The 46453-nt window shown below is 70.6% G+C and carries 44 protein-coding genes and 1 pseudogene; 15 read left to right on the forward strand and 30 right to left on the reverse strand.

What is annotated here, in order from left to right; translation table 11 throughout:
- Positions 1 to 73: 73 nt before the first annotated feature.
- Positions 74 to 574, forward strand: a complete 501-nt coding sequence (locus M1L60_RS18300) for a phospholipase (protein WP_253238636.1) — start codon at positions 74 to 76, stop codon at positions 572 to 574.
- Here M1L60_RS18300 and M1L60_RS18305 read toward each other — a convergent pair.
- Positions 571 to 3225 carry an adenylate/guanylate cyclase domain-containing protein gene (locus tag M1L60_RS18305; RefSeq protein ID WP_253238637.1) on the reverse strand — a complete coding sequence of 885 codons (2655 nt, stop codon included), beginning with the start codon at positions 3223 to 3225 and terminating at the stop codon, positions 571 to 573. The genes M1L60_RS18300 and M1L60_RS18305 overlap by 4 nt on opposite strands.
- 594 nt (positions 3226 to 3819) lie before the next feature.
- Positions 3820 to 4029 carry an FmdB family zinc ribbon protein gene (locus M1L60_RS18310; RefSeq protein ID WP_253238638.1) on the reverse strand — a complete coding sequence of 70 codons (210 nt, stop codon included), beginning with the start codon at positions 4027 to 4029 and terminating at the stop codon, positions 3820 to 3822.
- 809 nt (positions 4030 to 4838) lie between these two features.
- On the opposite strand from M1L60_RS18310, the gene M1L60_RS47860 reads away from it, so the two are divergent.
- The 3 genes and pseudogenes from M1L60_RS47860 to M1L60_RS18325 form a co-directional block, all read left to right on the forward strand.
- A complete protein-coding gene (locus M1L60_RS47860) occupies positions 4839 to 5747 on the forward strand; it encodes a lytic transglycosylase domain-containing protein (protein ID WP_253238639.1) in 909 nt (302 codons plus the stop codon).
- 88 nt (positions 5748 to 5835) lie between these two features.
- Positions 5836 to 6855 (forward strand): GNAT family N-acetyltransferase, encoded by a 1020-nt coding sequence (locus tag M1L60_RS18320; protein WP_253238640.1) that lies wholly within the window; start codon positions 5836 to 5838, stop codon positions 6853 to 6855.
- Positions 6856 to 6987: 132 nt separating this feature from the next.
- Positions 6988 to 9276 (forward strand): annotated as a pseudogene (locus M1L60_RS18325) (DUF8508 domain-containing protein); the annotation flags it as partial.
- Here the strand turns inward: M1L60_RS18325 and hemB are convergent.
- The 8 genes from hemB to M1L60_RS18365 form a co-directional block, all read right to left on the reverse strand.
- Complete coding sequence (hemB, locus tag M1L60_RS18330; protein WP_253238641.1) at positions 9273 to 10262, reverse strand: porphobilinogen synthase; 990 nt, start codon at positions 10260 to 10262, stop codon at positions 9273 to 9275. The pseudogene M1L60_RS18325 and the gene hemB overlap by 4 nt on opposite strands.
- A 50-nt stretch (positions 10263 to 10312) precedes the next feature.
- Entirely contained in the window at positions 10313 to 11899 is a 1587-nt protein-coding gene (locus tag M1L60_RS18335; protein ID WP_253238642.1) for a bifunctional uroporphyrinogen-III C-methyltransferase/uroporphyrinogen-III synthase, read from the reverse strand.
- The gene (gene hemC / locus M1L60_RS18340; protein WP_253238643.1) at positions 11896 to 12825 is read right to left on the reverse strand and encodes a hydroxymethylbilane synthase; all 930 of its coding nucleotides are present in this window, start codon (positions 12823 to 12825) and stop codon (positions 11896 to 11898) included. Before hemC ends, M1L60_RS18335 begins: the two co-directional genes overlap by 4 nt.
- A complete protein-coding gene (locus tag M1L60_RS18345; RefSeq protein ID WP_253238644.1) occupies positions 12822 to 14111 on the reverse strand; it encodes a glutamyl-tRNA reductase in 1290 nt (429 codons plus the stop codon). Before M1L60_RS18345 ends, hemC begins: the two co-directional genes overlap by 4 nt.
- The gene (locus M1L60_RS18350) at positions 14108 to 14863 is read right to left on the reverse strand and encodes a redox-sensing transcriptional repressor Rex (protein ID WP_253238645.1); all 756 of its coding nucleotides are present in this window, start codon (positions 14861 to 14863) and stop codon (positions 14108 to 14110) included. The genes M1L60_RS18345 and M1L60_RS18350 overlap by 4 nt, the downstream gene beginning before the upstream one ends.
- A 189-nt stretch (positions 14864 to 15052) precedes the next feature.
- Positions 15053 to 15694: an HAD family hydrolase gene (locus M1L60_RS18355; protein WP_253238646.1), complete on the reverse strand. Its 642-nt coding sequence runs from the start codon at positions 15692 to 15694 to the stop codon at positions 15053 to 15055.
- A gap of 10 nt (positions 15695 to 15704) precedes the next feature.
- Entirely contained in the window at positions 15705 to 15953 is a 249-nt protein-coding gene (locus M1L60_RS18360) for a glutaredoxin family protein (RefSeq protein WP_253238647.1), read from the reverse strand.
- Positions 15950 to 17464, reverse strand: a complete 1515-nt coding sequence (locus tag M1L60_RS18365; RefSeq protein WP_253238648.1) for an AMP-binding protein — start codon at positions 17462 to 17464, stop codon at positions 15950 to 15952. Before M1L60_RS18365 ends, M1L60_RS18360 begins: the two co-directional genes overlap by 4 nt.
- A gap of 354 nt (positions 17465 to 17818) precedes the next feature.
- Between M1L60_RS18365 and M1L60_RS18370 the strand changes: the two genes are divergently transcribed.
- On the forward strand, positions 17819 to 18766 hold the full coding sequence (locus M1L60_RS18370) for an ECF subfamily RNA polymerase sigma factor, BldN family (protein ID WP_438862126.1): 948 nt from the start codon (positions 17819 to 17821) through the stop codon (positions 18764 to 18766).
- 169 nt (positions 18767 to 18935) lie between these two features.
- Positions 18936 to 20132 carry a DUF5667 domain-containing protein gene (locus tag M1L60_RS18375; protein WP_253238649.1) on the forward strand — a complete coding sequence of 399 codons (1197 nt, stop codon included), beginning with the start codon at positions 18936 to 18938 and terminating at the stop codon, positions 20130 to 20132.
- A 124-nt stretch (positions 20133 to 20256) separates the two neighbouring features.
- Here the strand turns inward: M1L60_RS18375 and M1L60_RS18380 are convergent, their stop codons facing one another.
- The 5 genes from M1L60_RS18380 to M1L60_RS18400 form a co-directional block, all read right to left on the reverse strand.
- Positions 20257 to 21261 (reverse strand): lysophospholipid acyltransferase family protein, encoded by a 1005-nt coding sequence (locus M1L60_RS18380; protein WP_253238650.1) that lies wholly within the window; start codon positions 21259 to 21261, stop codon positions 20257 to 20259.
- The gene (locus tag M1L60_RS18385) at positions 21258 to 22322 is read right to left on the reverse strand and encodes an NAD-dependent epimerase/dehydratase family protein (RefSeq protein WP_253238651.1); all 1065 of its coding nucleotides are present in this window, start codon (positions 22320 to 22322) and stop codon (positions 21258 to 21260) included. Before M1L60_RS18385 ends, M1L60_RS18380 begins: the two co-directional genes overlap by 4 nt.
- A 78-nt stretch (positions 22323 to 22400) precedes the next feature.
- Positions 22401 to 22502, reverse strand: coding sequence for a 30S ribosomal protein bS22 (locus M1L60_RS18390; RefSeq protein ID WP_020520584.1), 102 nt, complete (start codon positions 22500 to 22502; stop codon positions 22401 to 22403).
- A gap of 163 nt (positions 22503 to 22665) precedes the next feature.
- Complete coding sequence (locus M1L60_RS18395; protein WP_203784881.1) at positions 22666 to 22878, reverse strand: helix-turn-helix domain-containing protein; 213 nt, start codon at positions 22876 to 22878, stop codon at positions 22666 to 22668.
- A 201-nt stretch (positions 22879 to 23079) separates the two neighbouring features.
- Positions 23080 to 23997 (reverse strand): proline dehydrogenase family protein, encoded by a 918-nt coding sequence (locus M1L60_RS18400; protein ID WP_253238652.1) that lies wholly within the window; start codon positions 23995 to 23997, stop codon positions 23080 to 23082.
- Positions 23998 to 24102: 105 nt separating this feature from the next.
- On the opposite strand from M1L60_RS18400, the gene M1L60_RS18405 reads away from it, so the two are divergent.
- Complete coding sequence (locus M1L60_RS18405; protein ID WP_253238653.1) at positions 24103 to 24639, forward strand: CGNR zinc finger domain-containing protein; 537 nt, start codon at positions 24103 to 24105, stop codon at positions 24637 to 24639.
- Here the strand turns inward: M1L60_RS18405 and M1L60_RS18410 are convergent.
- Positions 24626 to 25447, reverse strand: a complete 822-nt coding sequence (locus M1L60_RS18410) for a sugar phosphate isomerase/epimerase family protein (RefSeq protein WP_253238654.1) — start codon at positions 25445 to 25447, stop codon at positions 24626 to 24628. The genes M1L60_RS18405 and M1L60_RS18410 overlap by 14 nt on opposite strands.
- 112 nt (positions 25448 to 25559) lie before the next feature.
- On the opposite strand from M1L60_RS18410, the gene M1L60_RS18415 reads away from it, so the two are divergent.
- Complete coding sequence (locus M1L60_RS18415; protein WP_253238655.1) at positions 25560 to 26432, forward strand: DUF3109 family protein; 873 nt, start codon at positions 25560 to 25562, stop codon at positions 26430 to 26432.
- On the opposite strand, the gene M1L60_RS18420 is transcribed toward M1L60_RS18415, so the two are convergent.
- Both M1L60_RS18420 and M1L60_RS18425 read right to left on the reverse strand, forming a co-directional pair.
- Positions 26429 to 27112, reverse strand: a complete 684-nt coding sequence (locus M1L60_RS18420) for a response regulator (RefSeq protein WP_097317745.1) — start codon at positions 27110 to 27112, stop codon at positions 26429 to 26431. The two genes, M1L60_RS18415 and M1L60_RS18420, sit on opposite strands and share 4 nt — an antisense overlap.
- A gap of 31 nt (positions 27113 to 27143) precedes the next feature.
- Positions 27144 to 28358 carry a sensor histidine kinase gene (locus M1L60_RS18425; protein ID WP_253238688.1) on the reverse strand — a complete coding sequence of 405 codons (1215 nt, stop codon included), beginning with the start codon at positions 28356 to 28358 and terminating at the stop codon, positions 27144 to 27146.
- Between the two features lie 272 nt (positions 28359 to 28630).
- Here M1L60_RS18425 and phoU point away from each other — a divergent pair, with 272 nt between their 5' ends.
- Positions 28631 to 29284, forward strand: a complete 654-nt coding sequence (phoU, locus tag M1L60_RS18430; protein WP_253238656.1) for a phosphate signaling complex protein PhoU — start codon at positions 28631 to 28633, stop codon at positions 29282 to 29284.
- 66 nt (positions 29285 to 29350) lie between these two features.
- Here the strand turns inward: phoU and M1L60_RS18435 are convergent, their stop codons facing one another.
- Complete coding sequence (locus M1L60_RS18435; protein WP_308208507.1) at positions 29351 to 30106, reverse strand: phosphoglyceromutase; 756 nt, start codon at positions 30104 to 30106, stop codon at positions 29351 to 29353.
- A 107-nt stretch (positions 30107 to 30213) separates the two neighbouring features.
- Between M1L60_RS18435 and M1L60_RS18440 the strand changes: the two genes are divergently transcribed.
- Together M1L60_RS18440 and M1L60_RS18445 are read left to right on the forward strand one after the other, a co-directional pair.
- Positions 30214 to 31506, forward strand: a complete 1293-nt coding sequence (locus tag M1L60_RS18440) for an MDR family MFS transporter (protein ID WP_253238658.1) — start codon at positions 30214 to 30216, stop codon at positions 31504 to 31506.
- A gap of 42 nt (positions 31507 to 31548) precedes the next feature.
- Positions 31549 to 32976, forward strand: coding sequence for an MFS transporter (locus M1L60_RS18445; protein ID WP_438862127.1), 1428 nt, complete (start codon positions 31549 to 31551; stop codon positions 32974 to 32976).
- 782 nt (positions 32977 to 33758) lie between these two features.
- Here the strand turns inward: M1L60_RS18445 and M1L60_RS18450 are convergent.
- Together M1L60_RS18450 and mshA are read right to left on the reverse strand one after the other, a co-directional pair.
- Positions 33759 to 34250, reverse strand: coding sequence for a type III secretion system chaperone family protein (locus M1L60_RS18450; protein WP_253238660.1), 492 nt, complete (start codon positions 34248 to 34250; stop codon positions 33759 to 33761).
- Positions 34244 to 35512 (reverse strand): D-inositol-3-phosphate glycosyltransferase, encoded by a 1269-nt coding sequence (mshA, locus tag M1L60_RS18455; protein WP_253238661.1) that lies wholly within the window; start codon positions 35510 to 35512, stop codon positions 34244 to 34246. Before mshA ends, M1L60_RS18450 begins: the two co-directional genes overlap by 7 nt.
- A 124-nt stretch (positions 35513 to 35636) precedes the next feature.
- Here mshA and M1L60_RS18460 point away from each other — a divergent pair, with 124 nt between their 5' ends.
- Together M1L60_RS18460 and M1L60_RS18465 are read left to right on the forward strand one after the other, a co-directional pair.
- Complete coding sequence (locus tag M1L60_RS18460; RefSeq protein WP_253238662.1) at positions 35637 to 36392, forward strand: SDR family oxidoreductase; 756 nt, start codon at positions 35637 to 35639, stop codon at positions 36390 to 36392.
- 2 nt (positions 36393 to 36394) lie between these two features.
- Positions 36395 to 37147, forward strand: coding sequence for a class I SAM-dependent methyltransferase (locus tag M1L60_RS18465; protein ID WP_253238663.1), 753 nt, complete (start codon positions 36395 to 36397; stop codon positions 37145 to 37147).
- Between the two features lie 136 nt (positions 37148 to 37283).
- Here M1L60_RS18465 and M1L60_RS18470 read toward each other — a convergent pair whose 3' ends face one another.
- Positions 37284 to 37676 carry a response regulator gene (locus M1L60_RS18470; RefSeq protein WP_253238664.1) on the reverse strand — a complete coding sequence of 131 codons (393 nt, stop codon included), beginning with the start codon at positions 37674 to 37676 and terminating at the stop codon, positions 37284 to 37286.
- A gap of 311 nt (positions 37677 to 37987) precedes the next feature.
- Here M1L60_RS18470 and M1L60_RS18475 point away from each other — a divergent pair, with 311 nt between their 5' ends.
- A complete protein-coding gene (locus M1L60_RS18475) occupies positions 37988 to 38200 on the forward strand; it encodes a DUF7455 domain-containing protein (protein WP_253238665.1) in 213 nt (70 codons plus the stop codon).
- Positions 38201 to 38257: 57 nt separating this feature from the next.
- Complete coding sequence (locus M1L60_RS18480; protein WP_253238666.1) at positions 38258 to 39151, forward strand: sensor histidine kinase; 894 nt, start codon at positions 38258 to 38260, stop codon at positions 39149 to 39151.
- Between the two features lie 3 nt (positions 39152 to 39154).
- Here M1L60_RS18480 and M1L60_RS18485 read toward each other — a convergent pair whose 3' ends face one another.
- From M1L60_RS18485 to M1L60_RS18520, 8 genes are all read right to left on the reverse strand, one after another.
- Positions 39155 to 39949, reverse strand: coding sequence for an SRPBCC family protein (locus M1L60_RS18485; RefSeq protein ID WP_253238667.1), 795 nt, complete (start codon positions 39947 to 39949; stop codon positions 39155 to 39157).
- An 81-nt stretch (positions 39950 to 40030) separates the two neighbouring features.
- Positions 40031 to 40774 (reverse strand): hydrolase, encoded by a 744-nt coding sequence (locus tag M1L60_RS18490; protein WP_253238668.1) that lies wholly within the window; start codon positions 40772 to 40774, stop codon positions 40031 to 40033.
- A gap of 108 nt (positions 40775 to 40882) precedes the next feature.
- A complete protein-coding gene (locus tag M1L60_RS18495) occupies positions 40883 to 42442 on the reverse strand; it encodes a methyl-accepting chemotaxis protein (RefSeq protein WP_253238669.1) in 1560 nt (519 codons plus the stop codon).
- Positions 42443 to 42585: 143 nt separating this feature from the next.
- Complete coding sequence (gene csrA, locus M1L60_RS18500; RefSeq protein WP_256516644.1) at positions 42586 to 42828, reverse strand: carbon storage regulator CsrA; 243 nt, start codon at positions 42826 to 42828, stop codon at positions 42586 to 42588.
- Between the two features lie 82 nt (positions 42829 to 42910).
- Positions 42911 to 43348, reverse strand: a complete 438-nt coding sequence (fliW, locus tag M1L60_RS18505) for a flagellar assembly protein FliW (RefSeq protein ID WP_253238670.1) — start codon at positions 43346 to 43348, stop codon at positions 42911 to 42913.
- 2 nt (positions 43349 to 43350) lie between these two features.
- Positions 43351 to 44247, reverse strand: coding sequence for a flagellin N-terminal helical domain-containing protein (locus tag M1L60_RS18510; protein WP_253238671.1), 897 nt, complete (start codon positions 44245 to 44247; stop codon positions 43351 to 43353).
- A gap of 10 nt (positions 44248 to 44257) precedes the next feature.
- Positions 44258 to 45667: a flagellar hook-associated protein FlgK gene (flgK, locus tag M1L60_RS18515; protein WP_253238672.1), complete on the reverse strand. Its 1410-nt coding sequence runs from the start codon at positions 45665 to 45667 to the stop codon at positions 44258 to 44260.
- A 1-nt stretch (position 45668) separates the two neighbouring features.
- A complete protein-coding gene (locus tag M1L60_RS18520; protein WP_253238673.1) occupies positions 45669 to 46154 on the reverse strand; it encodes a flagellar protein FlgN in 486 nt (161 codons plus the stop codon).
- Positions 46155 to 46453 lie beyond the last annotated feature (299 nt).

Here is a 46453-nt window from a genome sequence, read left to right on the forward strand (position 1 = left end):
TCGTTCGGCACGCTTCGGAAAAGCGGCATCGATACCGTTGCATGGGTCGTACCCCGGTTCGAAAACTGCGGAGATGACCCGACGCATCGCTCTTGTCCTCGCTCTGGTTCTGGTCCTCGTCGCCCCGGCCGGGTCGGCGCAGGCCGCGGCCGCCGCCAAATCGGAGGTGCTGGCCGGCTGGACCCAGCCCACGGCGGCCAGCTACGCCGCCTGGAACGCGGCCCGGCTCGACCGGGAGCCTTGGAAGGAGTACGGCTTCGACTGGTCCACCGACGACTGCTCGGCCAGCCCCGAGCGGCCCCTCGGCTTCAACTTCACCCTGGCCTGCCGGCACCACGACTTCGGCTACCGCAACTACAAGGACCTGGGTGACTTCCGGGCCAACAAGGCGCGGGTCGACGACACCTTCTACGCCGACATGAAGCGAGTCTGCGTGCGCCACCACGTCGCTGTCCGAGCCGCCTGCTACACCGTGGCCTGGACGTACTACCAGGCCGTACGCGTCTTCGGCTCGGTGACCGCGGTGCGCCCGGCCGACCTCGACCGGGCGGCCACGCTGATGCGCGACCGTTAGCCGCGCAGGGTCTGGGCGAAGCGGGCGGCGCCGTCTTCGAGATCCGGGTGCTCGACGGCCAGGGCCAGCGCGACGATCCGGTCGAAGCCCAGGCCCACCCCGTCGGCGTAGGCGACGTCGAAGGCGGCATCACCCAGGGCCGTACGCAGGGAAAGTTGCTGGGTCGACCAGAAGCGCCCGAACATCTCGGTTCGCCGAGCCCCGCGCGCCGCCTCGGCCCCGCCGAACAGGACCGCGGCCGTGGTCGGGTCACCACCCAGCGAACAGCGCACCGCGATGGCCGCCACCGCGTCGGCCGCCGCGCCGCTGAACCCGTGCCGCAGCCGCGAGCGCAACGCCACCACCAGGTGATCGTGGGCCGCCACCAGGTCGCCCCGGCGCAACGCGACCATGCCCAGCAGCCAGTCCACGGTCCGCTTGCCGCGGTGCTCGGGGCAGCTCGCCTCGGCCTGCCGGGCCCCGCCCAGCAACTCGGCGGCCGGAGTCAGCTCGTCCCGCCGCCACAGCAGTTCGGCCAGGGCGATCACGGCCGGCAGGGCCGCCTCGGCCACCCCGCACCGCTCGGCCTCGGCGATCACGTCGCGGCACAACTGCTCGGCCTGCTCGTAGTGCCCGGCCTCGATCAGCGTGCTCCGGTGCCCGGCCAGCGCCCGCACCAGCAGCGCGTGATCCTCCTCGGCCCGGGCGATCCGCTCGGCCCGGTCGAGGAACCGGGTGCGCTCGGTGCGGTCGTCGGCCAGACCGGCGTGCACCAGGTGGGCGTACCCGAGCACGGCCGGTTCGACGTCCACCCCGTCCAGCCGCTGGTAGAGGCGGAGCAACAGGTCGCGTCCCTCGGCGGCGTCGCCGTGCTCGCGCCACCACGGGTCGAGGGCCAGCGCCAGCCGCAAGCCGGACCGGACGCTGCCCTTGCCGGCGGACCAGCGCAGCGCCGTCTCCCACTCGGGCACGAAAGGCGCGAGCTCGGTCAGCGACGTGGTGCGGAGCTGACCGTCGGTGTCCACGGCCACGGTATCCAGCGTGTGCATGGCCCAGGCGACGTGCCGATCCCGGGCTGCCCGTTCGTCGCCGGCCGCGGTGAGGCGCCGGGACGCGTACGCCCGGACCTGGCCCGACAACCGGTAACGGGGGCCCGGCACCAGCTCGATCAGGGACTTGTCGGCCAACTCGGACAGCGCGCCCAGCGCCTCGACGCCGCACCACTCGACCGTGCCGAGATCAACCGTGCCGGCGAAGACGGCCAGGCGGCGCAGCAGACCGGCGGCCGGGGTGCTGAGCGTCCGGTACGACCAATCCAGGTTGGCCGTGAGGCTGCCGTGCCGGTCGTCGTCCCCGGCGTTGATCGGGTCGAGCGCGGCCAGCGGATCGTCGAGCCGGGCGGCCAACTGCTCGGCCGACAGCGAGCGCAGCCGGGTCGCGGCCAGCTCGGCCGCCAGCGGTGAACCCTCCAGCCGGGCCGCGACCTGGGCCAGATCGCCGTGGTCCTCGACCGGCGCCGGGCGGCCGCCCCGAGCCTCGGCCGTGCGCTCGGAGAGCAGCGCGAACAGGTCGGCCGGGGACAGCGGCGGCAGGTTCCAGACGATCTCGCCCGGCACGTTGAGCGGCACCCGGCTGGTGACCAGCACGTCGAGTCGAGGGCACCGAGCCAGCAACCGGCGTACGAGCGTGGCGCAGGCGGCGGGGGCGGCATCCGCGGTCTCGAGCACCAGCAGCATCTGCCGGTCGGCGCAGTGGTCCAGCAGCGACTCGAGGATCGCGCGGCCCGGCTCGGACCGCACCCCGAGGGCCGCCGCCACCGCGGGCACCAGAGAATCGGCGGCGACCCCGGCGTCGACCGTCCAGATCCCTTGCGCGTACGCCTCCAGCAGCTGCCCGGCCGCGGCCAGCGCCACCCGCGTCTTGCCCGAACCGCCGGGGCCGGCCACGGTGACCATCCGGTGCCGGTCGACGAGAGCGGTGAGCTCGGCCAGTTCGGACCGGCGACCCAGGAAAGCAGTCAGAGGGGCCGGCAGGTTGTGGGTGGCGGCGCCGGGCGTACGCGGGGCCGGGAAGTCACGGTCGAGGCCGGGCGCGAGGATCTGGAACAGGCGCTCGTCATCGTCGAAGCCACGCAGGCGGTGCGGGCCCAGGTCGAGCAGGTCGACCTCGGGCTGCATCGGAACGGCGGAGTGCGGACCGGGCACAGTCAGGGCAAAGGGGACGGGAGCGCCGGACGTCAACAGGGCCAGCATGGTCGCGCCCGAGCAGAGGATCTGTCCGCCGTGCGCGGCCGCGGCGACCCGGGCCGCCCGATGCACCTCGACGCTCGCGTACTCGCCACCGACCGGCCGGGCCGGACCGGTGTGCATGCCCATGCGGACCTTGGGCGCGACGTCGGCACATGGCCAGGCATGTGCGGACAGTTGCCGTTGAGCCTCCACACAGGCCGCGATGGCGTCGCCCGCATCGTGGAACGCGATGAAAAAACTGTCACCCTCAGTGAATAGTTCGACACCGTCGAAGTGACACAGCGCAGCTCTCATCACGCTGCGGTGATCGCCGAGGACCGAGCCGTAGTTGTCGCCGAGCATCCGGGCCAACCGCGTCGAGCCCTCGATGTCGGTGAACACAAAGGTCACCAGCCCACTCGGCAGCTCGGTCCGTCCCGACACGGTGGAACCTCCGCCCCCTTTGGGAAGTCGCGTCTCATGCTGACGTATCACAGCGTCACCGGCCATCGTAGAAACGGACAGTGACCGTCTTCCCGCCACGGCCGACCCCGGACGGAGGACATCGCCGACTTCGTACAGCACTACGCGTGACGTAACGAAATAGATCGAGCCGGGTCACGCCGCAGTTGGACAGTTCCGGCCGACCGTTCGGCGGTACCCGCAGGAGGCACCCGCCGAGCCGGCCCGCCGGGGCGACGACTAGCCGTTTCGCGCGGCTAGATCATCATATTTCTGGCCAAGCCGCGGGCAGTCGCACTGCCGGTCCGCCAAAGGAGAAAGATCAGCCCGGGTGGGGCGTCCGAACTCGAAAGAGGTCGCCCGTTCCCACGATCCGGGAGTGGGCCCGCTGATCCGCGTTCGACGGGGCCGGTCGCCGCCGGTGCACCGACCTCAGCACGCCGCCGCCGACCTCGAATCGGTGCCCTGTTGATCATCGATGTCTGGGGTGACGGGGCAACGGCAGGGCGCCGGGCCGCTGGCCCGGCGGCTTTCGCCAGGTTGATGCGCGTGCGCTGCTACGACGGGCGGGGCCGCTCAGCAGGCGCAGGCACCGCCGCAACAGCCGCCGCCGGTGGGAGCGGAGGGGGCGCCGCTGCCACGACCGGTCATGGCGACGGCCGACAGCAGCTTCACCGTGTCGGCGTGGCCCTGGGGGCACGTCGAGGGGGCGGAAGCCTCGCTCATCGGCCGGACGACCTCGAACGTGTCGCCGCACGCGCGGCAGCGGAACTCGTAACGCGGCATGCAAGAAGAGTAGGGCCTCCGGAGCGGAGAGAAACAGCCAGTCGGCGCGTGGGCGGGAGTTATCCACAGGCATCAACGCGACCCCTCGTGGCGGGCCTCGGTTGGGTAGTGTCGTCCGCGTGGTGGAGCGGCAGGAGAAACCGGTGGCAGGGCCCGAGCTGAGAGCTGCGGCTCCGCATCAGGGCGGGCCGCTGGCGAGTTCCGGCGCGGCCCCGATCCCCAGCCAGACCCCACCCTCCGCCGCGGGTCTGACGCCAGCCGCGAGCGCAGCGCCGGGTAAGCCGTCGCCGGTCGCGGCTCCGGACGAGGGCAAGAGCGAACAGCGACCGACCGTTCCGGCACAAAGGACCCCGTCCGACGGCCCACTACGGACGACGGCTGCGGACCCTGGGGCTGAAGAAGTAAAAGCCGACAGCGACCCGAAAAACATGGGCAGCACGGCGGCCAGCGCGACAACTACGGGTTCAGCGAGCGGCACGTCGACGCCCGACGTGCCAGCGGCGGGCGGCGCGGCGGCCGGTGGCACGTCCGCTCCGACCAGCGGCAGCGCGGCGGCTGCTGGCGCACCCGTCGGCGCGGCCGAGCGCAGCAAAGCTGCGGGTGGCGCGGCTGCAACCAGCACGGCCGCCGGCGGTGCGGCGGCAAGCGGTACGGCAGCTGGAGGCGCGGCTGCTGGGGGTGCGGCTGCAGGTGGTGCGGCGGTTGTGCGGTCGCCGGGGCGGTTGCGTCGGGCGGCGCCGGTTCGGGTTGTCGGGCGGGTCGGGCGTAGCACCGCGGCCTGGGCCAAGCGGCCCAGCGGGCGGCTCATCGTGCCCGCGGTCATCGCCACGTTGCTGCTCGGCGCGGCCGGGACGGCCGGGGCCTATCTCGTACCTGAGGCTCTTCAGTCGGCGCCCTCGCCCAGCGCCACGCCCGGCTTCCTGGCCGGTGGGGTGCCTTCGGAGGGGCAGTCGGGAGTCAGCGGGCTGCCCGGCACCGACCTGAACGGGCTGCCCGGCACGATGCCCGACGCCACGAGCGGGCTGCCGGGCGCCGACCCCAACGGGCTGCCGGCCGGTCAGCAGGGTGGGCTTCCTGGCGCGCCGCTGCCGACCGGGCAGGTCGGGGCGACGCTCGGGCCGACGAACGGCGTACAGACGGGGGCGCGGCCGGCCGACGCCCTTGCCGGGTGGGCGGGGCCGATGGGCACGCGGCTCGGCATCCCGGTCGTCGCCCTCCAGGCCTACGGCTACGCCGAACTGGTGCTGCAGCGCACCACCCCGGCCTGCCGGCTGAGCTGGACCACGCTGGCCGCGCTGGGCAAGATCGAGTCTTCGCACGGGGCGGCCAACGGGGCCGTGCTCTCCACCGACGGCACGTCGATGCCGCCGATCTTCGGGCTGCCGCTCGACGGCAAGGGCGGGCGGCAGCTGATCCCGGACACCGACCGGGGCGCCCTCGACCAGGACACCACCTATGACCGCGCGGTCGGGCCGATGCAGTTCATCCCGGCCACCTGGAACACCTACAAGGTGGACGCCGACAACAACGGCGTGGCCGACCCGAACGACATCGACGATGCGTCACTGACCGCCGCCACCTACCTCTGCCAGGGCGGACGCGACCTGTCCAAGCCCGAGTCGTGGTGGGACGCGATCCTCTCGTACAACGCCGTCCGGCCCTACGCCCAGAAGGTCTCCGAGGCTGCCAACGACTACGGGCGGCGGTCCCGCGGCTGATGCCGAATCGTGCACGCAGAGTGACAGTACCTACACATTTACGGTCGGAGCACTTCCCAGACGGTGCGGTTACCGGCAAGCTGTACGGGTGAGGGTGCGTGAGTGGGATCCCCGGACCGCTTCGGCGGCGGAGATCCGGTCGCTCGTGGCGACGGTCAACTCGGTGCTTGCGGCCGACCTCCCCGACGACCCACCGTGGATCGACGGTCAGGTCCGTGACTACCTCGCCGAGACCATGCCGGGCGAGCGGCGGATCAGCTGGGTCGCCGAGGACGATCGGCTGCCCGAAGGCGAGAGCGAGATATTCGCCCACATCAGCATGCTGCTGCTCGGCGACATCGGGGTGCTCGAGGTGATCGTGCAGCCCCACCTGCGCCGGCGCGGGCTGGGCCGGCAGCTGGTGGCGGTCGCGGTGCGCCGGGCGTACCTGGAAGGCTTTTCGAGCATCGGGGTCGAGGCCATCGGCGGCACCCCGGCCATCGCGTTCTACGAGGCGCTGGGTTTCGAGAAGGAGTATGTCGAGACCCGCAGCGTCCTCACGTTGTCCGGCGTGGACTGGCCCGCCCTCACCGTCATGTCCAACAGCATCGGCGCCGGCTACCGGGTCGAGTTCCACCCCGGCGGCCCGCCCGACCACCTGCTCGAGGCGTATGCGCAGGCCAAGCTCGAGGCGCCCGACGACGATGACGACCTCGACCTGGCGCCCCGCTCGTCCGACCCGCAGCGGCTGCGCGACTCGCTCGACACGCTGCACAAGCGCGGCCTGAAGCCGTACATCGTGCTCGCCCTGCACGACGAGAGCCAGGTCGTGGCCGGTCTGACCGAGGTCGTCGTCCCGGCCCACCATCCGGAGCGGGCCGACCAGTACGACACGATCGTCGTCCGCGACCACCGCGGTTACGGCATCGACCGGGCGATCAAGGCGCGCATGCTGTTCGAGCTGCGGTCGGCCGAGCCCGAGCTGCGCGAGGTGCAGACCTGGAACGCGCAGCACAACGAGTCGATGCTCAAGGTCAACGCCGAGCTGGGCTATCAGGCCGACCGCGACTGGTACGAGTACGGCGCCGACGTCGCGCAACTGGTTCAAAGCTTGGAGTCCATCGACTAAGCTCAACTTCCTGCGACCGGACGCCGAGCCACCGGTCCGCGTGGAGGCGCCGTGCTGGGTCACCGGTTGTTGCCGCTGGTCGCGTTGGTCGGTCTACTCATCCCGGGCACGGCCCAGGCCGCGGAAAGGGTCGCCGACGAGCCGCTGACCGTCGGTGCCGTCCAGGGCACCGCGGCCCGGTCCCCGTACGCCCCGGCCGCGGGCAACGGGTCGAGCGCGGCCAAATACTCCGTCCAGGGCGTCGTCACCCAGCTCACCCTCGCTCACACCAGCGCCGGTGTCGCCCAGCACGGCTTCTTCCTGCAGAGCCGCAAGACCGCGACCGACGGCGACCCGGCCAGCTCCGACGGCATCTTCGTCTTCCTCGGCACCTTTACGACGCTGATCGGCGACTACACGCCCCGGGTGGGCGACGAGATCATCGTCAACGCGCGGGTGGCCGAGTTCTTCAACCTGACCCAGCTGAGCAGTGCCGAGTGGGTCACCACGGTCGCCACCGGTCTCGACGTCGCGGCCGAGGTGCAGGTCGACGACGCCGTTCCACCCGCCGACAAGGCCACCGCCGACGTGTTCTGGGAGCGGCACGAGGGCATGCAGCTGCGGGTGCGGGCCGGTTCCGGCGTCGTCTCGAACACCAAGACGTTCGCCTCCACTCAGGACGCCGAGGTGTGGCTGGTCGATCGCGACGACCCCCGGCTCCAGCGGGCCGACCCGTACGCGCGAAGGGTTTTCCGCGACGCCCATCCGCTGGACGGCCAGGCCGACGGCAACGGCAGCCGGATCATGATCGGGCCAATGGGTGTGAAGGCCGCGGGCGGAACACTGCCGCCGGCGCGCACCTTCGACACGACCACCGGCGACGCCGTCGGCGGCCTCTATTACGCCTTCAACAAGTACGGCATCCAGGTCGCGACGGCCGCCTTCCGGGCCGGCGCCGACCCGGCCGCCAACCATCCGCCGCGCCCGGCCGACCGGCAGCGCGAGCTGGCCATCTCGACCTTCAACGTCGAGAACCTGTACGACTTCCGCGACGACCCGAACGACGGCTGCGACTTCACCGGCAACACCGGCTGCCCGGGCGTCAACCCGCCGTTCGACTACGTGCCGGCCGACCAGGCCACCTACGACAACCGGCTGGCCCGGCTGGCCCGTCAGGTGACGGCCGACCTGCACAGCCCCGACCTGATCCTGGTCCAGGAGGCGGAAGACCAGGACATCTGCCAGGTCACCGGCCGGGCGCTGGTCTGCGGCCCGGCCGACAACGCCGACGGCAAGCCGGACACCCTGCAGGAGCTGGCGCTGACGATCGCCCGTAACGGCGGACCGGCGTACGACGCGGCCTCCGACCGTAGCGGCGCCGACGCCCGCGGCATCGTGGCCGGGTTCCTGTACCGCACCGACCGTCTGTCCCTGGGTGCGGCCACGCCGACCGACCCGGTGCTCGGCGCGGCCCCACAGGTGATCTATCGCGGCACTCCCCTGCCGGCCAACACCGAGGTGTCCAACCCGAAGACGCTGAACGCGGTGCTGCCGGCCGACGTCGACCGCACGACCGGGGTCGACGGCAGCAACGTCTATACCCGGGCCCCGCAGGTCGGGCTGTTCGAGGTGCGCTCGGCGCCGGGCTCGTCCGATCGGTACCAGCTCTGGGCGATCAGCAACCACTACTCGTCGGGCCCGGAGACCCGGGTCGGCCAGCGGCGGGAGCAGGCGGCGTACGGGGCGGCGATCACCGACGCGATCGAGGTGGCCCACCCGAACGCGCGGGTGGTGCTGGGCGGCGACCTGAACGTCTTCCCGCGGCCCGACGACCCGACCCCGGCCGCGCCCGGCGACCAGCTGGGCCCGTTGTACGCCACCGGCCTGCACAACCTGTGGGACAACCTGGTCGCCAAGGCCCCGTCGTCGGCCTACTCGTACGTGTTCGACGGGCAGGCCCAGACGCTCGACCAGCTCTTCGTGAACGACGGGCTGTACGGCGACCTGATCGACATGCGCGCGGCCCACGTCAACGCCGACCATTCCGAGAGCGCCACCCGCGGGCTGAGCGATCACGATCCTCAGGTGGCGCGGTTCGAGGCGCGGGCCGGGCTGTCGGTCGGGGACGCGGCCGTGGTCGAGGGCCACTCCGGTCGTACGCCAATGATCTTCCCGGTCACCCTGAGCCGGCCTCTGACCAGGGATCTGACGGTGTGCGCGGCCACGGTTCCGGGTACGACGACCCTGCCCTACGCCGACTACGACCCTTACCTGGGCTGCCGGGTGATCCCGGCCGGCGCGACCGGCGTCGACTTCCCGATCCAGGTGCGCGGCGACCGGCTGCGTGAGCGCGACGAGCAGCTCACGCTCGAGGTGGCGGCGCTCTATCCAGTACGCATCCTGGACGGCACCGCAACCGGCACCATCCGGAACGACGACTAGTAGCGGTTGCGCAGCAGCTGGGCGACCTCGGTGGCCCAGTACGTGAGGGTGATCTGCGCGCCGGCCCGCTTGATCGAGGTCAGCGACTCGAGCATGACCCGCTCGCGGTCGATCCAGCCGTTGCGGGCGGCCGCCTCGACCATCGCGTACTCGCCGCTGACCTGGTAGGCCGCGACCGGCACGGTGACCCGCTCGCGGATCGCGGCGATCACGTCGAGGTAGGGCAGGGCCGGCTTGACCATGACGATGTCGGCGCCCTCGGCCACGTCCAGGTCGACCTCGCGCAGCGCTTCGCGCAGGTTGGGTGGGTCTTGCTGGTATTGGCGGCGGTCGCCCTGCAGCGTCGACTCGACGGCCTCACGGAACGGGCCGTAGAAGGCGCCCGCGTACTTGGCTGAGTAGGCCAGCACCGCGACGTCCTGGTAGCCGGCCTTGTCGAGCGCTTTCCGGACGACGCCGATCTGACCGTCCATCATGCCCGACGGGCCCACCATGTGGACGCCGGCGTCGGCCTGAGCCACGGCCATCTCGGCGTAGATCTCGAGGGTGGCGTCGTTGTCGACCGAACCATCGTCGGCCAGCACACCACAGTGCCCGTGCGAGGTGAACTCGTCCAGGCACAGGTCGCCCATCACCACGGTGGAGTCGCCCACCTCGGCGATCAGGTCGCGGAGGCCGACGTTGAGAATTCCTTCCGGGTCGAGCCCGGCCGAACCCGTCGCGTCCTTGTGCTCGCTCGTCGGCACGCCGAACAGCATCAGCCCGCCGACCCCGGCGCTGACCGCCTCGTGGGCGGCCTTGCGCAGGGAGTCGCGCGAGTGCTGCATGACGCCGGGGAGCGAGCTGATCTCGCGCGGCTCGGTCAGCCCCTCCTTGAGAAAGAGGGGCAGGATCATCTCGGCCGGGGCGAGGCGGGTCTCCTCGACGAGCCGGCGCATCGCGGGCGAGCGCCGCAGCCGGCGCGGGCGGACGTCGGGAAAGGACATCGCTACTCCCTGGTCCGGTGCACCGGCGGCGGCCGGCGCACCGGGTTCGATCAGCGGAAACGCAGTGCTGTAGGGCCCTGGACCTTGGAGCCGCGACGCTGCTTGGCCGGCATCGCGGCCAGCTTCTCGCGCAGCTCCACCGCGTACGACGCCAGCGCCTCGACCAGATCCGGCACGGAAGCGTGCTGGGGCTGGACGTCGACGCGGAGGCCGAACTCGGTGGCCGTCTCGGCGGTCTTGGGGCCGATCACCGCGACGACCGTGCGGGCGTGCGGCTTGCCGGCGATGCCGACCAGGTTGCGGACGGTGCTGGACGAGGTGAACAGCACCGCGTCGAAGCCACCCGACTTGATCGCGTCGCGGATCTCGGCCGGCGGCGGCGCCGCGCGGACGGTCCGGTACGCGGTCACGTCGTCGACCTCCCAGCCGCGCTCGATGAGCCCGGCCGCGAGCGTCTCGGTGGCGATGTCGGCCCGGGGCAGCAGCACGCGGCCGACCGGGTCGAGGATCTCGTCGTGCGGCGAGAACTCGGCCAGCAGGCCCTCGCTCGACTGCTCGCCGGCCGGGATCAGCTCGGGCTGGATGCCGAAGTCGCGGACCGCGGCCGCGGTGGCCTCGCCGATGCAGGCGATCTTCACGCCGCCGAAGTGGCGGGCGTCGAGACCGTGCTCGTCGAACTTCTCCCAGACCGCGCGGACGGCGTTGACCGAGGTGAAGACGACCCAGGCGTACCGGCCGTCGACCAGGCCCTTGACCGCGCGTTCCATCTGGGCCGGGGTGCGCGGGGGCTCGACCGCGATGGTCGGCACCTCGCACGGGATGGCGCCGTAGGCCCGCAGCCGCGCGCTCATCGCGCCCGCCTGCTCCTTGGTGCGGGGCACCAGCACCTTCCAGCCGTACAGCGGCCGGTTCTCCCACCAGCTCATCGCGTCGCGCTCGGAGACCTCGGAGCCGACCGTGAGGACGACCCGGCCGGTGAAGCCGAGGGCGGCGGCGACGAAACTGTCGACCGTGGACGTCGTCGTGTACTGGGTCTCGCCGGTGCCGTCGCCGGTCACCGCGACCGCGATGCCGGGTTCGACACCCGCGGCGAGCAGGCCGTCGCGGACGGCGGCGAGGTCGCCGGCGTCGACGGCGACCGCGAACGAGCCCTTGAGGGCGGCGGCGGCCAGCGCGTCGAAGTCGAGCGCGGTCACGTCGCCGACGTCGGCGGTGACCCGGACGCCGGGCAGGGGCACACCGGCGTACGTGGCGACACCCTCGGCCTGGCCGAGGCCGGGCACGACCTCGAAGTGGACGGCGGTGCGGGCGATCGCCTGCACCTCTTTGACCACGGACTCGTGGCCGAACGGGTCACCGGCCACGAGGTGCACGGCCGACAGACCGGACTTGGCTGCGGAGAGCAGCACCTTGGCCACGTCTCCGGGCGCGCCCTCGGCCGGGCTGAACTGCGCGTCCGCCTTGGCCTCGGCCCGGATCGCGGTGAGCAGGGACTCGGGCACACCCCGGTCGTAGACCACCTGGTCGGCATCGGTCAGCGCGGCGTGCGCGCGGCGGGTCAGCAGCTCGGGGTCGCCGGGTCCGGCGCCGACGAACGCAATGCGTCCTGCTGGCTTGCGGGCGGTGCGGGTGGTCATTCTGTGCTCCCGATCAGGGTGTCGGCGCCGTTCTCGAGAAGATCGGCGGCCAGGGCCTTGCCGATCTCCGCCGCGTCGGCGGGCGTTCCGGTGCGCGACAGCCGGATGGCTCGAACCCCATCCGGGCTGATCACCGCACCGCGCAGGTAAATCTCGTCACCGTCCTCGCCCTCGGCGAGCTCGGCGTGTGCCGCAACCGGGGCGGAGCACCCGGCCTCGAGCGTGGCTAGCATCGCCCGTTCCGCCTGAACGGTGGAGCGGGACGGTGCGTGGTCGATCGCGGCCAGCAGTTCGACCAGGTCAGCGTCGTCGGCCCGGCACTCAACGGCCAGCGCACCCTGAGCCGGGGCGGGCAGCATGAGCATCGGGTCGAGCGTTTCGGCGATCTCGGCGGCCCTGCCGATTCGCACCACGCCGGCCCGGGCGAGAACGACGGCGTCCAGATCGGCCTCGGGTCCGTGAACCCGGGCGATCCGGCTGTCGATGTTCCCGCGGATCGGCGTGACCTGCAACTCTAGGCCCAAAGCATGCAGTTGCGCGATTCGGCGCACCGCGCCGGTTCCGATCACGGAGCCGGGCGGGAGCTCGGCCAGCGTCTTGTTGCCCTGGGCGATCAGCACGTCGCGCGGGTCTTCCCGGGGCGGGACGGCCGCGATGTGCAGGCCCGGGTGGGCAGCCGTGGGCAGGTCTTTGTACGAGTGCACAGCGAAGTCGATCTCACCGGCGAGCAGCGCGTCGCGCAGGGCGGAGACGAACACACCCACGCCGAGCTGGGCCACCGGGGCCGAGGAACGGTCGCCGGTGGTGACGATGCGCACCAGCTCGACCGGGCGGCCGGTGGCCGCGGTCAGCGCGTCGGCAGTCTGCTGCGACTGGGCGAGCGCCAGCGCGCTGCCTCGCGTGCCAAGGCGCAGGGGCGTACTCACGCCGGTCCTCCGATCTCAGGAACCGCAGCGGCCGGTGTGGCATGCGGCACGTCCAGGTCGAACAGCTCGCGCAGCAGGGCGGCGTACTGGTCGCCGCCGGGCTCGGCGGCGAGCTGGCGCACCCGCACGGTCGGCGAGTGCAGCAGCTGCTGGACGACGCGATGCAGCGTACGGGAAACGTCGGCCCGTTGCTCCTCGCTGAATTCCGACCGGCGCGAGTAGAGCTTGCGCAGCTCGGCCGTGACGACGTCCTCGGCCCGGGTGCGCAGCGCAGCCACGGTCGGCGCGATGTCGGCGCCGCGCAGCCAGCCCAGGAAGTGATCAACCTCGCCGGTCACGATCTGTTCGACGGCGGCGGTCTCGGCCGCGGCCGGCATCGAGCGGCGGGTCGCGGCCAGGCTGTCGATGTCGATCACGGTGACGCCGGCGATGCCGGTCGCGTCGGGGGCCACGTCACGCGGAACGGCCAGGTCGAGCACGACCAGCGGGGCCGCCGCCTCGAGCCGGGCCCGGGTGAGCACCGGCTCGGTCGACGCGGTGGCCGAGACGACCAGGTCGGCCTCGGCCAGGGCGGCATCCAGCTCGTCGTACGGGACGGCGACCGCGCCGTACGCCTCGGCCAGCCGGTCGGCCCGCGCGGCGCTGCGGTTGGTGATCCGCAGCGGGCCGACACCGGCCCGGGTCAGCGTGGCCACCGACAGTGCACCCATCGCGCCCGCGCCGATGACCAGCGCCCGCTTGCCGTCCAGATCGCCCAGCGCGGCCTCGGCCACATCGAGGGCCGCAGTCACGACGCTCTGCCCGGCCCGGTCGATGCCGGTCTCGGCGTGGGCCCGCTTGCCGACCCGCAGGGCCTGTTGCATCAGCTCGTGGAGCAGGCGGCCGGCGGTGTCGGCCTCGCTGGCCGCGTGGTAGGCGTCGCGCAGCTGGCCCAGGATCTGCGACTCGCCCACGACCATCGAGTCGAGGCCGCTCGAGACCTTGAACGAGTGCAGCACCGCCGCCTCGTCGTAGTGCACGTAGAGGTGACCGGCCAGTTCGGTGGCCGGGATGCCGGAGACCTCGGAGAGCACGTTGCAGATGTCGCCGAGTCCGCCGTGGAACGTGTTGACGGCCGCGTAGATCTCGACCCGGTTGCAGGTGGAGAGGACGACGGCCTCACCCACGAACGGCTGGGCCACGAGTTTCTCGAGCAGCCCGGGCACCGCGTGGTCGGCGATCGCGAGCCGTTCGAGCGTGGCGACGTCGGCGGTGCGGTAGGACGCACCGACGCTGAGGAGATTCACGACCCGACCGCCTCCTGGTTGCCCGCCGGAGCGGACCGGCCGCCCGGCAACGCGGTCAGCGATGCCTTGCGATGTTCATGGAAAGAGAGAATCTGCAGTTCGATGGCGAGGTCGACCTTGCGCACGTCGACGTTGGCCGGGACCGAGAGCACACACGGGGCGAAGTTCAGGATGCTGGTGACGCCCGCGTCGACCAGCACGTCGGCCACCGCCTGGGCCGCGTCGGCCGGGGTGGCGATCACGCCGATCGCGATGTTCTCCTCGACCGCGACCCGGCCCAGGTCCTCGATGTGCCGCACGAGCAGGCCCTGGATCTCTTCGCCGACCTTGGACGCGTCGGCGTCGAAGAGCGCGACGATCTTGAAGCCGCGGCTGGCGAACCCGTCGTAACCGGCCAGCGCGTGACCGAGGTTGCCCAGACCGACGAGGCAGACCGCCCGGCGCTGGTCGAGGCCGAGAACGTACTCGATCTGCTCGATCAGCAGGGCGACGTCGTAACCGACGCCCCGCGTGCCGTACGACCCCAGATGCGAGAGGTCCTTGCGGAGCTTGGCCGAATTGACCCCCGCGGCCGCGGCCAGGCCCTCGCTGGAGACAGTGTCCCCACCGGCCTCGCCCAGGTTGTGCAGGGCGCGAAGGTATTCGGGCAGCCGTGCGATCGTCGCCTCCGGCAGATCCGGGAAGGCGGTGACGGCACCGGCGCGCTCGCCAGGGCCATTGCCGGGCGTGCTTCCGTGACGCTGCTGGCTCATCTGACTCCGTGCCGACGAGGTGGCAAAAACTTTGCGAGCCCTCGTGCGCCTGGCTGAACCGGCTGTGCTACCGGGGCTCTCCGGAATCAAAGAGTAGGCGCTTGTGAAGGTGTGCACAAATCGCGATCTTGGTGGTGCGGGTGGACAAAGATCATCTGGCGTGTTAAAACCCCGCCACCGACCACCCTGCTACAGCGTACGGGCGAGGGTGACGGCTTCGACCAGAGTGTCCGCGACTGGACGGCCCGAGGCCCGTAGCCGCGACGGATCGGTGAAACCACCCGCGTAAAGGACGATCTGCCCGCCCACGGCGTCGGCCGCGGCCGCGTCGTCGAGGGAGTCGCCGATCAGCACGACCTGCTCGCCCGACAGCCCCAGCCCGTCCAGGTGCTCGGCCAGGTGACCGGCCTTGAGGTGCCCGCCGAGCTCGGCCCGCAGCCCGTCGACCCGGGTGAAGATCCCGGCCAGTCCGTACGTCTCGACGGCCGGCACCAACTCGCTGTGGAACCACATGGACAGCAGGGACTGCGAACCCGGCCATTCCTTGAGCGCGGCCGAGGCGTCGGCGGCCAGCGTCATGTTGGTCAACCCGAGCCGGTACGCGTCGTGGAAGATCCGGTCGAGCCGGCCGAACTCCTCGTCGTCGACCGCCCGTTCGAGCACCTCGGCATAGAACTCGGCCACCGGCCGGCGGAACCGGCTGCGGTGCTCGTCGGCGTCGACGGCCCGCCCACCGACCGCCGCAAAAGCCTCGTTGGTCGACGAAACCACCAAACTGAGGTCGTCGAGCAGGGTTCCGTTCCAGTCCCAGACCAGGTGAGTACGCGCCACGGCGAACAACCTACAGCCGGGGCTCCCCCGGTTGTCGCGCCAAATCCCCGAGCAGCCGTGACTCCTCGACCCGCCAGTAGCCGTGCTCGGCCCCGTCGAGCAGCACCACCGGCACCCGGTCGCCGTAGTCGCGTTCCAGCTCGACCGACGTCGCGATGTCGACCCGCACCCACTGGCCAGGAATGATCCGGTCGAGGACGGCCTCGGCCTCTTCGCACAGGTGACAGCCGTCTCGGCTGATCAAGGTCACGCGGCTCATGTCAGCAATTCTCTCTTGCGGACCTTGCCGGTGGCCGAGTGGGGAAGCTCACGCACCAGCTCGACCGAGGGCAGCTTGAACCGGGCCAGGTGGGCCGCGCAGTAGACCTGCAGCTCGGCCGGGGTCGGCGGCGGGTCGATGGCGGCCACCACGAACGCGTGCGGCCGCTGCCCGGACTCGCCGTCGGGCACCCCGAGCACGGCCGATTCGGCCACCCCCGGGTGCCCGGCCAGCACCCGCTCGATCTCGGCCGGATAGACGTTGAAACCGTGCACCAGGATCAGGTCGTCGACCCGGTCGACCAGGTGCAGGTCGCCGTCGCCGTCGGCATAGGCGATGTCCCCGGTGGCCCACCAGCCGTCCGAGCCGGGCCCGCCGTGCCCGTCGGGCCAGTAGCCCCGGAAGAGGTTGGCCCCGCGCACCACGATCTCGCCCGGGTCGGTGCCGGCCACGTCCTCGACCGAGAGGTCGAGCTCGGCCAGGTCGGCCTCGGGGGAGATCGTGCCGTCCTCCCAGAGCACCTGGCCGGCCGGGGAGATCAGCCGCAGCGAGACGCCGGGCAGCGGTCGCCCGATCGAGCCGGGCTTGCCCCGGTCGCTGACCGCGGTGGTGGTGAGCACCGGCGCGGTCTCGGTCAGCCCATAGCCGACCAGCACGCTCTGGCCGGTCGCGGCGCCGAAGCGGGCCATCTCGTCGGGCACCAGCGGGGCCGCGCCGCACACGGCCGTCCGCACGGTGCGCAGAGCGATCTCGGCCCCCGGCTGGCGCGACCACGCCGAGTACATGCCGGGGACGCCCATCACCACGGTCACGCCACGTTCGGCGATGACGGCCAGCGAGGCGGCCGGGTCGAAGCGGTCGACCAGCACCCCGGTTGCCGCGTGGTGAGCCACCGAGCCGAGGCCGGTGTTGAGCCCGTAAGCGTGAAAGAGCGGCACCGCGAGCAGCACGATGTCGTCGGCCCCGACCACCGGCGGGTCGATCGCGTCGAGCTGGTCGTGGTTGGCGGCCAGGGCGGCGTGGGTGAGCATCGCGCCCTTGGGCCGCCCGCTGGTCCCCGAGGTGTAGAGCAGCACGGCCAGGTCGTCCGCCGCCACCTGGGGCAGCTCTGCGGGCGGCGCGGCCGGATCAAGGTCGAATTGCGGGCGTACGCGACCCGGCCCGTCCTCGTCGGCCACGATCAGCTCGGCGCCGGAGTCGGCGACGGCGAACTCGAGCTCACTCGCCGAGTAGGCGGGATTGAGCGGCACGGCGACGCGCCCGGACCGCAACACGCCGAAATAGGTCACCACGAACTCGACCGAGGTGCCGAGGACGATCGCGACGCGGCCGCCCGGTGGCGCCAGCGCGGCGATCCGATGGGCCGCCGCCGTTACCCGTCGATCAACGTCGGACCAGGTCAGAGTGGTTTCGCCGGTGATGAGCGCGGGACCGGCGGGCCGGCGCGCGGCGGCCTCGGCGACCGGATCGCGGGCTGCTTCGTCCACGAGGCACGAGTCTGGCACAAACATCCACGGAAGTGGACGGCGGACAGCTTGTCCGTCGTCCGGGTACCCGTGCCGGTCATCGTGGCAGACGTTCCTTGTGTCTTGTCTGCGCCACTTCGTACTATTTTCGCGCAGCGCACACGGTGTGCGACGCCGTGTGATCGGAGTCCGTGATACTTCGCGTCTGAGTAACGGACTCCAAAACCCTGGGTGAGGTCGGTCGGCAGTTTCGCGGGCCACTTCACCCCTTTTGCTATGAGTTTCCACCCCTCATCCCGAGGAGGCCGCTGTGCCACAAAAAGCACGGAAACACTGCGAATCCCAGTCTGGCGGGACGGATCAGCAGTCGGAGCAGAGCCGCCGGGTTGAGGAGGCGCAGTGAGTCATGTTTACGCCGGGGATCCGTACGGCCGTTCCCTCGCCGACGGGCTGACGGGTCTGCGCCGCTCGGTCGACGACATGATCGTCAACACCATCCGCGGTGACGGGCCCAAGCGGACCCGTAACCGCCCCCACATCAACGAGTCACCCGGCCAGCGGCTGCCACCCAACGGCAACGCCAAGCCGATGCCGGGCAGCGGGCGGGTGGCCGTGCCCGGCCGTCCCGCGATGCCCGCGCAGCCCACCGCCGGCCAGCGCAGCAACCTGCCCGAGGCGCCCGCCGTGGGCGAGCAGACCGTGGTCGTTCCGTCGCAGAGCACCACCGGTCCGCAGCGCGACGCCGAGCCCCCCAAGTACCCGGCCCGCCCCGACCCGGGTGACGCCGCGGCCGAGGTGTGGGCGCTGGTCGAGCGGGCCCAGGCCGGTGAGTCCGAGGCGTTCGGGCTGATCTACGACCGCTACGTCGACACCGTCTTCCGGTTCGTCTACTTCCGGGTCGGCAACCGGCAGCTGGCCGAGGACCTGACCTCGGACACGTTCCTGCGCGCGCTCAAGCGGATCGGCAGCTTTACCTGGCAGGGCCGCGACCTCGGGGCCTGGCTCGTCACCATCGCCCGCAACCTGGTCGCCGACCACTTCAAATCCGGCCGCTACCGCCTCGAGGTCACCACCGGCGACGTGCTCGACGCCGACCGCGAGGCCCGCGGACCCGAGGGCAGCCCGGAATCCTCGGTGGTCGACCACATCACCAACGTCGCCCTGCTCACCGCGGTCAAACAGCTCAACCCGGAACAGCAGGAGTGCATCGTGCTGCGGTTCCTGCAGGGCTTCTCCGTGGCCGAGACCGCCCAGACCATGGGCAAGAACGAAGGCGCGATCAAGGCCCTGCAGTACCGGGCCGTCCGAGCGCTGGCCCGGCTCCTCCCGGACGGATTTCAAGGGTGACGCGACTCTCGCCTATTACCCGATGTGAGCTGTTGGTCCCCGTAACCGGGGACGCGTGTCGCGCGTTTGTCCGAGTGCGACCCCGGACGGCCCTGCCGGCCACCGGCATCGTCGCGACCGCCGGCGATGCAGCCGGCGAGACATTCACGAGCGAGGGGAGGTGCCCGCGGTGAACTTCGACTTCTTCGACCGGCGGAGCGCCGAGCGCTTCGCGGAGCTTCTCGACGAGAGCACCGGCGGCCGACGGCACCACAGCCGCGGCCCGGCCGATGAGCAGCTCGCCGAGCTGGTTGCCATCGGCAGCAGCCTGTCCGCCACCCGTCCGGCCGCCCGGGTCGAGCCCGAGTTCCGCACCGGGCTGCGGGCCATGCTGGTCGCCACGGCCGAGCGGGACGGCATCGGCCACACCGCGAGGGCCGCCGACACCGCGCCCGAGCCGGTCGCAGCGGCCCGGGGTCGCCTGCGGCAAGGGCTGCTCGGCCACGGTGGCCGCATCCGGGCCCGGGGCGCCATCGTCATCGGAGTGGCCGCCGGCGCGCTGGCGGTCTCCGGAATCTCCGCGGCCAGCGAGAACGCAGAACCGGGCGACGCCCTGTACGGGGTCAAGCGCTCGACCGAACGGGCCCAGCTGGCCATGGCCGGCTCGGACGTCACGCGGGGCCAGCTCTCGCTGGACTTCGCCCGCACCAGGATGGCCGAGGCCGTGGCCATGCCGGGCAACGACGCCGGCTTCGGTGGCGTGCTCGACGACATGGACGCCGACACCCGCAAGGGCGTCAAGTTGCTGACCACGTCGGCCGTGGCCCGCAAGGACAGCAAGCCGCTGGCCACCATCGACACGTTCGCCGAGCAGCAGCGCCGCTCGCTGACGCCGGCCCTGGACAAGCTGTCCGCCACCAACCAGGAGAGGGCGCTGACGTCGATCGGGCTGCTCGACTCGGTGAGCAAGCGGGCCGAGAACCTGCGGACCGGGCTGGGCTGCGACACCGCGGTCCCGTCGGGCGCCGACCGGCTCGGGCCCAAGCTGAAGGGCTGTGCGGGCGGCGACGACTCGGACGCCGAAGCGCCGCCGGCGCGGCCGTCCGGGCCGAGCGGCAAGCAGACGCCGCGGACGACCGGTCCGGACGACGCCAAGGCGCCCCGCGCGAGCAACCCGGCCGTCGCGCCGTCGGTCTCGGCCGACGCCCAGGTGCCGACCCAGAAGCGGTCGCCGTCGCTGGTGCCGGACCTGCCGCTCGGCGGCACCCCGATGCAGTCCCCGCCGCCGGTCGACGAGGATCCGCTGCAGCAACAGCAGGAGGTCCCGGCCGAGGAGCAGGATGACCCGCTGGGCGGCTTGCTCGGCGGCATCTTCGGAGGCAACTAACCCGACTGAGACATGGCGAGGGGCCTCGGCGATATATGGCGAGGGGCGGTGCCGGGATTTCCCCGGGGCCGCCCCTCACTTTTCACTATAGGCGCACCAGACGTCACCCAACAGCACCGGCGTCTCAGAGGCCGAACGGGTCGGGCCGCTTCTCGAGCAACTCCAGCAACGCGGCCTGAATGGTCTCGCGGACCTGGTCGGCCAGGTTGTAGACGACCATCGGGTCGTCGGCCAGGTCGGTCAGGTGCTCGGTCGGGATCGGCGGGCAGAACTGGATCAGCCACTTGCTCGGCAGCGGCACCAGACCCAGCGGGCCGAGCCAGGGGAAGGTCGGCGTGACCGGGAAGTACGGAACCCCGAGCAGCCGGGCCAGCGGCTTGACGTCGGCCAGGATCGGATAGATCTCCTCGGCGCCGACGATCGCCACCGGCACGATCGGAGTTCCCGTACGCAGCGCGGCCGAGACGAATCCGCCGCGCCCGAAGCGCTGGAGCTTGTAACGGTCGGCGAACCGCTTGCCGATGCCCTTGAACCCTTCGGGGAAGACACCGACCAGCTCGCCCGTGCTCATCAGGCGCTCGGCGTCCGGGTTGCAGGCCACGGTCGCGCCCGACTTGCGGGCCAGTTCGCTCACCACCGGCATGCGGAAGACCAGGTCGGCCCCGAGCAGGCGCAGATGCCGCTCCTGCGGGTGGCGGTCGCGGATGGCCGTACCGAGCATCAACGCGTCGAGGGCGAACGTCCCCGAGTGGTTGGCCACGACCAGGGCCCCGCCGTCCTTGGGCACGTGCTCGATGCCGAAGACCTCGGTGCGGAACCAGTCGTGGTAGAGCACCCGCAGCAGCGGCTGGAACACGGCGTCGTTGAGTTCGGGGTCGAAACCGAACTCGTCGACCTCGTAGCTGCCGGCGAAACGGCGGCGCAGGAAGGCCAGCCCCCGGGCCACGCGCTGGTCCCAGAGGTCGATGGGGTCGGGCTGCTCGTCCGGGGCGGGGTGGTGACCGTTGGAGTTCATTGACGGCACCTCCGGGATCGGGCGTCGGCCGTTGACCCGGACCGGCTCGGCCCGCCGGGGCAGGGTGAAGTCGGCGTGCCCCGGCAGCATGCCCCGGAATTCGTCCTGACTCAACGCCGGTCACCCCCGCTCGTGGCGCCTGCCCGCACCCGGCGGATGCCGTCGAGGATGGCCTTCTCGGCCGCGGCGAGCCGGTCGGCGGTGATCGACGAGCCGTTGGCGTGGCCCTTGATGAAGTCGTCGAACGACTCGGCCGTGGTGCGCGGCGTGAAGCCGAACTCGGCCACCAGGCGGGTCGTGTCGACCACGCGGCCGTGCACGAACAGGTCGATCTGGTCGAAGCCGATCTGGCCGATGCCCACGTTGCGGGCCACGCCGACCAGGGTCGAGAGCGTGCCCTCGGGCAACGGCACCGAGATGCGCCCGGCCCGGCGGATGGCCTGGGAGAGCGCGAGGATGCCGGCCCCGGCCACGTTGAAGGTGCCCGGGTGCTCCTCGACGATCGAGCGGTGCAGGATCTCGAGGGCGTCGTCGACGTGGACGAACTGGAGCCGGGCGTCGCGGCCGAGCACGGTCGGCACCACCGGCTGCGCGAAGTAGCGGGTGAGGGTGGTGTCGGCGGTCGAACTGATGAACGGCGCGAACCGCAGCACGGTGGCCGCGACCTCGGGCCGGCGACGGCGGAAGCCGCGTACGTAACCCTCGATGTCGAGGATGTCGCGCGCGAACGAGCCCCGGGGCACCGCCCGCGGCTCGGTGTCCTCGGTGAAGACACCGGGGTCGCGGAAGGACGCGCCGTAGGCGGCCGTGGAGGAACGCACCACGAGCTTGCGCAGCCGGGGCGCGGCCTGGGCGGCCGCGAGCAGCTGCATCGTCCCGATGACGTTCTGCTCTTTCATAGCGGCCCGGCCGTGGTGCGGGTCGGGCGCGCTGGTCACCGCGAGGTGCACGACGGCCTCGGCGCCCAGGTCAGCCAGGGCGCCGGAAGCCGCGCGAGCGTCGGCCCGGATCAGCTCGACGTCGGCCAGCAGCTCACGCAGAGCCGTGGGCGGTTCGTGCGGATCCAGGCCGACCACGCGGTCGACCCGTGAATCGGCGGCGAGCCGAGCGGCCACCCGGGCGCCGAGATATCGGCTGACTCCGGTGACCACGACGACGCGGGGTGGAGAGGTCACGTCGGGCGCACCTTCCGAGGCGTGCGGGTGCGTGTTGGGGCAAGTACCTGCCCGGCCGGGGGAATCCCCGGCCGCAGGTTACTTACCCAACTTGCGACGCTGGACGCGGGTCTTGCGCAGCAGCTTGCGGTGCTTCTTCTTCGCCATACGCTTGCGGCGCTTCTTGACCACGGAGCCCATACGAAAAGCCTCTCGAAACCTGGTGGCTCGGAGCGGGCACGCCTGGTGCGACGGCCCGATTCCGATCTGAATCGACAGCCCCCGGCGCTACCACAGCCGGGAACCAACCGCACCAGCGTACCGGCCCGTCCGGGGCCGAACCAAAACGACCCCGGTCCTCGTCCTACGCGGTCTGCGAGAAGGCCCCGCGCAGGTACTCGTGGACGGCGTGCTCGGGCACGCGGAACGACCGCCCGACCCGTACGGCTGTGAGGTCACCCCCGTGCACCAGCCGATAGACCGTCATCTTGGAAACCCTCATCAGCGCGGCCACCTCGGCCACGGTCAGGAACCGCACCTCCGAGAGCCGTTCCTCGGTCTGGGCTGGACCCGTCATGTCGGCGCACCGATCCTTTCTCCAGGCACAAGCCGCGGCGACCCGGGAAGGTCAAGCGACGCGGCGGAGAACTTGTGTCATCAGAACGGTATCGATACTTCTGTGACCAACGCGATGCGTTCCGTGAAAGTGGCAGGAAAAAGTCAAGGCCGACACGCCGGATCTGGTGGGTTATAGACCGAATTGTTGCGGATGAGGCGGCTAGCGGCCGACCAGGCCCCGCCCGACGACGGTCACATTGCCCGGACGCTCGGCCAGCCGGCGCACGAGATAGCCGTACCACTGCTCGCCGTACGGCACGTAGACGCGCACGACGTTGCCGCCGGCGGCCAGCCGGGCCTGCTCCTCGGTGCGTACGCCGTGCAGCATCTGGAACTCGTACTCGTCGGCGTCGCGGTCGAACCAGCGGGCCCGGTCTTCCGCGATGGCGATCAGCCGCGGGTCGTGGGTGGCCACCATCGGGTAGCCCTCGCCCGACATCAGGATGTTGAGGCAGCGTACGAAGGACTTGTCGATGTCCAGAGGCGACTGGAAGGCCACCGACTCGGGTTCCGCGTACGCGCCCTTGCAGAGCCGCACCCGGGAGCCGGCCGTGGCCAGCTCGCGGCAGTCGCCCTCGGTGCGGCGCAGGTGGGCCTGCAGCACGGCGCCGGTGCCCGGGTGATCCTTGCGCAGGTCGGAGAGGATCTCGAGGGTCGAGTCGGTGAGCGTGTGGTCCTCCGCGTCCAGGGTCACCGTGGTGCCGGCCTCGGCGGCGGCGGCGCAGACGGCCTGAGCGTGCTCGTAGGCCAGTTTCTCGTCGAGCCGCTGGCCCAGGGCCGAGAGCTTGATGCTGACCTCGGCCGCGGGCGACAGCCCGGCGCCCTTGAGCCGGCCCAGCAGCGCGCGGTATTCGTCGCGTACGGCCACCGCCTGCTCCACACTGCGGGTCTCGGCCGAGAGGTGCTCGAACGTGACGGCCAGACCGTCGTCGGCCAGCTCGCGGCCGGTGCGCAGCGCAGCTTCGACGTCGTCACCGGCGACGAACCGGCGGGCAGCGTTCTTGCTGAAGGGCGCGGCCGAGGCGAGGCGGCCCAGACGGTCCGAACCGGCGGCGGCCAGGAGCAGGTGACGGAGCATGACCCGAGCGTATCGTCCGGAACACCCGGTATCGCGGGAGTGTCACCGGCGTAGTCAGCCACAACGCTTATGTCCGTGGCGCTCGGTGGCGGCTACCTTTGTCGGGTGAACTTCGATGCGTACGCTCGCACCGCGGTCGACCTCGTCAACGCGGAGTTGGGCGATCTCGCCGGGCTGCAGGCCCTGTTCGTCGACGAACAGGCCTGGATGCGTGACGAGGTCGCCGAGAAAGACGTGGCCGTGTTCCGGCGGGCCCAGCGCCGCCTGCGCGACGTCTTCGAGTACGGCACGTCCGGCCGCGACGGCGAGGCCGTGAAAGAGCTGAACGCGCTGCTCGAGGTGTTCCCGGTGCAGCCGCGCATCTCGGGCCACGACGCCGCCGACTGGCACATGCACGTGACCAGCCGCGGCTCGTCGATCAGCGCGGAATACCTGGCCGGCGCGACCTGGGGCCTGTCGGTGTGGTTGTGCGAGTACGGCAGCGCCCGCTTCGGCATCTGCGCCGACGAGCGCTGCGGCAACGTCTATCTCGACACGTCGTCCAACAACTGCCGCCGCTTCTGCTCCGAGCGCTGCGCGACCCGCTCCCACGTGGCGGCCCACCGCGCCCGCAAGCGCGCGCAGTCGCTTACGCCCGCGTAATAGCCGGGGTCGCGGATTCCGCGGGCGCCAGGTGCTTGCGCGCGAACTCGAGGGACTCGCGCAGGTCGGCCTCGCGCTCGGCGCGGCTGGACGCCTTGCGGGTCGAGACCTCGAGGGCGACCGAACCGGTGAAGCCGCGGGCCGAGAGCGAGCGCAGCAGCTCGGCGCAGGGCTGGTTGCCCCGGCCCGGCACCAGGTGTTCGTCACGGCCCTCACCGGTGCCGTCGCCCAGGTGCACGTGTTTGAGGCCGGCGCCCATCTTGTCGGCCATGCCGAGCGCGTTGATGCGCGACGCCGCGCAGTGCGACAGGTCGAGCGTGTAGGCGTCGAAGCCGGTCTCGGTCGGGTCCCACCCCGGGGTGTACGGCACGAACCAGCGGCCCGCCATCTTGACCGGGAACATGTTCTCGATCGCGAAGGCCAGGTCGGGGTGCTTCGCCTGCACCTTGGCCAGGCCGGAGGCGAAGTTCTTGGCGTAGTCGCGCTGCCAGCTGAACGGCGGGTGCACGACGACGGTGGGGGCGCCGAGCGTCTCGGCCAGCTGGGCCGCGCGGTTCAGCCTCTCCCACGGGTCGGGACTCCAGACCCGCTGGGTGACCAGCAGGCAGGGGGCGTGCACGGAGAGCACCGGCAGGTTGTAATGGTCGGACAGACCCTTCAGCGCACCGGCATCCTGGCTGACACGGTCGGTCCACACCATGACCTCGAGCCCGTCGTAGCCGGCCGAGGCGGCCAGCTCGAACGCGGCGGCCGTCGGCTCGGGGAACACCGACGAACTGGACAGAAGCACGGGGACGCGGGAGCTCACGAGGTCAAGGGTAGACCCGATTGTCGCGTACGCCTTCTCCTCGACCGGGTATATGCGGTGATACCGGGCGTCGACTCGGGGACCGCCCGCCCGCGCGCGTACGCTGTCGCAGGTGAGCCGCCGTGAACCGATCCGCATCACCCTCGACGCCACGGCTGCCGCCCGCGCGGCCGAGGTCGACCTCGACTTTCCTCGTGAGTGGATCGAGTTCCTCGACCCCGACGACGAGAAGCACCTCGTACGGGCCGATCTGACCTGGCTGCTGTCCCGGTGGACCTGTGTCTTCGGCTCGGCCTGTCACGGCATCGTGGCCGGTCGCGCGCAGGACGGCTGCTGTTCCCACGGCGCGTTCTTCACCGACGCCGACGACGAGAACAGGGTGAAGGCGGCCGCGGCCAAGCTGACCCCCGAGACGTGGCAGCACTACCGCAAGGGCTTCAAGAACTACACCGAGATGGACACCATCGACGGGGCGAAACCGGCCCGGCGTACGGCCGTCCAGTCCGAGGACGGGCCGTGTGTCTTCCTCAACGACGCGAGCTTCTCGGGCGGCGGCGGGTGCGCCCTGCACGCCCAGGCGCTGCGGGACGGCGTACACCCGCTGGTCTACAAGCCGGACGTGTGCTGGCAGTTGCCGGTGCGCCGCGAGCAGGACTGGATCAAGCGGCCGGACGGCACGAAGCTGCTGCAGTCGACGCTGACCGAGTTCGACCGGCGGGGCTGGGGCCCGGGCGGGCACGACCTCGACTGGTGGTGCACGTCGTCGCCCGACGCGCACGTGGGCAGCGACCCGATGTACGTCTCGTACGGGCCGGAGCTGACGGCGCTGATCGGCAAGGGCGCCTACGAGCGGCTGGCCGAACTGTGCGATGCCCGCCTCAAGTCGGGCCTGGTCGCCATGCACCCGGCCACCGTGGCCGCCGCCAAAGCCGCGGCGCCGAAGAAGCGCGGCGGACGTGAGCCCGCCGCACCCCCGAATTCTTAGGGCTCGAACTTGTAGCCGAGGCCACGCACCGTGACGATGTAGCGCGGCGCCGACGGCTCGGGCTCCACCTTGGACCGCAACCGCTTGACGTGCACGTCCAAAGTCTTGGTGTCGCCCACGTAGTCGGCGCCCCAGACCCGGTCGATCAGCTGGCCGCGGGTCAGCACCCGGCCGGCGTTGCGCAGCAGCAGTTCGAGCAGCTCGAACTCTTTGAGCGGCAGCTGCACGCCGGAGCCGTCGACGGTGACGACGTGACGCTCGACATCCATCCGGACCGGGCCGGCGGCCAGCGTCGGCGTCGAGACCTCGGCCGCCTCAGTACCCTGGCGGCGCAGCACGGCGCGGATGCGGGCGACCAGTTCGCGCGGCGAGTACGGCTTGGTGACGTAGTCGTCGGCGCCGATCTCGAGCCCGACGACCTTGTCGATCTCGCTGTCGCGGGCGGTCACCATGATGATCGGAACGGCGGAGCGCTGCCGCAGCTGGCGGCAGACCTCGGTGCCGGACATCTCGGGAAGCATGAGGTCGAGCAGCACGATGTCGGCACCGGTCCGGTCGAACTGCGTCAGCGCCGAGGTCCCGGTCGGGGCGACCGACACCTCGAAGCCCTCCTTGCGCAGCATGTACGACAGGGCGTCGGAGAACGACTCCTCATCCTCGACCACGAGCACGCGGGCCAATGTGGTTCCTTCCATCTTCCGGCTGCCGGGACTAGCGTCCGGCCGCACCGGACTCGATCTCAATTGCCGTCGGTAACGGCAAGGGGGCTTCGGGGGGTCGCGCCGGTAGGCGCAAGGTGAACGTCGAACCGTCGCCCAGGGTGCTGGTCACGTCGACCCGGCCCCCGTGATTCGTTGCGATGTGTTTGACGATGGCCAAGCCGAGCCCTGTTCCCCCGGTGGACCGGGAGCGGGCCTGGTCAGCACGGTAGAACCGCTCGAAGATGCGGTCGACGTCGTGCGGGGCGATGCCGATGCCCTGGTCGGCCACGTCGATCTCGACCCAGTCGTCGCCGTGGCGCAGGGTGAGCTCGACCTTGGTGTCGTCGCCCGAGTAGGCGATCGCGTTCTCGACCAGGTTGGTCACCGCGGTGGCGATCTGGCTGTCGCTGCCGAAGACGACGGCGCCCTTGGGCCCGCTGTAGACGACCTCGATGCCCTTGGCCGAGGCCGTGGTGCGGGTGCGGTCGATGACCTCGGCGATCACCCAGTCGAGCGGGACCGGCTCGGGGGTCGGCAGCGGCTCGGCGCCCTGCAGGCGGGTCAGCTCGAGCAGCTCGCTGACCAGCCGGCCCATCCGGGCCGACTCGTGGTGGATGCGCTCGGCGAACCGGCGCGCGGCCAGCAGGTCTTCCGACTGTTCGAGGTCGGGGTCGGTGGCCTGCAGCTCGGTCGCGTCGAGCAGCGCCTCGGCCAGCAGCTGGAGCGCGCCGATCGGGGTCTTGAGCTCGTGGCTCACGTTGGCCACGAAGTCGCGGCGGACCCGGGCCAGCCGGTGCGACTCGGTGACGTCGGCCGCCTCGATGGCCACATGCGTCGCGTTGAGCGCCACGGCCCGCAGGTGCAGACCCAGCGGCGCGGCGGCTGCGCCGGCCCGGCCGCGCGGCAGGTCGAGCTCGACCTCGCGGCGGACACCGGTGCGGCGGACCTGGCCGGCCAGCGTACGAAGAATGGGGTGAGCGGCGATCGTGCCGGGCGCCCCGCCGGACCGCAGCAGGCCCATCGCCCGAGCGGCCGGGTTGACCAGCACCGGGTGATCCTCGGCGTCGAGCACCACCACACCGACGCGCAGCGAATCGAGGCTCTTGCGGCCCAGCCCCTTCATGCCGTGCTTACCGGCGTGCTGGTCTTCGGCGTCGGTGTCGATGGCGCGTCCCCCCTTGTGCTGGTCACCGCTCGACAGCTCCGGCGACTTGCGACCCCGCATGATCAGCGCCCCGACAGCGGCGCCGACAACAAGCGCGAGCACTATCAGAGGGATGCCATAGGCCAGGTCCACGCTGCGATCGTAGGGTCATTGTTTACCTGGCTACTAGCATCAGCCGGACAAATCGGGCGCGCGTCGAATAATGTTCACCACTGCGTCCGGCGTCGTTCATCGCCGTTCACGCGACCGCCGCCGGGCCCGCATAGTTTGAAGGCCAACCACGGTCGTGCCCTGTCCAACGGGACGGCCCCACCGAACCCCGGGACGAGGACATGCGCGAGGAGTTCCAAGCCGATCTCAACGAGGTCAGCCGCCTGATGGTCACCATGGCGGAGGCCGTACGAGAGGCGATGCGCAAGGCGACCAAGGCCCTGCTCACCGCCGACCTCAATGCGGCCGAGGCCGTCATCGAGCGCGACCACGAGGTCGACGAGCTCAACAGCCAGGTCGAGGCCAAGGTGGCCGACACCATCGCCCGCCAGGCCCCGGTCGCCTCCGACCTGCGGATGGTCATCACGGCCCTGCACATCTCGGCCGATCTCGAGCGGATGGGCGACCTGGCCGAGCACGTGGCCAAGACGGCCAAGCGGCGGCACCCGTCACCGGCCGTGCCGGCCGAGCTGCGTCCGGTCTTCCAGGGCATGGCCGAGGTGGCCGACCAGATGGCCGAGAGCATCGCCAACCTGCTGGCCAAGCCCGACGCCGAGCTGGCGGCGAAGCTCGAGCACCAGGACGACGAGATCGACGAGCTGGAGCGCAAGCTCTTCAAGATCATGCTGGACGACGACTGGCCGTACGGCGCGGAGACCGCGATCGACGGCGCGCTGCTGGGCCGCTTCTACGAGCGGTACGCCGACCACGCCGTCAACGTGGGCGAGCAGCTGGTGTACCTGATCACCGGAGAGCCGGTGGCCGACCAGGGCTGAGCTGGCTCGCCAGGTCGGGGCTGAGAGCCGGGACGCCACGGGGGCGTCCCGGCTCTCGCTTTTGTTCTAGCGACCCTGGTTGGCGACGGCGGCGGCCGCTTCCTTGGCGGCCTCGGGGTCGAGGTACTCGCCGCCCGGCTTGAGCGGGCGCAGGTCGTCGTCGAGGTCGTAGCGCAGCGGGATGCCGGTCGGGATGTTCAGCTTCGAGATCGCCTCGTCGGAGATGCTGTCGAGGTGCTTCACGAAGGCCCGCAGCGAGTTGCCGTGGGCGGCGACCAGCACCGTCTTCCCGGCCCGCAGGTCCGGCACGATCTCGTCGTACCAGTAGGGCAGGGCCCGCACCAGCACGTCCTTGAGGCACTCGGCCTTCGGCTTGGCCTCGGACGGCAGGAAGGCGTACCGCGGGTCGTCGAACTGGGAGTACTCGGAGCCGGCCTCGATCGGGGGCGGCGGGACGTCGTAGGAACGCCGCCAGAGCATGAACTGCTCCTCGCCGTACTGCTCGAGGGTCTGCTTCTTGTCCTTGCCCTGCAGGGCGCCGTAGTGGCGCTCGTTGAGCCGCCACGACCGCTTCACCGGGATCCAGTGCCGGTCGGCGATGTGCAGGGCGATCTCGCTGGTCCGGATCGCGCGGCGCAGGACGCTGGTGTGCACCACGTCCGGCAGCACGCCGCTCTCCTTCAGCAGTTCGCCGCCGCGGCGGGCCTCGGCCTCACCCTTGGCGTCGAGGTCGACGTCGACCCAGCCGGTGAAGAGGTTCTTGGCGTTCCACTCGCTGTTGCCGTGCCGCAGCAGCACCAAAGTCCCAGTCATGCCCTCCATCCTGCCGCAACGACCTGAACAGCAAGCGGCGACCCCATTGAAACCCGCTTGCGCCACGTCCTAAGTTGTAAGGGAAGGAAGCGTGATCACTCATTACGGGGGACAGGGTGCGGAGTTGGTTCGACCAGGCCGTGGGCGGCCTGCCGCGGCAGTTCTGGCTGCTCTGGACCGGCACATTGATCAACCGCCTCGGCTCGTTCGTGGTGATCTTCCTGGCCATTTATCTGACCAGCGAGCGGCACTTCACGCAGAGCCAGGCCGGCCTGGTCATCGGCCTCTACGGCGTCGGCGGCGCGCTCGGCACCACGGTCGGCGGCGTGCTGGCCGACCGCTGGGGCCGCAAACCCACGATGCTGACGGCCCAGTTCGGGGCGGCGGCGCTGATGCTCGCGCTCGGCCTGGCCGAGAGCTACGGACAGATCCTGGCCGCCACGTTCCTGCTCGGCCTGTTCAGCGAGGCGGTGCGGCCGGCCTTCTCGGCGATGATGGTCGACGTCGTGCCCGACCGCGACCGGGTGCGGGCCTTCTCGCTCAACTACTGGGCCATCAACCTCGGCTTCGCTCTGGCCGCCGTCGGGGCCGGCCTCGCCGCCAAGGTCGACTACCTGCTGCTCTTCGTGGTCGACGCGGGCACCACCCTGGCCACCGCCCTGATCTGCCTGATCTTCGTCAAAGAGACCCACCCTTCCCGTACGGCGTCCCGGATGCCCCGGGCACAGGCCGGCGGCATGATCACCGTGCTCCGTGACCGCGTCTTCGTCACGTACCTGCTGATCTCGGTCGGCGGCATCGTCGTCATGATGCAGCACCTGTCGACGCTGCCGATCGCCATGACCTCCGAGGGCTTGTCGGCCGCGACGTACGGCTGGGTGATCGCGGTCAACGGCGTGCTCATCGTCGTCGGCCAGCTGTTCATCCCCAAACTGATCGACCAGCGCGACCCCGCGCGGGTGCTGGCCCTGGGCTCCCTGATCATCGGCGTCGGCTTCGGGCTCAACGCGCTGGCCCACACGTCCTGGTTCTTCGCGCTGAGCGTGATCATCTGGACGCTGGGCGAGATGATCCAGTCACCCAGCAACGCGACGACCGTGGCCGCGCTCTCCCCGGCCGCGCTGCGGGGTCGCTATCAGGGGCTGAACTCGCTGTCGTGGTCGGCCGGAACGGCCCTGGCCCCGATCGCCGGCGGCTTCACTCAGCAGCACCTGGGCAACACGGCTCTGTGGATCGGGTGTTTCCTGGTGTGCGCGCTGGTCGCCATGGGCCACCTGTTGGCCGGACCGAGTCGTCGGCGACGCATCTCTACTCTGAGCAGCGCTCCGGCCCTCCCCGAGCCCATCGCCGACGTTCCCGCCATCGCCGAGCCGGTGGCCGACCCGCCCGCGAAGCTCCCCACGCGCTAGTCTCGCCACTGTCAAGAAGGTTGCCAATAGGGAGTGCGGCCCGTGCGGGCATGGCTGCGTGACACGGCCGGCGGCCTCTCCGCCACGTACTGGTACCTCTGGACCGGCTTGCTGATCAACAAGGTCGGCGGCTTCGCGGTCCTGTTCCTGTCGCTGTACCTGACCTCCCAGCGTGGCGCCGGCACGGCCCAGGCCGGCCTGATCGTCGGTACGTACGGCATCGGCGGGCTGATCGGCACGTTGGCCGGCGGCGTCCTCACCGACCGCTGGGGACGGCGGCGCACGCTGTTGGTTTCGCATTTCGCCACGGTTGCTGCTCTGGTGGCGTTGGCTTTCAGTGCGCAGTTGGCGTTGATCGCTGTGCTGTGTGCGCTGCTCGGGGTGGCCCAGTCGATGGCTGCGCCGGCCTTCGTCGCCGCGATCATCGACGTCACTCCGGCTGAGAAGCGGTCGCGGGCCTTCAACTTGCAGTTCTGGGCGCTGAATCTGGGTCTGGCCGGAGCGTCGCTGCTGGCCGGCCTGCTCGCCCAATGGAGCTACCAGGGCCTGTTCCTGATCGACGCCGCCTGCACACTGGCCACGGGCTTGCTGATAGCCCGCAAAGTCCCCGAAACGCTGCGGCGGACCACGGCCCTCGCATCGGACTCCTCCGCCTCCGCTCCCAGCTCGGCCGCTGCACCTGCTTCTCCCGCCGCCCCCGCCGGCGTTCCGGCCGACGCTGCCTCTACCGGCGCTTCCGCCGCTGCCTTTACCGGCGCTTCCGCTGCTGCCCCTGTCGGCGCTTCCGCTGCCTCTGTCGGCGCTTCCGCTGCTGCCCCTGTCGGCGCTTCCCAGTCGGCGTCTCGCAGGCCGGGCGGGCTCGGGACGGTGCTGACCGACCGGATCTTCCTGGTCTTCGTCGGGCTGACCCTGCTGCAGGCCCTGATCTACACACAGGCGAGCACGATCGTGCCCCTGGCCATGCAGGCGGACGGTTTGAGCCCGGCCGCCTACGGCTCAGTGGTCGCCCTCGGGGGCGCGATGATCGTGCTGGGCCAACTCTTCGTCCCCCGCCTGATCGACGGCCGCCGCAAGGCCCGCGTACTGGCCCTGGCCCTGCTCCTCAACGGCGCCGGCTTCACGGTCCTGGCCGCAGCCGACCACGCGGCCCTCTACCTGACGGCAGCCGTGATCTGGACGCTCGGCAGCATGCTGGCCGCACCCCCCAACGCCGAGATCAACTCCGAACTGGCCCCGCTGGCCCTGCGTGGCCGCTACCAGGCAGTGTTCTTCTTGACGTTCCCCGCCGCATCGTTCCTGGCCCCGACACTGGGCGGAGCCGGCCTGCAATACCTCGGCAACGCGCACTGGTTCGCAGTCGGCGCCGTGGGCGCAGTCGCCGCCGCCCTGCACCTCCTGGCAGGCCCCCCGCGAGAGCGCCGGGCGGCCGCGATCCGTTCCGAAACTTCAGCCACCGCCGACGTGCGCTGACATCAGCACCCCGATCCCGGCCTCAAGGCCGCTGATCTTCCGGGGTGCCACCGCCTCCCCCGCCCGCCCTTGGGAAGAGGTGGTGACAGTACGCGACGTCAAATCGGGTCCGGGTCTTATCCACAGGGCGTCTGGTCACGCCCGCTCAGCAGCAGGTCGTGCGCCCCGGTCAGCTGACGAGAAGCTGCGCAGGCAACGTCTGCTCGTCCACAGGCCCAAGGCGTCCACAGATCGGCACGACCGGACGGCACCAGGCAACAAAAAAAAAGACGACCCGTGGGTCGTCCGTTGGCACCGGCGGCGGCGGACGACGCCCATCCCCATAGGCGTCGCCCGCACTAACCGCCGGTCTCGGGTCGCGCCGTCCCCCAACGGCATATGCCACCCGTCCCCAAACGCCGGCCGCGGCGATCGTTGCCGATCAACCAGTTCCCCGAACTAACGGTCCGACGTCCATTGATTACGCTAGTTGGGGCAGTCAAGGCAGACAAGCCAACTGGCTGTCCGCCATCTGTCTGCACCATCACAGTCACCCACTATTGGCCGATCGGCGGATGACCTGTCCCACATTTGGGGCGGACAAAAGCGGCAGTCCGGACTTTCGCCATTCGTCGGGGTGGTCGAGCTGGAAGTCGGCGCTCCTGGTAGATGAAGCGGCCCAGCTGCCACTACCGGCCGACGTCGTCGCCGGACGGGCGGAGGCAGCGGCGGACTTCACCTTTTGTTCATCGGCAATTTCCGATCACCGGAGAGCTACCCCGGGGGAGGAAGCGCCGATACGGCTAAGAGGACGAATCCTCCGTCGGGGCGAGGTGTTTGAACGCCTGCAGATTGGCCACCGACTCGCCCCGCTTCACGCGCCATTCCCACTCGCGCGTGATGGACGAACCGAAGCCGATCTCGAGCATCGTGTCGAACGACTCGTCGGCGTACGTCAGCACGACGCCCAGCAGCCGGTCGAGCTCGTCCTCGTCGAGGCCGCTCAGCGACACCCGCCCGGTCAGGTACACGTCCCCGGCCGCATCGATCGAGAACGACACCCCGTACATGCGGGCGTTGCGCCTCAACAGCCACGCCCACAGTTCCTCGTGCCGTTCGTCGGGGCGGCGCATCACGAACGCCTCGATGCGCAGCGCGTGCTCGCCGACGATCAGGTTGCACGCCGTCTTGAGCTTGTGGGTGCCGGGCAGCGTCACCACGTACGCGCCGGGACCGGTGGACTCCCATTCGAGTTCACGGTCGGTGAGCGCCTTCTCGATCAGGTCGGTCACCATACGTACGTCTCCAGGCGCTTCGCGATCAACGCGCGGTGCTCGGTCACCGCCTCACGGTAGACCTGCACCAGATTTTCGGCAGTGCGGTCCCACGAGAAGTCGGCGGCGTGCGCGACCGCGCCGGCCGACAGCTCGCGCCGCAAGGACGGTGAGGCGAGCAGGTCGTCGAGCACCCGCGCCCACTCCTCAGCGTCGTGGCCGTCGACCAGAACCCCGCTCAACCCGTCCCGTACGGCCGTCACGAGCCCGCCCACGGCGGCCGCCACCACCGGCGTACCGCAAGCTTGGGCCTCCAGAGCGACCAACCCGAACGACTCGTTGTAGGAGGGGACGGCGACCAGGTCGGCACTGCGGTACAGCGCGGCCAGCCCGGCCCCGTCCTGCGGCGGCAGGAAGACCACGGAGTCGCTGACCCCGAGCGATTCGGCCAGCTCGATGAGCGCGGACGGCCGCTCGAGCCCGGAGCCACTCGGCCCGCCACAGATGACCAGCATGGTGTCCGGTTCGCGCATCCGGGCCAGGGCCGAGATCAGCACATCGGGCGCCTTGAGCGGCTGGATCCGGCCGACGAAGGCGATGACCTTGCCCCGCTCGGGCAGGCCGAATCGGGAACGGTCGCGAACACCGGGGCGGAACCGCTCGAGGTCGACGCCGGGCTGGACGACGGTGACCCTGTCCGGGGCGGCGTCGTAGTAGGCAACCAGATCTTGCGCCTCGAAGCGGGTGTTGGCGACCAGCCGGTCGGACTCGGCGATCACCTGTTCCTCGCCGATCACCCGGGCCTTGGGCTCGGGCCGGTCACCGGCCGCGATCAGCCTGTTCTTGACCTTGGCCAGCGTGTGCGCGGTGTGCACGTGAGGCACGCCCCAGCGCTCCCGGGCCAGCCAGCCGACCTGGCCCGAGAGCCAGTAGTGCGAGTGGATCAGGTCGTAGCGGCCCGGCGGGTGCGCCGCCTCGGCCCGCAGCACGCCGTTGGTGAAGGCGCACAGCTGAGCCGGCAGCTCTTCCTTGGAGAGGCCCTCGAACGGCCCGGAGGTCACGTGCCGGACGGTCACCCCGGGGGCCATCTCGACCCGCGGGGGCAGGTCGCTGCGGGTGGACCGGGTGAAGATCTCGACCTCGACGCCGAGGCGGGCGAGCCGCTTGCTGACCTCGACGATGTACACGTTCATGCCGCCGGCGTCGCCGGTGCCCGGCTGCTCGAGCGGGGACGTGTGAACCGAGAGGGTGGCGATGCGCCGGGGGGTCGGCCATTCTGCCACGGTGGTTCCTCCTGGACTCCTGACATGGGGATTGTTGCGCTGTCATTAATCTTCCCCGCCCAGGTGCTCCGAACCACAATCCCGTCACCCGGGGGTGACTCATCTCATCGGGAAGGATGGGGTCATGCAGAACATCGCTGTGGTCACGGGTGCGTCGAGCGGCATCGGGGCGGCGACCGCCCGCCGGCTCGCCACCGAGGGGTTCCATGTCGTGGCGGCGGCCCGGCGCACCGACCGGCTGGCCGAGCTGACGAAAGAGATCGGCCCGGCCGCGACCGCGGTCGAGTGCGACGTCACGTCCGACGAGTCGGTGGCGGCCCTGGCGGCGGCGGTGACCGCGCTCGGCGGGCCGGTGACGTTGCTGGTCAACAACGCGGGCGGGGCGGTCGGCCTCGATCCGGTCGAGTCCGGCTCGGCCGCCGACTGGCAGGCGATGTACGACGTGAACGTGCTCGGCACCCTGCGGGTCACCCAGGCCCTGCTGCCGACCCTGGTGGCGAGCGGGAACGGGACGATCGTGACGGTCGGTTCGACCGCGGGCTTCACCGTGTACGAGGGCGGCGGCGGTTACACGGCGGCCAAGCACGCCCAGAACGCCCTGGTCGGCACCCTGCGGCTCGAGTTGTCGGGTAAGCCCGTACGCGTCGTCGAGGTCGACCCGGGCATGGTGCGCACCGACGAGTTCTCGCTCAAGCGCTTCGGCGGCGACCAGACCAAGGCCGACGCGATCTACGACGGGGTGCGAGAGCCGCTGGTGGCCGACGACATCGCCGACATCATCGCGTTCGCCGCGACCCGGCCGCACCACGTCAACCTCGACCGGATCGTGGTGCGCCCGATCGCGCAGGCCGCCCAGCACAAGGTCTACCGGGAGAAGTAGGCGTGCGGCCGGTCGGCGCCATCACCCGGGGGACGACCAATCCCAACCGGCTGCGCCGCGTCGACAACTACATCGCGTACCGGTGTGGTGATCTGCTGCGGCGGGCCGGGGCCCCGGTCGTGGTCGATCTCGGCTACGGCGCCACTCCGGTCACCGCGGTCGAGTTGCGGGCCCGGCTGGCCGCGGCCGTGCGCCCGGATGTCACGGTCGTCGGTCTCGAGATCGATCCCGTACGGGTCTCGGCCGCCCAGCCCCACGCCGACCCCCCGCGCCTGGAGTTCCGGCGGGGTGGTTTCGAGCTGGCCGGCCTGCGCCCGGCGGTGGTGCGCGCGTTCAACGTGCTCCGCCAGTATGCCGAGGACGAGGTGGCCGCGGCCTGGACGGCGATGACCGCGACCGGCGCCGTGCTGGTCGAGGGCACCTGCGACGAGCTGGGCCGGATAGCGACGTGGACGGTGGTCGAGGGCGGGGCACCGAGCACACTGACGTTTTCCGCCCGGTTGTCCGATCTGGACCATCCGGCGACGTTCGCCGAGCGGCTGCCCAAGGCCCTGATCCACCACAACGTGCCGGGCGAGCCGGTGCACGAGCTGCTGAAGGCGCTGGGCCGCGCGTGGGAGACCGAGGCGACCCCGTTCGGGCCGCGGCAACGCTGGCTGGCCACCGCCCGGCGGATGCGCGACGAGGGCTGGCCGGTGCTCGACGGCCCGGCCCGCTGGAAGCTGGGCGAACTGACGCTGCCCTGGCCTGATTGAAGAAGTCGAGGCCGGGCCGGTCCTCCGCAGCGGACCGGCCCGGCCCCCAGGGGGGCGAGTAACGTCTGCCACCCAGATTCCCGGGTGACAGGTGCCGTGCGGGTGATCGGTCAGGTGCGGGTCGGGAGCCTCGGAGTCAGTCGCCGAGCACCGAGCGCAGCGTCTGAACGAGCAGTTCGCTGCTGAACGGCTTCTTCACCAGCAGCGCGTCCTCGCCGATGAGGCCGTCGGCCACGGCGATCTCCTTGGGCAGCCCCGAGATGTAGACCACGCTCATCTCGGGCCGCAGCTGGGTCGCCGACCGGGACAGCTCGCCGCCCGAGACGCCGGGCAGCCCGAGGTCGGTGACCAGGATGTCGATGTCGCCCGGATGCTCCCGGCAGGCGGTGATGGCCTGTTGCGAGTCGCCGGCGATCAGGGTGGCGAAGCCGCGGCGCTCGAGCATCCGGCGCATGATGTCGCGTAGGTCCTCTTCGTCGTCGACGACCAGGACCGTGGGCCGGGTCTCGGGTGCGGGCGCCTGCGACATGGATCCTCCCGGTGTGATGTCACATTCCGTGCCGGTTCGCGCTCTCACGCTAACCGCAGGAGGTTGCACGGTCCGGCCTTTGCCCATCCCGGGCCGGGGAGCGTTGCCGGTCGCCCAGATCACCCGTTGGAATACGCATGCTCGCAACTGGTTGAGGGAAGGTGTGGAGTGGCCCGGTTGCACCTGGGTTGCAACGCCTCCAGGGCCGTAGGAGTGCCCTGGAAGATCGAAGAGAACAGCTAAAGCGGTGTGGCGCGGAGCCGATCAACACGGAGTACCGCTACACACCGCCACTGAGCAAGGAGTGCGATATGTCCAGCCTGCTGTCGCCCGAGATCACCACCGTTGCCGCGATGACCGAGCGTTGCGACCGTTGCAGCGCCGCCGCCAAGCTGGTGGTCACGCTGACCAGCGGTGGCGAGCTGGCGTTCTGCGGCCACCACGCCAACCGGCACAGCGAGGACATCCTGCGGGTCGGCGAGCGCATCGCCCTCGAGGACGGTTTCGAGTGGGCCGGAAAGTGACCGCTTGACACGCTTGCGTCGCGTTATGCTCGTTTCCTCAGTTATTGAGGGGATTACGTGCAGCATGCGGCGCGTGATCTGGGCAGACTTCCCTGGCTGATCGCCGGGGGCACCGGAGCCGCGATCACCCTGGGTATCGCGGTCCTGCTCAGATCACTCCGAGGTGATCCGCCGGACGGCCCTTCCGCCGTTCCGGCGGCTGCTCTCGTTCCGGCCGGGCCGGCGCTGGATGCCGCCCGCGACGAAGCCGCCCGACTGCGGGCGGAAGCCGCCCAACTGCGCACCGCGCACGCGAATCTCGAGGCGGCGCTGACCTTCAAGAACGACCTCACGTCGATGCTGACGCACGACGTCGCGCAGCCCATCAGCTCGATCGCCAGCCTGGCCGAACTGTTGCGCTCGGACTGGGACGACCTGCCCGAGGACCTGCGACTCGAACTGGCCACGAAGATCGACAAGAACACGCAGCGCCTGATCAAGATGATGAACGATCTTCAGCTGCTGTTCCGGCTGGACACCGGCTCGGTCACGGCGCGGCGGAATCCCGTACCCCTGAAGGAGATCGCCGAGGCGGTCGCGCCCGGGGAGATCGACGTCGAGATCGGTGACGAATCGGTGCTGGCCGACCGCGGCCATGTGCAGGTGGTGCTGCAAAATCTGGTCAACAACGCTTTGGCGTACGGCGGGAAGCCCGTGATCGTCAGCGCGGCCCGGCACGGCGAGCAGGTCGAGGTGGTCGTGCGCGACCACGGGCCCGGCATCGCCGAGGACCTGTTGCCGACGCTGTTCGGCCGCTTCGCCCGCGGCGCCGGCCTGGGGCTGTTCATCGTCCGCCACCTGGTCGAGGCCAACGGCGGGACGATCCGCTACGAGCACGCCGTCCCGCGGGGCGCCCGTCTGGTCGTGACCCTGGAAGCGGCCGGCCCGATGCCGAGCCGGCCGCCCTGGTGACTGCTACAGATCGTGGGCGCTGCCGCGGTCCTCTTCGTTGATCATGCCGTCGCCCCAGGCGTCGCGGCCCGTGGTGCGACCACCCATCTTGGCGCTGGCCCCGGCGGCCGGGCCGCCGCTGATCGGTCCGGTGGCGGCGACGCGGCGACCGGGGGCGAGCACGTCGTCGAGGTCGTGCGCGCTGCGGATGCCGGGGGCGCTGGTGATGTCGACGTTGGTCGCCATCGTGGACGCGGTCATCCCGTGGTACGGCAGGTCGACCCGGCTGGCGTTGCTGTGCTCGCCCGCGCTGGTCCCCCAGCCGGCGCCGGGGTGGGCGCGGTTGCGGGCCCGGGCGGCGACCGCGGCCGGGCTCGGCACCGGCGGGGCCGGCTTCTTGGTGCTGACGCCGCTCTCGACCAGGCCCTTGAAGGCGGTCAGGTCGGCCTTCAGGCGCTTGTTGAGGGAGGCCTGGCCGTGCCGGTCGTTCGGCATGAGGAAGGCGATGTCGGCCTCGAGCTGGGCGACCACCTGGGTCTTGGTCTCGCCCATGGGCCGCAGCGTGATGGTCTCGGCCAGCAGCGGCCCGTCGGTGCAGGTCCAGGCGACCCGCTCGTCCATCGAGCGCTCGGTGAACTGGGCGTCGAACTCGCGGCGCTTGCCCTCGACGTCCATGATCCAGTGGGTGCGGTCGTTGCCGATCGAGGTGACCTGCTGGACGCCGCTCATGAACTGTGGGTAGTTCTCGAACGCGGCGAGTTGCTCGTACACCGTGTGTACCGGTGCACTGACCTCGATGGCCTGCTGAACCATACTCATCGCTTCTCTCCCATGCCTGCGCGTGGTGACTTCGGCATGACTGAGAGTACGGAGGCGACTACGAGCAGCGTCCCGTTTCGCTCAGACCCGGCGGACGTACTGCCACTGGCCGACCTCGGTCGCGTACCGGGCGTCACTCGCGGGGACCAGGATCACCCCCGCCGCACGCAGCTGGGCCAGAACCCGGGGCGAGGGTGACCGCCAGGCCTCGCTGACCTCGACCACGGTGCCGGTCTCGCGGCAGGCGGCGGCCAGGGCGTGGACCAGGTCGGCCGACAGCACGGCGTCGTCCAGGCCGGCCTCGGCGAGCAGGCTGAGCGGGCGGGCGAGCTGGGTCGGCGCGTAGCGCGAGGCTCGGTCGAGGCCCCGCGCGGTCGCGGTCACCAGCGTCTCGGCGACCTGGCCGGCGGTGAGCGCGCCGGCGGTCAGCATCGCCCGCACCTCGCGCGGACCGGCCGGACCGGCGGGCAGCGGCAGGGCGGACACGGCGACCGAGAGGATCTCGAGGTGACCCAGGTCGGGCGGCAGGGCGAGCCAGCCGTCCGGGCGGACGACCTCGACCTCGGCCGCGATGCGCAGGCGCATCTCCGTACGCCGCCGGGCCCGGCGCACCGAGTCGGCGTAGGCGCCGAGCCAGGTGGAGTCCGGGCCGACCTGGTCGGCGAACGTGACGGCGGCGAGCCCGGCCCGGTCCGCGGCCGAGACGACCACACCGACCGCGTCACGCCCGGCCGAGAAGCCGGTGTGCACGTGGGCATCGGTGGACAGATCCAGTGCGTCGACGGTGGCGACCGCACCGATGACTGATTCCCGCTCCGCGCTCACTGTCTCTCCCCGCCTGATGCCCGACGGGCTCCTCCCGTCTGACCACGAGCATGGGGTCGCGGTGTTGTCAGCCCTGGTTACGGGCCGGTGCAGATCGGGTGCGCGGGCTCACAGCCGGAAGGCGCTGACCAGGCTGCGCAGCTCGTCGGCGGTGTGGGCCACGCCGTCGGAGGCCGTGCGGGTCTGCTCGACGCCGCGGACGGCCTCGGCGCTGGCCGACGAGACGTCCGAGATGTTGGTGGCGATGCGGGCCGAGCCGTTGGCCACCTCGGCGATGCTGCGGCTCATCTCCCCGGTCGTCGCGGTCTGTTGCTCGACGGCGGAGGCGATGGTGGTCTGGAAGTCGTTGATCTGGCCGATGACCTCGCTGATGCGGGAGATGACCTCGACCGCGCCGCCGGTGTCCTGCTGGATGGCGGCGACGCGGGTGCCGATGTCCTCGGTGGCGCGGGCGGTCTCCTGGGCCAGGTCCTTGACCTCGCTGGCGACCACGGCGAAGCCCTTACCGGCCTCACCGGCGCGGGCAGCCTCGATGGTGGCGTTCAGCGCGAGCAGGTTGGTCTGCTCGGCGATCGAGGTGATCAGCTTGATGACGTTGCCGATCTCGGCCGAGGAGTCGCCGAGCTGACGGACGGTCTCGGTGGCCCGGGCGGCCTCGGACACGGCCACCGACGCGATCTGGGCCGATTCGCTGGTGTTGCGCGAGATCTCGCGGATGGCCAGTCCCATCTCCTCGGCGCCGGCCGCCACCGTCTGCACGTTGCGCGAGATCTCGTCGGCCTCGGTGGCCGCCGACGCGGACTGCCGGTCGGTGCGCTGGGCCGCCTCGGCGATCTGGGCCGCGACCGAGGACAACTCGCCGGCCGCGCCGGCCAGGGCGTCGGCGTCCCGCCCGATCGTGGTCAGCGAACCGCGGATCGACTCCAGCGCGCCGTCGAGCCCGGCCGCCATCCGGCCCAGCTCGTCGCGGCTCGTGATGCCGCTGCGGTTGGTCAGGTCGCCCCGGGCCAGCGCGTCGATGACGGCGCCGAGCTGGCGCACCGGCACCAGGATCGAGCGGGCCAGCGGGACGGCCAGGCCGATCAGCAGAGCCAGACCGGCCAGCGCGATCACGATCGACGTCGTGCGGGTGCGGCTGACCGTGGTCGCCATGTCGGCCTTCTCGATGTCGACCGCGGCCCCGACCTGGTCGACCAGCCCACCGAGGACGTCGTCGGTCTTGTTGTTACGCTCGGAGATCTCCCCCGTCCGGCCCCGGACCGACGCCGGGTCGTCGGCCGCCGCGGCGACGAATTCGCTGATGAACGTGCCGAAGTCGACGAAGTCGGGCCGGCTCTGGGCGAAGGTCGCGGCCATGTCCTCCGGCAGCCCGGCCGCGACCACGGCGTCGGCCGCCTCGGTGGACGACTGCACGTCGTCGATCACGTCCTGGCTGACGTCCTCGCCCAGGGCGGCCCGGTTGGCGTCCACCTTGAGCTCGCTCTGCCGGGTGTCGAGGTGGTTGAGCGCGGCCAGGCCGGCCTGCAGCTTGGAGACCCGGTCGGCCTGCGCGGCCAGCTGGTTCTGGCTCACCAGCGTGACCGCGGCCAGCGCCCCCAGCATCAGGGCACCCATGAGAACGATCAGGCCGAGCCGTTTGGCAATGCCTAGTTGCGCCAATCGCGACATCGATCCCCCTTGAACGCCGGTACTGGCCCGCAATGCGCGGTTATGAACATTTTTCAGTTCTTCCGGTGCGAGGGGTGTGTTTCCGGCAAATCGGGAAAAGACGAACGCCCCGTCGACCGGCGACGGGGCGTTCGGAACAACCTTCAGTCCGATGTGGTCGGTGGTTGCAGCATCTTGCTGACCGCCCGCACCTCGTCCTGGGTGGGCGAAGCGGCCTCTCGGTTGGATGCTTGCAGCTCCCGGTACACCTCTTCGCGATGCACCTGAACGTCACGCGGAGCCTGAATGCCCAGCCGGATAACGTCGCCGCGCGCCTCGAGCACGGTGATGACGACGGTGTCGCCGATCATCACGCTCTCGCCCGAGCGCCGGGTCAGTACGAGCATCGTCGGTGCCCTCCTCCATCCGTGGACGGACAGCATCGCGAACCGGACGCGGCCACCGGACGGCGACCGCGCCCGCCGGACGTCAGTAGACCGGGTTCATGACCGCGCGGACGGGGAACCCCGAACCGCTCAGCACGACCTGCATGGCCCGCATGGTGTCGCGGTCGACCACGATGGGCGCCATCAGGTTGGCCGTGGTCTCGTTGCTGCCGGCCGTGATGACGGTCAGCAGCAGCAGCCGGTCCGGGTCCTTCGTGTTGAGCGCGGCGAAGACGTCGGCCTCGAGCTCGGGCGCGTAGTCCGGGAAGAAGGGCTCCGGCGGCGCGACGAGGAAGCGCAGGTCGGGGTCCTCAGTGGACGTGAACGCGTAGAGCAGGCCGTCTTCGTTGAGCCGCACCAGGACGAACTCCCGGTGGGCCGGGAAGCCGGGCATGGGAACCGCCATCGTGATGGTCGGCAGGCCCAGCGACGGGTCGATCATGGTGTCCTCAATCGTGCGGGACGCGGTGCGAGTAGTCATGGTCACCTCAGGAAATCGATGAGCGAGGGCTGGATCACCTTGGCCGAGGCGGCCAGGGCGGCCTGATAAGACGTCTGCTGGATCTGCAATTCCATGATCGCCTTGGGCAGGTCGACGTCTTCGATGTCGGACAGCTGCGACGTCACGGAGAGCAAATGGTCATCAGCGGACTGCTTCATCTGCGTAATCCGATTATATCGGGCGCCAACGTCCGAAAGGGTGGACTTTAGTAAATCGTGGGCCGTATCGATGTTGCCCAACGCGGTGTTCAGCGCCGCGTCGTCGTTGTCGCGAAGAGCGTTGGAAATGTCGCTCAGCACCTTGAAGAGCTGAGTGTCGCTTCCTTCCGCACCGAACGCCTCGGCGCCGGTCGTGTCGATCCGGACCTTGGCGTTCGGTCCGACCGTGCGGGTGGTCTGCCCGTCGTTGCCGACGTACTTGCCGGTGTCGTCGTACGCCACCGCGCCCGGGGTGGTCCCGCCGAAAACCGGCCGGCCCAGATACTTGGTGTTGGCCTCGCCGATCATCGACTGGCGGATGTTGTCGATCTCGACGGCGATCGCGTTTCGGGCCGAGGCGTTGTTGGCCGAGCTGAGACCCTGCACGGTCAGATCGCGGGCGCGGATGATCTGCCCCGACGCGTCGCCGAGCTTGTCCTGAATGGTGCCGAGCCAGCCCAGCCCGTCGTCCGCGTTGCGCGCGTTCTGCTGGGTCGCGCGCAGCTCGCCGCGCAGCTGCAACGACGTGACTGTCCCGGTTGGAGAGTCGGAAGGCCGGCTGAGCTGCTTGCCGCTGGAGATCTGTTCCTGCAGCTTCTGACCCTTGGCCATACTGCGGTTGAGGTCGCCCAGCATGCGGTGCCGCATGCTGCTGTCGGTGACCCTGCTGGGAATGGTCATCGAATCCCCCTCATCGGCCGACGAGGCCGGTGCGGTTGATCAACTGGTCCAGCATGGAGTCGATCGTGGTCAGCACCCGGGAGGCGGCCTCGTAACCCCGCTGGAAGGTCAGCAGGTTGGTCATCTCCTCATCGAGGTTGACGCCCGACTCGGCCTCACGCGAAGTGTCGACCTGATCGCGTACGGCGTCCTGGATCTCGCTGCGCCGGGACGAGGCCTGCGACGCCACGCCGAGCTGACCGATCATCTGCTGATACATCGCGTCCGGCCCGCTCTGCGAGGTGCCGAGCGCGGCCAGGTCGTCGGCCTTGTCGTTGTCGATGGCGGCGACCTCGGGCGGCACGGCCTTGGGGTTGCCGGCCGAGAAGGCGACCTTGTTCGGGTCGTCGATGGCCACCTTGAGGTCCCGGGCGGTCGTGCCCGAGAAGAACGCGGTGCCCGGGTCGCCGTTGACGTCGTACGCCGTGGTGGTCAGGTTGTTGACGCTGGTCGCCAGCGACTTGGCCACATCGTCGAGCTGCTTGGTGATGCCCGGAATGATGTTGTTCATCGTGTCGAGCATCGAACCCATCGTGCCGCCGGCCGTGGCGGCCGTGTCGGTGCCCGACCACTTGAGCGCGACCTGGTTGTTCGCGGCCCAGGAGTCGAGGTTGGGCGGCCCGGTCAGCTCCAGCTTACGGGTGGAGAAGTCACTCACCAGCGGCGACGTTCCGACGTAGACGTTGATCGAGCCGTCGTTCTTGGCCAGCGAGGTCGCGCCGACCAGCTCGGACAGCTTCATGACGGCGACGTCCCGCTGGTCCTGCAGCTCGTTCGTCTCGAGGCCGGCGGCCCGGGCCACCACGACCTGGTTGTTCATCTTCGCGATGTTGTCGGCCATCGTGTTGACCTGATCGACGAACGCACTCATCTCGTTGCGATTCGCGCCGAACTGACTCGAGAGCGAGGCCTGGGTGTCGTTCAACGTGATCGCGACCGTCCGGCTCTTCTCGAGCAGCGACGAGCGGGTCGACGGGTCCTGCCAGTTGTTGGCGACGTCGTTCCAGCCGTCCCACATGTCGTGCAGGCGGGCCTGCAGCGCGGTGTCGCTCGGCTCGGCCATCACGCTTTCGATCTGGTCGTAGGTCGCGGCCTGTGACGCCAGATACGCGGAGTTGGCGTGCTCAGTGCGACCCCGCTCCTCCAGGTACGCGTTGCGGCCGCGCTCGACGCCGGCCACGGTCACGCCGTTGCCGACCTGCGTGGTCGTCGCGTAGACACCGGGATTCAGGCTGCCGGTCTGCGACGCCATGCGCACGCGCTGCTTGGTGTAACCCTCGGTGTTCGCGTTGGCGATGTTCTGGCCCGTGACGTCCAGGCCCCGGCGCTGCGCGTAGAGCGAAGTGAGCGCCGTGTTGATCCCGCTGAAGCTACTAGCCATCTCAGATCGCCTCATCCACCAGGCTGGCGCGGCGGATGCCGCCGGATACGGTCTGGCCCTGCGGTCCGTAGGTTTCCACAGTTTCGGCGAACGCGAGCATGGTTTCGCGGGCTGCGCGTTGACCGGCTGTGAGCAGGTCTCGGTTGACGTCGGCGAGCGCGCTGATCTCGGAGGTCAGCAACAGGAACGCCTTGCGGTGCTGGTGCAACAGGTCCTGCCAGGGCGCGGCGGCGGCATCGGCCAGCTCGCCCAGCGAGGCTTCCGGCGGCAGGCCGAGCTCGACCGCGACGTCCTGCGCGTAGGCGGCCCGGATGACCTCGGTCTGCCGGATCTGCTCCAGCACCACCTCGACCTCGCGGGTGGCGTGGCTGAGCCAGCGCGACCGGCCGGCCGCGAGGAGCAACTGCTCCTCCTCGAGCTTGAACAGCAGCATCTCGAGCAGCTCACGTGAACGCCACAGGACGCTGGCCAGGTCGGTCAGACTCACCCTGGTCCTCCGTCTCGCCTTCTGTCGGGCACGCCCTCACGACGAACCCGCTCATTCGGACTCGTCGGCACGTCTGCGACTCCGCTGAGGGATTTCCCCCGATCGGGTGCATTCCGGTTTCATGTGAGATCGGCTCAGGTTTCTGCTAATTCGCCGGAAATGACCGCAGAGATCTCGCACACTGCTCTTGAACCGTCGGCACACGCCGATCGGACTGGCGTAACGCCTACGGCCCCATGGATGGGCCGGCTCCAGACCCCTCTCAAGGAGGAAGCAACCCATGGGTCTCCGCATCAACC

Origin of the sequence: Paractinoplanes aksuensis, from assembly GCF_024137025.1 — a bacterium.
GTDB lineage: Bacteria > Actinomycetota > Actinomycetes > Mycobacteriales > Micromonosporaceae > Actinoplanes > Actinoplanes aksuensis.

Coding starts and splice junctions, on each gene's coding strand:
- M1L60_RS18300 (WP_253238636.1), top strand. CDS start 74: ATGACCCGACGCATCGCTCTTGTCCTCGCTCTGGTTCTGGTCCTCGTC.
- M1L60_RS18310 (WP_253238638.1), bottom strand. CDS start 4,029: ATGCCGCGTTACGAGTTCCGCTGCCGCGCGTGCGGCGACACGTTCGAG.
- hemB (WP_253238641.1), bottom strand. CDS start 10,262: ATGTCCTTTCCCGACGTCCGCCCGCGCCGGCTGCGGCGCTCGCCCGCG.
- M1L60_RS18335 (WP_253238642.1), bottom strand. CDS start 11,899: ATGACCACCCGCACCGCCCGCAAGCCAGCAGGACGCATTGCGTTCGTC.
- M1L60_RS18350 (WP_253238645.1), bottom strand. CDS start 14,863: ATGAGCCAGCAGCGTCACGGAAGCACGCCCGGCAATGGCCCTGGCGAG.
- M1L60_RS18360 (WP_253238647.1), bottom strand. CDS start 15,953: ATGAGCCGCGTGACCTTGATCAGCCGAGACGGCTGTCACCTGTGCGAA.
- M1L60_RS18365 (WP_253238648.1), bottom strand. CDS start 17,464: ATGTTTGTGCCAGACTCGTGCCTCGTGGACGAAGCAGCCCGCGATCCG.
- M1L60_RS18390 (WP_020520584.1), bottom strand. CDS start 22,502: ATGGGCTCCGTGGTCAAGAAGCGCCGCAAGCGTATGGCGAAGAAGAAG.
- M1L60_RS18395 (WP_203784881.1), bottom strand. CDS start 22,878: ATGACGGGTCCAGCCCAGACCGAGGAACGGCTCTCGGAGGTGCGGTTC.
- M1L60_RS18400 (WP_253238652.1), bottom strand. CDS start 23,997: ATGCTCCGTCACCTGCTCCTGGCCGCCGCCGGTTCGGACCGTCTGGGC.
- M1L60_RS18425 (WP_253238688.1), bottom strand. CDS start 28,358: ATGCGGGGTCGCAAGTCGCCGGAGCTGTCGAGCGGTGACCAGCACAAG.
- phoU (WP_253238656.1), top strand. CDS start 28,631: ATGCGCGAGGAGTTCCAAGCCGATCTCAACGAGGTCAGCCGCCTGATG.
- M1L60_RS18435 (WP_308208507.1), bottom strand. CDS start 30,106: ATGGAGGGCATGACTGGGACTTTGGTGCTGCTGCGGCACGGCAACAGC.
- M1L60_RS18450 (WP_253238660.1), bottom strand. CDS start 34,250: ATGGTGACCGACCTGATCGAGAAGGCGCTCACCGACCGTGAACTCGAA.
- M1L60_RS18460 (WP_253238662.1), top strand. CDS start 35,637: ATGCAGAACATCGCTGTGGTCACGGGTGCGTCGAGCGGCATCGGGGCG.
- M1L60_RS18470 (WP_253238664.1), bottom strand. CDS start 37,676: ATGTCGCAGGCGCCCGCACCCGAGACCCGGCCCACGGTCCTGGTCGTC.
- M1L60_RS18475 (WP_253238665.1), top strand. CDS start 37,988: ATGTCCAGCCTGCTGTCGCCCGAGATCACCACCGTTGCCGCGATGACC.
- M1L60_RS18485 (WP_253238667.1), bottom strand. CDS start 39,949: ATGAGTATGGTTCAGCAGGCCATCGAGGTCAGTGCACCGGTACACACG.
- M1L60_RS18495 (WP_253238669.1), bottom strand. CDS start 42,442: ATGTCGCGATTGGCGCAACTAGGCATTGCCAAACGGCTCGGCCTGATC.
- csrA (WP_256516644.1), bottom strand. CDS start 42,828: ATGCTCGTACTGACCCGGCGCTCGGGCGAGAGCGTGATGATCGGCGAC.
- fliW (WP_253238670.1), bottom strand. CDS start 43,348: ATGACTACTCGCACCGCGTCCCGCACGATTGAGGACACCATGATCGAC.
- M1L60_RS18510 (WP_253238671.1), bottom strand. CDS start 44,247: ATGACCATTCCCAGCAGGGTCACCGACAGCAGCATGCGGCACCGCATG.
- flgK (WP_253238672.1), bottom strand. CDS start 45,667: ATGGCTAGTAGCTTCAGCGGGATCAACACGGCGCTCACTTCGCTCTAC.